General features: G+C 36.7%; 44 protein-coding genes and 5 pseudogenes (1 of these 49 running past the window's edge). 17 read left to right on the plus strand and 32 right to left on the minus strand.

The features are described 5' to 3' along the window. Positions 1–171 precede the first annotated feature (171 nt). The 7 genes and pseudogenes from ACEVFT_RS05695 to flgM form a co-directional block, all read right to left on the minus strand. Positions 172–969, minus strand: coding sequence for an IS3 family transposase (locus ACEVFT_RS05695; RefSeq protein ID WP_393948656.1), 798 nt, complete (start codon positions 967–969; stop codon positions 172–174). Continuing rightward, positions 966–1,121 carry a hypothetical protein gene (locus ACEVFT_RS05700; protein WP_205441259.1) on the minus strand — a complete coding sequence of 52 codons (156 nt, stop codon included), beginning with the start codon at positions 1,119–1,121 and terminating at the stop codon, positions 966–968. Before ACEVFT_RS05700 ends, ACEVFT_RS05695 begins: the two co-directional genes overlap by 4 nt. A 63-nt stretch (positions 1,122–1,184) precedes the next feature. Further along, a pseudogene (locus ACEVFT_RS05705) lies at positions 1,185–1,370 on the minus strand (helix-turn-helix domain-containing protein); the annotation flags it as partial. Between the two features lie 326 nt (positions 1,371–1,696). Continuing rightward, positions 1,697–2,620, minus strand: a complete 924-nt coding sequence (flgL, locus tag ACEVFT_RS05710) for a flagellar hook-associated protein FlgL (protein WP_393948658.1) — start codon at positions 2,618–2,620, stop codon at positions 1,697–1,699. Positions 2,621–2,633: 13 nt separating this feature from the next. After that, complete coding sequence (gene flgK, locus ACEVFT_RS05715; protein WP_205441255.1) at positions 2,634–4,181, minus strand: flagellar hook-associated protein FlgK; 1,548 nt, start codon at positions 4,179–4,181, stop codon at positions 2,634–2,636. Between the two features lie 65 nt (positions 4,182–4,246). Beyond that, positions 4,247–4,747: a flagellar protein FlgN gene (locus ACEVFT_RS05720; protein ID WP_205441253.1), complete on the minus strand. Its 501-nt coding sequence runs from the start codon at positions 4,745–4,747 to the stop codon at positions 4,247–4,249. A 27-nt stretch (positions 4,748–4,774) separates the two neighbouring features. Beyond that, positions 4,775–5,035, minus strand: coding sequence for a flagellar biosynthesis anti-sigma factor FlgM (gene flgM, locus ACEVFT_RS05725; RefSeq protein WP_393948660.1), 261 nt, complete (start codon positions 5,033–5,035; stop codon positions 4,775–4,777). Positions 5,036–5,224: 189 nt separating this feature from the next. Here flgM and ACEVFT_RS05730 point away from each other — a divergent pair. Next, positions 5,225–5,605 (plus strand): annotated as a pseudogene (locus tag ACEVFT_RS05730) (transposase); the annotation flags it as partial. A 241-nt stretch (positions 5,606–5,846) separates the two neighbouring features. Here the strand turns inward: ACEVFT_RS05730 and ACEVFT_RS05735 are convergent. The 7 genes and pseudogenes from ACEVFT_RS05735 to ACEVFT_RS05765 form a co-directional block, all read right to left on the minus strand. Continuing rightward, complete coding sequence (locus ACEVFT_RS05735) at positions 5,847–6,266, minus strand: TIGR03826 family flagellar region protein (RefSeq protein ID WP_205441239.1); 420 nt, start codon at positions 6,264–6,266, stop codon at positions 5,847–5,849. Between the two features lie 78 nt (positions 6,267–6,344). Beyond that, complete coding sequence (locus ACEVFT_RS05740; RefSeq protein ID WP_393948663.1) at positions 6,345–6,935, minus strand: ComF family protein; 591 nt, start codon at positions 6,933–6,935, stop codon at positions 6,345–6,347. Next, positions 6,932–8,318: pseudogene (locus ACEVFT_RS05745) on the minus strand (ATP-dependent helicase ComFA). The gene ACEVFT_RS05740 and the pseudogene ACEVFT_RS05745 overlap by 4 nt, the downstream one beginning before the upstream one ends. Before the next feature lie 46 nt (positions 8,319–8,364). Further along, positions 8,365–9,207 (minus strand): DegV family protein, encoded by an 843-nt coding sequence (locus ACEVFT_RS05750; RefSeq protein WP_393948665.1) that lies wholly within the window; start codon positions 9,205–9,207, stop codon positions 8,365–8,367. 260 nt (positions 9,208–9,467) lie between these two features. After that, a complete protein-coding gene (locus ACEVFT_RS05755; RefSeq protein WP_393948666.1) occupies positions 9,468–10,013 on the minus strand; it encodes a DUF3225 domain-containing protein in 546 nt (181 codons plus the stop codon). A gap of 285 nt (positions 10,014–10,298) precedes the next feature. Beyond that, complete coding sequence (locus ACEVFT_RS05760) at positions 10,299–10,973, minus strand: response regulator transcription factor (protein ID WP_393948667.1); 675 nt, start codon at positions 10,971–10,973, stop codon at positions 10,299–10,301. Positions 10,974–11,008: 35 nt separating this feature from the next. Further along, entirely contained in the window at positions 11,009–12,157 is a 1,149-nt protein-coding gene (locus ACEVFT_RS05765; RefSeq protein ID WP_393948668.1) for a sensor histidine kinase, read from the minus strand. Positions 12,158–12,322: 165 nt separating this feature from the next. On the opposite strand from ACEVFT_RS05765, the gene ACEVFT_RS05770 reads away from it, so the two are divergent. Further along, on the plus strand, positions 12,323–12,958 hold the full coding sequence (locus ACEVFT_RS05770; RefSeq protein WP_205441220.1) for a YigZ family protein: 636 nt from the start codon (positions 12,323–12,325) through the stop codon (positions 12,956–12,958). Between the two features lie 147 nt (positions 12,959–13,105). Next, positions 13,106–14,161, plus strand: a complete 1,056-nt coding sequence (locus ACEVFT_RS05775; protein WP_205441218.1) for an LCP family protein — start codon at positions 13,106–13,108, stop codon at positions 14,159–14,161. Between the two features lie 246 nt (positions 14,162–14,407). Here ACEVFT_RS05775 and ACEVFT_RS05780 read toward each other — a convergent pair whose 3' ends face one another. Then, entirely contained in the window at positions 14,408–15,475 is a 1,068-nt protein-coding gene (locus ACEVFT_RS05780; RefSeq protein ID WP_004230902.1) for a glycosyltransferase family 4 protein, read from the minus strand. Positions 15,476–15,700: 225 nt separating this feature from the next. Here ACEVFT_RS05780 and secA2 point away from each other — a divergent pair, with 225 nt between their 5' ends. Continuing rightward, positions 15,701–18,064 (plus strand): accessory Sec system translocase SecA2, encoded by a 2,364-nt coding sequence (secA2, locus tag ACEVFT_RS05785; RefSeq protein ID WP_393948669.1) that lies wholly within the window; start codon positions 15,701–15,703, stop codon positions 18,062–18,064. Continuing rightward, positions 18,064–18,960, plus strand: coding sequence for an accessory Sec system S-layer assembly protein (locus ACEVFT_RS05790; protein ID WP_393948670.1), 897 nt, complete (start codon positions 18,064–18,066; stop codon positions 18,958–18,960). Before secA2 ends, ACEVFT_RS05790 begins: the two co-directional genes overlap by 1 nt. A gap of 84 nt (positions 18,961–19,044) precedes the next feature. Here ACEVFT_RS05790 and ACEVFT_RS05795 read toward each other — a convergent pair whose 3' ends face one another. Beyond that, positions 19,045–19,938: a C40 family peptidase gene (locus tag ACEVFT_RS05795; protein ID WP_393948671.1), complete on the minus strand. Its 894-nt coding sequence runs from the start codon at positions 19,936–19,938 to the stop codon at positions 19,045–19,047. A 250-nt stretch (positions 19,939–20,188) separates the two neighbouring features. Between ACEVFT_RS05795 and brnQ the strand changes: the two genes are divergently transcribed. Together brnQ and ACEVFT_RS05805 are read left to right on the plus strand one after the other, a co-directional pair. Further along, entirely contained in the window at positions 20,189–21,508 is a 1,320-nt protein-coding gene (gene brnQ / locus ACEVFT_RS05800) for a branched-chain amino acid transport system II carrier protein (protein WP_393948673.1), read from the plus strand. 182 nt (positions 21,509–21,690) lie between these two features. Then, positions 21,691–23,058 (plus strand): S41 family peptidase, encoded by a 1,368-nt coding sequence (locus ACEVFT_RS05805; protein WP_393948674.1) that lies wholly within the window; start codon positions 21,691–21,693, stop codon positions 23,056–23,058. 41 nt (positions 23,059–23,099) lie between these two features. Here the strand turns inward: ACEVFT_RS05805 and ACEVFT_RS05810 are convergent, their stop codons facing one another. Then, entirely contained in the window at positions 23,100–23,699 is a 600-nt protein-coding gene (locus ACEVFT_RS05810; protein ID WP_393948676.1) for a TetR/AcrR family transcriptional regulator, read from the minus strand. 590 nt (positions 23,700–24,289) lie between these two features. Between ACEVFT_RS05810 and ACEVFT_RS05815 the strand changes: the two genes are divergently transcribed. Next, on the plus strand, positions 24,290–25,264 hold the full coding sequence (locus ACEVFT_RS05815; RefSeq protein ID WP_205441201.1) for a proline dehydrogenase family protein: 975 nt from the start codon (positions 24,290–24,292) through the stop codon (positions 25,262–25,264). Positions 25,265–25,379: 115 nt separating this feature from the next. Here ACEVFT_RS05815 and ACEVFT_RS05820 read toward each other — a convergent pair whose 3' ends face one another. Then, positions 25,380–26,717 (minus strand): AAA-type ATPase lid domain-containing protein, encoded by a 1,338-nt coding sequence (locus ACEVFT_RS05820; protein WP_393948678.1) that lies wholly within the window; start codon positions 26,715–26,717, stop codon positions 25,380–25,382. Between the two features lie 180 nt (positions 26,718–26,897). Between ACEVFT_RS05820 and pruA the strand changes: the two genes are divergently transcribed. Both pruA and ACEVFT_RS05830 read left to right on the plus strand, forming a co-directional pair. Then, positions 26,898–28,442: an L-glutamate gamma-semialdehyde dehydrogenase gene (gene pruA, locus ACEVFT_RS05825; protein WP_393948679.1), complete on the plus strand. Its 1,545-nt coding sequence runs from the start codon at positions 26,898–26,900 to the stop codon at positions 28,440–28,442. 274 nt (positions 28,443–28,716) lie between these two features. Continuing rightward, on the plus strand, positions 28,717–30,663 hold the full coding sequence (locus ACEVFT_RS05830) for an S-layer homology domain-containing protein (RefSeq protein WP_393948681.1): 1,947 nt from the start codon (positions 28,717–28,719) through the stop codon (positions 30,661–30,663). A 564-nt stretch (positions 30,664–31,227) separates the two neighbouring features. On the opposite strand, the gene ACEVFT_RS05835 is transcribed toward ACEVFT_RS05830, so the two are convergent. The 4 genes from ACEVFT_RS05835 to ACEVFT_RS05850 form a co-directional block, all read right to left on the minus strand. Beyond that, the gene (locus ACEVFT_RS05835; protein ID WP_393948683.1) at positions 31,228–33,156 is read right to left on the minus strand and encodes an N-acetylmuramoyl-L-alanine amidase; all 1,929 of its coding nucleotides are present in this window, start codon (positions 33,154–33,156) and stop codon (positions 31,228–31,230) included. Positions 33,157–33,389: 233 nt separating this feature from the next. Beyond that, positions 33,390–34,301: a C40 family peptidase gene (locus ACEVFT_RS05840; RefSeq protein ID WP_393948685.1), complete on the minus strand. Its 912-nt coding sequence runs from the start codon at positions 34,299–34,301 to the stop codon at positions 33,390–33,392. Positions 34,302–34,522: 221 nt separating this feature from the next. Beyond that, a complete protein-coding gene (locus ACEVFT_RS05845; RefSeq protein WP_393948686.1) occupies positions 34,523–35,590 on the minus strand; it encodes a CAP and S-layer homology domain-containing protein in 1,068 nt (355 codons plus the stop codon). Positions 35,591–35,790: 200 nt separating this feature from the next. Further along, entirely contained in the window at positions 35,791–39,789 is a 3,999-nt protein-coding gene (locus ACEVFT_RS05850) for a rhoptry family protein (RefSeq protein ID WP_393948762.1), read from the minus strand. Between the two features lie 345 nt (positions 39,790–40,134). On the opposite strand from ACEVFT_RS05850, the gene ACEVFT_RS05855 reads away from it, so the two are divergent. From ACEVFT_RS05855 to ACEVFT_RS05865, 3 genes are read left to right on the plus strand one after another with little or no spacing between them, the layout of a single operon-like run. Next, positions 40,135–40,812 carry a hypothetical protein gene (locus ACEVFT_RS05855; protein WP_016993688.1) on the plus strand — a complete coding sequence of 226 codons (678 nt, stop codon included), beginning with the start codon at positions 40,135–40,137 and terminating at the stop codon, positions 40,810–40,812. Beyond that, positions 40,812–42,068 carry an HlyD family secretion protein gene (locus ACEVFT_RS05860; RefSeq protein ID WP_393948688.1) on the plus strand — a complete coding sequence of 419 codons (1,257 nt, stop codon included), beginning with the start codon at positions 40,812–40,814 and terminating at the stop codon, positions 42,066–42,068. Before ACEVFT_RS05855 ends, ACEVFT_RS05860 begins: the two co-directional genes overlap by 1 nt. A gap of 12 nt (positions 42,069–42,080) precedes the next feature. Continuing rightward, complete coding sequence (locus ACEVFT_RS05865; protein ID WP_393948690.1) at positions 42,081–42,344, plus strand: hypothetical protein; 264 nt, start codon at positions 42,081–42,083, stop codon at positions 42,342–42,344. Positions 42,345–42,595: 251 nt separating this feature from the next. Here ACEVFT_RS05865 and ACEVFT_RS05870 read toward each other — a convergent pair whose 3' ends face one another. Both ACEVFT_RS05870 and ACEVFT_RS05875 read right to left on the minus strand, forming a co-directional pair. Continuing rightward, on the minus strand, positions 42,596–45,088 hold the full coding sequence (locus ACEVFT_RS05870; RefSeq protein WP_393948692.1) for an S-layer homology domain-containing protein: 2,493 nt from the start codon (positions 45,086–45,088) through the stop codon (positions 42,596–42,598). Positions 45,089–45,154: 66 nt separating this feature from the next. Continuing rightward, positions 45,155–47,047 (minus strand): stalk domain-containing protein, encoded by a 1,893-nt coding sequence (locus ACEVFT_RS05875; protein WP_393948694.1) that lies wholly within the window; start codon positions 47,045–47,047, stop codon positions 45,155–45,157. Positions 47,048–47,661: 614 nt separating this feature from the next. Between ACEVFT_RS05875 and ACEVFT_RS05880 the strand changes: the two genes are divergently transcribed. The 3 genes from ACEVFT_RS05880 to ACEVFT_RS05890 all read left to right on the plus strand — a co-directional run bounded on the left by ACEVFT_RS05880 (position 47,662) and on the right by ACEVFT_RS05890 (position 48,812). After that, the gene (locus ACEVFT_RS05880) at positions 47,662–48,216 is read left to right on the plus strand and encodes a hypothetical protein (RefSeq protein WP_393948696.1); all 555 of its coding nucleotides are present in this window, start codon (positions 47,662–47,664) and stop codon (positions 48,214–48,216) included. Positions 48,217–48,266: 50 nt separating this feature from the next. Further along, positions 48,267–48,527, plus strand: coding sequence for a YgiT-type zinc finger protein (locus ACEVFT_RS05885; protein WP_393948698.1), 261 nt, complete (start codon positions 48,267–48,269; stop codon positions 48,525–48,527). Between the two features lie 63 nt (positions 48,528–48,590). Continuing rightward, positions 48,591–48,812, plus strand: a complete 222-nt coding sequence (locus ACEVFT_RS05890) for a hypothetical protein (protein ID WP_393948700.1) — start codon at positions 48,591–48,593, stop codon at positions 48,810–48,812. 458 nt (positions 48,813–49,270) lie between these two features. On the opposite strand, the gene ACEVFT_RS05895 is transcribed toward ACEVFT_RS05890, so the two are convergent. Then, a complete protein-coding gene (locus ACEVFT_RS05895) occupies positions 49,271–49,630 on the minus strand; it encodes a hypothetical protein (protein ID WP_393948703.1) in 360 nt (119 codons plus the stop codon). A 106-nt stretch (positions 49,631–49,736) separates the two neighbouring features. Between ACEVFT_RS05895 and ACEVFT_RS05900 the strand changes: the two genes are divergently transcribed. Beyond that, the gene (locus ACEVFT_RS05900) at positions 49,737–50,360 is read left to right on the plus strand and encodes a restriction endonuclease (protein WP_393948704.1); all 624 of its coding nucleotides are present in this window, start codon (positions 49,737–49,739) and stop codon (positions 50,358–50,360) included. A gap of 389 nt (positions 50,361–50,749) precedes the next feature. On the opposite strand, the pseudogene istB reads toward ACEVFT_RS05900, so the two are convergent. The 7 genes and pseudogenes from istB to ACEVFT_RS05935 all read right to left on the minus strand — a co-directional run. Next, positions 50,750–51,514, minus strand: a pseudogene (gene istB, locus ACEVFT_RS05905) (IS21-like element helper ATPase IstB). Next, positions 51,511–51,669 carry a hypothetical protein gene (locus ACEVFT_RS05910; RefSeq protein WP_393948764.1) on the minus strand — a complete coding sequence of 53 codons (159 nt, stop codon included), beginning with the start codon at positions 51,667–51,669 and terminating at the stop codon, positions 51,511–51,513. The pseudogene istB and the gene ACEVFT_RS05910 overlap by 4 nt, the downstream one beginning before the upstream one ends. A 24-nt stretch (positions 51,670–51,693) precedes the next feature. After that, positions 51,694–51,771 (minus strand): annotated as a pseudogene (locus ACEVFT_RS05915) (Mu transposase domain-containing protein); the annotation flags it as partial. Between the two features lie 219 nt (positions 51,772–51,990). Next, on the minus strand, positions 51,991–52,461 hold the full coding sequence (locus ACEVFT_RS05920; protein ID WP_393948705.1) for a hypothetical protein: 471 nt from the start codon (positions 52,459–52,461) through the stop codon (positions 51,991–51,993). Between the two features lie 120 nt (positions 52,462–52,581). After that, positions 52,582–52,857 (minus strand): hypothetical protein, encoded by a 276-nt coding sequence (locus tag ACEVFT_RS05925; RefSeq protein ID WP_393948707.1) that lies wholly within the window; start codon positions 52,855–52,857, stop codon positions 52,582–52,584. A gap of 464 nt (positions 52,858–53,321) precedes the next feature. Next, on the minus strand, positions 53,322–57,281 hold the full coding sequence (locus ACEVFT_RS05930; protein ID WP_393948708.1) for an S-layer homology domain-containing protein: 3,960 nt from the start codon (positions 57,279–57,281) through the stop codon (positions 53,322–53,324). A gap of 339 nt (positions 57,282–57,620) precedes the next feature. Then, positions 57,621–57,671: the 3' end of a hypothetical protein gene (locus ACEVFT_RS05935; protein WP_393948709.1), read on the minus strand. The gene runs 159 nt beyond the window's last position; the window shows 51 of its 210 coding nt (coding positions 160–210); the start codon falls outside the window, past its right edge; the stop codon is at positions 57,621–57,623.

Raw genomic sequence — 57,671 nt, forward strand, 5'->3', positions numbered from 1 at the left:
CCTCTAAGAATACAGTTAATGGGCGATTTGATCGCTATGCTACTTTGAAAAAAAGTAAAGACACTTTGCAGCATGGTTGATTGGAGTGGAGCCAGCGTCTGATCTGACCCCAAAAATATAAACTTTTTTACGAAGCTTTTCGATACTCAACGGGACTTTTTCCGTTGAGTTTTATTTTATCCGTTCATGATTGTAGTAGTGGGTATAGTCTACCAACGCTTTTTTGAATTCTCCGTAGTTTCTAAACGTAGTTGTGTACAGAAATTCTGATTTCAGAATACCAAAAAAGCTTTCTATCACGGCATTATCTAAACAATTTCCTTTCCGTGACATACTTTGCTTGATTTCGTGCGTTGCCAATAACGCTTTAAAACGTGGTATTTGATATAACCATCCTTGATCAGAATGCATGATTAAGCCACTCTTTTTCGATAACTTTGTATACGTAAACGCCTTTTTAAAAGACTGTTGAACTAACTCAAAATTAGGTGATTTTGATACCTCATATCCAACGATCTCTCGATTGAATAAATCTAATACAGCCGATACGTAGATTTTTTGACCATTTATTTTAAACTCTGTGACATCGGTTACCCATTTCTGATTGGGTGCAGTGGCTTCAAAATCACGTTGGAAGACATTCTCTGCGACATAGCCCACCGTTCCTTTATACGAACGATATTTTTTAGGGCGTATCGTCCCTTTTAAGCCCAATTCTTTCATCAATCGTTGGACCGTTTTATGGTTGATGAAAATCCCTTCTTTTCGGAGGGCAAGACAAATACGACGATAGCCATAACGCCCCTTATGGTGATGAAAAAGTGTCTGGATTCGTTCTTTAATCGCCTGATATTTATCTGGTTTTACCCATTTTTGAAGATGATAATAATACGTACTTTTCTTAAGTTTCGCTACTTTTAATAGAGCTTGAAGTGGAAATTCCAGCCTTAGCTCATACACAGCTCTCACTTTTTCTTCGGTTTGAAGGCTTCCTTTTCTTGAACTAAGGCTTTCAACTTTTTTAAATAGGCGTTTTCCATCCGTAAATACTCAATTTCCGCTTTTAACTCTTCCGTTGTTTTTTCATTTAAATCGGACGAAGGTGGTTGTTTTTTTGGCATTGATTGGTGCTCCTTTTCTATTTGATAGAGCACCTCTCCAGCCTTTGACATCCATTGTTTTTTCCATCTCCGAATGGTTTCACGAGAAGGAATATTAAACTTCGCAGCAGTCTGAAGGAGCGAATCGCCCGTCTCTATCAGGTGTTGAATTACTTTTATTTTAAAAGAATCTTCGTAATTCGTGAACCCTTGAGGACGAATAATTCCTTCGATGCCATGATAGCGATATAATTCAATCCATAATCGAATGTACTGTCAATCCCTCTGTAATCGATTGGCAATCTGATACGTACTTTCTTTTCCTTCAAAGTAAGCTAGAACTGCGGCTAACTTTTGTTCATCAGAAATCACTAACTGCACCCCCTACAGTAGAATTTTAAGTCCAATATTTTAGGTGCAGTTCATAGCGTCACAGAGGAGACCCTGGAGCGAACGCAGTGAGTGAAGCGGCTCATCGGACACCCATTGGAAAGGACGCTGGCGGAACGGAAATCAACCTCTCACCTTGCAAAGTTGCTTTTTCTGCCGTTGACATCATCTTTTTTCAACAGCATAGAACTTTAGTTGACTTCATCCTAACGGATGAAGTCAACTAAAGTTTGCTGAATTATTTTCGCACCTACAGATAGGGAGGCTTGATGGATTGATTCTGCGGTTACCATTTTTGTAATTGTTTTTGCATAGTCAGTATCTTCGTTTAAAGACATTTGTTTGGATATGTTTATTTCTTGCAATGATAGACGCTCTTCCATTAACTCAACACGGTTTTGCTTTGCTCCGATTTCTGCACGTTTTACTAATAGGGCTTCTGTTAGCGCATCAAGCCCTGGAATAGTGGGACTTGCTCCATTTGTAAAGCTAGCCCCTAACGCCTGGCCAATTTTCTCCCCTGATGTGTCTGAATTCAATAAATCTTGAAGCTCGGTCATGAAGTTGTCAATATTCCCAAACAGGTCAACGCCACCTGTATTAATTTGCACCTTAATTCCATCAAATACATTCACTTCAATCGGTTTTTCTAATCCCGTTAAATCTGTAGGCGTTTGGATTGTCCCATCCGTTTTAAATAGTGGACTACTTGTATTCGTTCCTGAGAAAATATAATTTTCCGCAACCTTTGTGTTGGCTAAATCTTGAATATGCTGCTTAATTTGTGTAATTTCTTGATTAATCTTTTGGCGATCAGCAGTTGTATTCGTATCGTTAGCAGCTTTTACAATTAACGACTTTACACGATTAAGTACATTACCTACTTGATCTAACGCTTTATCTGTTGAGTCTAACCAAGTATGTGCTTGGCGTATATTTCTTTGGTATTGCTCTTTCTTATCTAAATCAATACGGTAGCCCATTCCTTTTACCGCTACTACTGGATCGTCTGATGGGCGGTTAATCATTTTACCAGAGTTAAGCTGATCTTGATATGTTGACATTTTATTGTAGTTTGTATTTAAATTTCGAAGCATATTATTCGATAACATCGATTGTGTAACACGCATATTAAAAACCTCCCTATAATCCTACGCGGCCCATCCCGTTGATGATTTTGTCTAAAGTTTCATCAATTAATGTGATCATTCGTGCATTAGCATTATACGCCTGCTGGAATGTAATCATATTGGTCATCTCTTCGTCTAATGATACCGAGTTATGAGCCGCACGATTGTTCTCGATTTGTAAATGGATTGTCGTTGTGTTAAATTCTAATGTCTTCGCCTGCTGTCCTTTAACGCCAAGATCACCGATAAGTGATTTGTAAAACGTTTGGAATGTACCACCTTGCAAATTTCCTTGGACTGCAGATTGTAATGCAGAAAGAGTTAGCATGTTTTTGTTGTTACTTTCTTCACCTGGTGTATCTGAAACTGCCAATTTTTTAGGCTCCTTAATGCCAACTGAAATATTGCGTGCCGTAATTGCTGTACTAGTCGTATTGTTGATAACAAAGAAGTCTTCACCCATATCACCGTTTAAATCAGCCCCTAATTTATGCTGAGTATTAAACACTGTTGCAAACTCATTTGCTAATAAGTCCAGTTGTGTTAGCATCTCAGGATAAATCCCTTTTCCATTACTATGACCGTAAGCATCGATCAACGATAGAAGTTTCCCTTTACTTGGTTCTAACTGATTATAATTAATTGGAGAAGTAGTGCCATCAATACCAACTACACTAATCTCTTTAAATCCAAAATAGCCATTTGTATTAGGTTCATCGACTTCTCCATTTATTGCTTGATCTGCTGTATCTAGCGTTTGTAGTGTCGTGTAGTCCTTCCCTTTTACAAGTTCAATCGCTGCACTTCCATTGGTTGGTCTAAAAATAACTGTCATGCTTCCTTCAGCAATTGCCAAGGCATTACCGCCCGATTTCTCATACGAAATGGATACAGGAATAATTTCATTTAATCGATCTAATAAAATGTCACGTGCATCATATAAATCGTTCGGCATATAGCCATTCGGCTCGATTGATTGAATTTGCCTGTTTAAATCGGCAATTTGTTTTAATAGGCTGTTCGCTTCGCCTGTTACGACATTGATTTCATTTCCTATATTTCCTTGAATTAACTTTAACTGTGTATCCATATAGTTGAATGACTCTGCTAACGACTGCCCTTTTGAAATCATAACTTGACGCGCTGCCGTATCCTTAGGGTCAGCTATTACGTCTTCCATTGACTTCCAAAATTCAGTAAACGCTTGATTAATCCCAAACTCGGATGGCTCGGACATAATATCTTCCATTTGCGAAATCGATTTGGTTGTCGATTGCCAGTAACCGAGTTTATTTGTTTCTTGGCGGAATTGACGGTCGACGAATTCATCACGTATACGCTGAACCGAATGTGCTTCTACCCCTGTCCCCATATGTCCTGGAAAATAAGGTGTGTTTAATCCTGCCGTTGGAAAACCGGGTGTTGCTTGCATGTTGACACGCTGGCGGGAGTAGCCTAGTGTATTGGCATTTGAAATATTATGTCCCGTTGTATATAAAGCTGATTGCTGTGTGAATAAACCGCTTCGGCTTGTCTCTAAGCCCATAAATGTAGAGCGCATTCTTTTTCCTTCCTTTTCCTCGATCAAGTAAATCAAGCATCCGCTTTCTGCACAAGTGCAAAAATCTATGCTTGAGAATCGAAATATGATTTTTTTGTAACGGTATTGGTGCCACGTACCTCATTGCCAGAGTAATTAAATTGCTCTGGGCGTGGACGTAGCGCATCTAATGTGAGATTCACAAATTGTAGTGACTGGAATACTAATTTTTGATTTAAATCATTTTGTTTACGTAAGTTATCAATAACGAGTAATAGACGATTGCGAACGACTGAAAGGGTTTCTTTTTCAGACTCTTGTTCAGCAGCCTCAATGACATCGGCGACAGTCATTTTGTCAGTAGGAGCGAACCCTTTCGCTCCCAGGTACTCCGTTACCTGTATTTGACGCTGTTGCTCGAGCTTATCAATGGCCGCTACATGTGCCTGCTCATCCTTTAGCATTTGGTCGAGTGCTTGTATGTCACCCACTTTAATGATTTCTGTTTTTTTAAAGGCTAGTTCGAGTAAACTTTTATGCATTCGTTCTAGCTTGGTTAATGTAGAAAAAATCACTTCTATAGACATCTTGCTTAACACCCTTTCTGCTATTCTCTAGAAACGATAATATTTCAACATATCTTTTGCAATTTGACGCGCATTGACTTTGTAAGCGCCGGAATCGATATCTGCCTTGAGCTGTTGCATTCGGTCAGCACGCTCTGAACCGTATGTGGAAAAACCTTGCATTTCCTGCGCTGCCTTTGAAATTTCAATTTTATCGGCAAAGGATGTTTTATTTTCCGTGGATTTAACGTTACGAGTTTGATTTTTATAGGCGTTCACAGCATTGACACCATAAGATGTAATTTTCATAATTCCCCTCCTATCTAAAAAGCTTAACTTATTATTATTTCGGATTGTCTTACAAAATGTGAAGGTTTTACATAAAAAAAGATGACTCCAAAAAAAATTTTAGAGTCATCCCAGACTATAGACAAAGTCGATTTTTTCGACTTTGTCTATTATTTTTAAATTAAAGGGCTATAAGCATGCCCTCATCAGAAACGTCTAGAATTGAAGTATCAATCTGTATGGAATGATCGTACAGGCTTCCAACGTACGTTCAACATCTACGAGTGTGAAGACTGTTCAGGATGTCCATTCCGTTCATCTTGTACAAAAGCAAAAGAAGGCACCAATCGGAAAATCATGTTGAATGAAAAATGGGAACAGCAAAAGAATATGTTAGAGCCAAGCTTTCAGAGGAGAAAACGAATGCTATTTATCGAAAACGCAAAATCGACGTGGAACCAGTTTTTTGGATTCTTGAAGGCTAATTTGGGTTTCACTCGATTTTCTGTACGAGGAAAATCGAGGATAGCAAGCGAAATGGGGCTCGCATTACTGGCCGTGAATTTAAGAAAGTTCACAGCCAGTAGCTAAGGACTATTAAGAGACAACGTTAAAAATAGAAAAGAGGTTGAGATACGGATGTTTCGACAAACAAAAAAAACCGAACTATCCAATGAAACGCTCATGAAGTGTTTCGGAATAGTTCGGTTCTTATATTTATCGTGTTTTGTTATTTTAGAGATTATTCTGCTTTGTGAAGGAACAATTTAGTTATGTCCCTACCTCTTCTCACTAATATAAGCTAGTTTTGTCCTAGCATCTGTTGGAATTGCTACTTTGACTTATCCCGATCTACATGATAAGTCGCTTGATCTCGCTGTTGCACACTTTCGCGGAATTCCTTTGCTGCTTCAAATGTACGAAGGTCCGATTTTAACTCGTCTTGACATTTTGTACATAGTTTACCCTTTGAAGTTAAGTGGCCACAGTTATCACATGGGTAGCCAAGGTTAGGAAACATCGCTGGCTGTAAACGACCTTTCCGAACCCATTTAAATAGTAGATCTTTATCTGCTCCCGTTGCTTCCACAATACGTTCTACTGTTGCCGCACGGTTTTCACGTTTACGTAAGAAACGATAAACGATTTGATAAAGCTCCTCCTCTGATTGTGCACACTTATGACACACTTCTCGGACTCCTGTATAATTAAAAAATTCATTACATTTTGGACAATTACGAACCTCTGCCATTGGCCTTTCCTCCTCTTTCTAGCAAATTTATCTACGAATGCTGTCTCATTAACTATTATACATAATGTATTGGCATTTTCATCCTTCAATTAATGTGAAGTATTGGACATTTTTAGCGCCTGCACGCATTAAAATAGTTGTAGCATGCTGTAGAGTCGTCCCTGTGGTTTTTATATCGTCAAAAAGAAGATAATTTTTATGTTCGACTTGAGCACCCTCCTTTAAGCGAAAAAGTGGAGCTACATGTAGACGCTGCTCTCTATTTTTTGAGCTTTGTGTTTCTGTCGTTGTCTTTTCTAATAATTGAATAAAAGGAATATGAGCTGCCTTTAATAGTTCATCAGTATGTGAGAAGGTACGTTCCTGTTGTTTAAGAGGGTGCATTGGAATGGGTAAAATAATCGCCTTTTCTTTGGTGAGACAATTATAAAGCTCCTGTCGAAAAACCTTTGCAAGAGCTACATCTTGAAGAAATTTTAACTGGTGTAAGTAATCCTTCATCGCCTCATTATATTGATAGAGGGATGTAGCAGATTGTGAAGGTGCAAAACGAGCGACACATCTTTCACATATAGTTGGAGAGAATTGCTTGGTTAAAATCATTTTCCAGGAAATAGTTATTTTTAATGGCTGTGTACACATTAAACAACGGGATTCCATTTTATTCATTCAGAGAATCCCTTCTTATTATAAAATTGAATTTTCGCACATGCCTCATCCATTTCTACCGTGATACCGTGATGAAAGAAAAGGACTTCACCATCAGGAAATTGAACATTTCGTCCAACTCGACCTGCAATCTGAATGAGGGCACTGGGGGTAAAAATCAATGACTCTGCCCCTATAACGGCCACCTGTACATTGCTAATTGTAATGCCTCTTTCTAATATGGTTGTTGTTAATAAGCCCGGAACTTCTTTATTTCGTAGCTTTAACACCTTCTCCTTCCGCTCTGGGTCAGCTGCATGCACAGCTAATATGTTTTCATTTACCTCTTGTACAAGAGGTGCTGCACTATTCATTAGGGCAATTGTCGGGAAAAATAATAAAAAGGGTTCCTTGTGGTGTAAGCGTTCTTCTATCCATTTTTTCAACCTGCTGGGGATTTTACCTCGCTTGAAGCATTTATCATAGCCCCATAAAGCACGAACTTGTGGAACTGGTAATGGATGATTATGATAGCGTTTTGGAATAAAAGAGTAGCTTTCTTGCTGGTAAGTATGGATTAAGGATGATGATGGGGTTGCTGTCACAAATACGAGAGGAGCATTTTCCTTTTTAGCCTTTTCTACTGCTCTTTGTAGGGTTGCATCAAATGTATAGGGAAAAGCATCTGCCTCATCTACAATCATGACATCGAATGCCTTATCAAATCGGTAGAGCTGATGGGTCGTTGCTATAACAAACTGCGCATAGCCATTTTGATAAAGTGCTCCACCGTATAAAGCATGAATGATTGTTTCAGGAAAAGCCTGTTGAAAGCGTGGATACAGTTCTAACACTACATCTGTACGTGGTGTAGCAATACAAACGCGTAGCCCTCGCTTTAATGCATCATAGACAGTAGGAAAAAGTAGCTCTGTTTTGCCTGCACCGCATACAGCATGAATTAAATGCGATCGTTTTGCTTTCACACTCGCTAAGGTTTCATTAGCTGCCTGTTGCTGTAGTTCGGTGTATTGACCCGACCATTTTAATGCGTGCTTATTAATCTTTATCGACTTGGGGCCAGTCCAAATGATTAATTGTGTACAGCTACTTACTCTACCCATCTTTATACAGTGTCGGCAATACACACATTTTCGTCGACATTTTGAGCAATCGAATTTTGTGAATAATTGCGGGTCTGTATTGTGGCAACGATTGCATTTCATAACGGGCTTCATTTGAATTCCTTCTATATATACTGACGTATTTTCGCTGTATCGCTTTATCAATATCTTCTGCTGAAAATGGTGAATGATCTTTTAACCAAATACGTCCTTCATGAAAATCACGTAATGCTGGTGGCAACAACCAACCTCTATATCTCATTACATTTTCTCCTTTCATAGAAAAAAAGCCTCTACTTTTACTGTAGAGACTTCCTTACAATTCGTTATTTTTTTGTCCACCCTAATCCCATTGACCCTTCACCTAAATGGGTACCGATAACAGGACCAAAATAGCTCAATTTAAAGTTTACGTTCGGGTAAGTTGAGGCTAATTGCTCTAGCCATTCTTGCGCTTCAGCAGGGCAATTCCCGTGAATGACAACAGCGTCCATTGCTTCATACTTTTTGGCATCCTCTGCTAGCAATTCCTCAGCGCGTTTCAATGCCTTTTTACGTGTACGGATTTTTTCGAAAGGTACAATTACCTTGTCCACAAAATGTAAAACAGGCTTTACTTGTAATAAACCACCAATTAATGCTGCCGCAGAAGATAGACGCCCACCACGCTGTAAATGTGCTAAGTCGTCTACTATGAAGTAAGCACGAATATACTGCTGCATGTCCGCTAATGCTGCAAGTATATCTTTTGCTGAATGGCCCTCTTTCGCCATTTCAGCCGCTCTTAAAACGTAAAAGCCTTGAACAGCACAGGATATTTCACTGTCGAAGGCATAAACTTTAATACCTTCCACCATTTCACCTGCCTGCACTGCACCTTGGTATGTTCCACTAATACCACTCGATAAATGGATGGAAATTACCTCATCATAATCCTTTGCTAGCTCATCAAAAAGAGCGACAAATTCTCCGATTGGAGGCTGCGTTGTTTTGGGAAATTCTTTGGTACCACGCACCTTATCATAAAATTCAGATGCTGTGATATCTACTTCTTCTGCAAATAATTGACCTGAGATATTGACACTTAAAGGTATCATGTGAATGTTTAAGCGTGCACGTTCTTCAGCTGTAATATATGCAGTACTATCTGTTACGATTGCCGTCCTCATCCATGTCCACTCTCCTATGATTCTTAGTTTACAATCTATTTCTTCTTGGTGCAATTGTTGTTCGTTTGTACTGTCGCTTCGGTTTCGCATAAACTACGGAAAACAAAAAGAAATGAATGTGAAATGAATGACGAACGTGGGATTCACGTTCTCGTCTTTCTAGAGTTATGCTAGTAAGCTAGCTTCCATTTCACATTCATTGTCTATGTATAATAGGCATATCTTCACTCAATTCTTATGTTGAATGAAGATAGCTTCTGTTAATTTCCTGTACTTGACTGTGAGTCATCACCAATATAAAAGACACTTGTCACTTTCCAATCGTTGTCCTCTTTGATAAAGACTGTTACCTGACGTCCTGCACTTTCATGTTCGACATTTGTCTCAAGCTGAAGTGAGTGCATTTTCATGTTGGCAAATACTTGCGCCTCTTTTGATTCATACTTGGCAATTGTTACATTTTCTACTTCACGCTTAATATCAAATTGATCAAATACTTCTGTTGCATATGTTTTTTCTTCATCGTATTTAAAACCCTTTGGATTTTTCGAGATAGTATTCATATAACGATCAATTTCTTCAGCATTTAATGCAGCAATATACTCATCAAAAGATGCTAAAATCGCTTTTTCATCTTCCGCTGGTACATTATCAGCCTTTTCTACGTTTCCACCCATCATTTCAAAGCCGACTGTACCATCCTCTATTACTTTATCTCGTTCTTCATCACTCATCTTCTCATCTTTATTACCACAGGCAGTTAACACTAATAAGATTAGAACTGCTAGAAAACTTTTCTTTAACATCAAAAAACCTCCCGCGCATATTGTAGCATATAAATGCTTTCGTAGGAATTTTGTTGTGCATTTTCAACATTTAGGTGCTACATCTTCCTTATGACGCATTAGGCTGTAAAATGTTGCATGATCTGCTAGTTTTCATGTTTATACGTACGAATAGTAATGTTACAAAATTGTGAATAACCTGTTCATCATGGGGTAAGCTCAATACAAATTATTACCAAAAAACAATAAAAAACTGTTTTAAAAACTACTTCAATAGAAAGTAGCTTTTAAAAACAGTTTTAGCAATTATCGTACTTCAACCCAGCCATTTTTAATAGCTGTTACAACTGCTTGTGTACGGTCATTCACATTCATTTTTTGTAGAATACTTGATACGTGGTTTTTAACCGTCTTTTCAGAGATAAACAGCGTCTCACCGATTGTACGGTTTGATTGGCCATCTGTTAATAACTGTAATACTTCACATTCACGTTTTGTTAGTAAATGGAATGGACGACGAATTTCCGTTTGATGGAAGTTTCCTTTATTTTCGTGTTCTGAAAGTCTTCTAAACTCTGCTACTAGGTTTTTTGTTACTTTTGGATGTAAATAAGAACCACCGTTAGCAACGACTTTAATCGCCTCAACGATTTCATCTGCATCCATCTCTTTTAACATATAGCCAAGAGCACCTGATTTTAATGCATGTGTAACATATGTTTCATCATCATGTATGGACAGCATAATCACTTTGGCATCTGGAAATTCAGAAATTAACTCTGCCGTTGCTTCTACGCCATTTTTTCCTGGCATGTTAATATCCATAAGTACTACATCTGGTACATTTTCAGCATATAACGTAACCACATCTGTACCATCGTCACCTTCTGCTACTACATCAAACGTATCTTCAAAATCTAAAATGCGTTTTACTCCTTCGCGGAATAGCTGGTGATCGTCTACAATAATAATCTTTGTCATTTGTCTTTACCCCCTAAATTTCTGCAACAGTTACATCATTCTACTTCAAGCGGTATTTTAAATAACACCGTCGTACCTCGATTGATTTCACTAGTAATGTTGATGGTACCATTTAAAATTTCGATACGTTCTTTCATTCCTAAAATCCCAAAGGAATGGTCTTTCACTACTTGTGGGTCAAAGCCTATACCATCATCTTTTACAACAATATTGACGGCATCTTTTAACCATTCAAGCTTCACCCAAATGTCTTTACACTTTCCATGCTTCATGGCATTTGTTACACATTCTTGCACTAATCGGAAAATGGATACTTCATAATTTGAAGGTATACGTTTTTCTGTACTTCTCGATTGGAAATGAATTTCAACACCTGGATTATATTCAGTTACTGTCGATAAATACTTCTTTAATGTCGGAATAATTCCCAAATCATCAAGTGCCATTGGTCGTAGATCATAAATAATACGTCGCACCTCAGATAAAGCATTACGAACCGTTTTCTTTAAATCGGTAATTTCAGCTAAAGCCTTTTCAATACCTTTTTCACGATACGTTCTATCTATTAAATCAGTGCGCATGAGTACATTTGCAAGCATTTGAGCAGGTCCATCGTGAATCTCTCTTGATAAACGCTTCCGCTCTTCTTCTTGAGCTGCAATAATACGTATCCCAAAATCTTGCTTCATTTTTGCTTGTTCAAGGGCTAAACCAACATTTTTCAAATCTGAAGTTAAGTAATTCAAAACGACATTTACCTGATTGACAATATGATCAGCACGTTCAATCGTATCGAGTAATCCTCTTAATCTTCTCTCTAGATCATCTCTTTTATCCCGTAGCTGTTTTTCTTGTGTTCTAATAACGGAGAGCTTTACTTGAAAATCATGTGCAGTTTCATATGCTTCTCTAACTTGTTCTTCGGTATAATTATCAAAAGCTTTACTCACTAATACAAGTCGTTGCTTAGCAAGCTGCGTACTTTTTTCCAATGCATCGCCATCATCAATTACGATTGATATTTGTTTTCGAACAATTTCTAGCTCTTTTTGCATATCTTCAAAGCTTCTGCGGCTTTGTTCACTTATAATAAAGATATCATCCTTTGAGCTCATGATTGTATCTAACATTCGATTGAAAATGTCATCAAGCGACTTTAAATCGAAGGTATCATTTGAAAACATAGTATACTCCCCAGTCTAATGTCTTATGATTACTTACTAATTTAATAGACTAAAATCACATATTCCCTAGTCTACACCTATTATAGCATTACCATGCTAAAATTTAATGCTTTTTCTTCATGAAAATTATAGAATAGAACTCTAGTTAAAAGGAGATTGATACGAATGAGAGAAAACTATTTAACTGTAAAAGGATATGGTGAAAGCGAAATCGTCATTTCCAAATCTCGCTTTCTCACTTATATAGAACGTGCAGAAACGGAAGAGGATGCAATTTCTTTTATAGATGGTATAAAAAAATTGCATCATAATGCAACACATAACTGCTCTGCTTATATTATTGGCGAGCATGATCATATTCAAAAGGCAAATGATGATGGGGAACCTAGCGGTACAGCAGGCGTCCCTATGTTAGAGGTCTTAAAAAAACAAGGGTTAAAAGATACGGTCGTTGTTGTGACTCGCTATTTTGGAGGCATTAAGCTCGGTGGTGGTGGTCTCATTCGTGCTTACGGAAAAGCAACTACAGAGGGATTGATTGCTGCACAGGTAGTTGAACGTAAACTGCATCATTTCATGAAAGTAGCAATTGACTATACATGGCTAGGAAAAGTCGAAAATGAAATAAGAAGTTCATTATATACTTTAGAGGAAATACGCTATTTGGAGGGTGTTGAAATCATTGTTTCTGTGCCAAAAGAGGAAGAGGAACAGTTCCGAAGTTGGATAACAGAAATGACTAATGGACAGGCTTCCACCACTTTCGAAGATGCTCAATTTGTAGAATTTATTGTCAATTAAATAGTTTTAATTGTCGAAACTAAATATGCATAGTATAATTTTTTTGTTAAGCTATTTTATTGTCCACACAATTACTGAGTTAAAATTGAATAAAATTTAGCTTCATCGCATTATTATTCCCAATAATTAGAGGAGAATATATCTATTATGAAAAAAAGATCTGTTAGTCCAAATAAAAAGAGATCTTCTAAAGCTTCCTTAATTATAAAAGTTACACTACTCCTTGTTGCCAGCTTGGTGATTTGTGTAACGGCTTATGCTGTTTACCTTACAAAACAGGTAGAGCATGCTGCAGACTCAGCATATGAGGAGTTAGAAGGTCGAGAGGTTTCTACGCAACGTGTAGAGAAAGTAGAGCCTGTACAAGATAATGTATCTATTTTATTTGTAGGGGTTGATGATAGTGATAATCGCGGGCAAGGTTCAGACCATTCACGCTCCGATGCACTTGTTTTAGCTACATTAAATAATAAAACCCATACAATTAAAATGTTAAGCATTCCTCGTGATTCATACGTTTATATTCCTAAAGTAGGTTATAAAGATAAAATTACCCATGCTCATGCTATGGGTGGAACACTTACTACAATCGAAACAGTAGAGGAACTATTTGATATTCCTATCAATTACTATGTACGTATGAATTTCAATGCCTTTATTGATGTAGTCGATGCTTTAGGTGGTATTGAAGCTGAAGTACCATATGCTTTACATGAATTAGATGAGTTTGATAAGTTTACAATTAACTTGCAGCCAGGCTTACAGCATTTAAATGGTAGTGAGGCACTTGCACTCGCAAGAACACGTAAACAAGATAATGATATTGAGCGTGGTAAACGTCAACAAGAAATTCTTTCTGCGATTATTAAAAAAGTCGCTTCTGTTAAGTCCGTTACGAAATATGATGATGTCATTAAAGCTCTTGGTGATAATATGAAAACAGATATGACATTCACTGAAATGAAGTCCTTCTTATCTTACTTATCAAAAGGCGCACCACGTATCGATTCCTTAACATTAGATGGCACGGATGATACATCTACTGGTATTTATTATTACCAGTTAAATCAAGATTCTGTTGAAGAAACAAAAGAGATTTTCAAAAACCATCTTGGCCTAAATGAACAATCATCGAGTCTAACAAGTGGCAATACAGGAACAGATAGTGCTGCTAGTAGTGATGACAATTCAGTTATTGAATAGACCTTTCAGACCATAGACAAACAACTTGTCTATGGTCTTTTTATGCGAATTCTCCATTTGTTTGACTACCCTTATCATTTACCCCGCCTAGTAATCGATAAACAAGCTTATTTAAATTTCCCTTCTCTTCCATTCCCTATACATAAACAACGGATTAGAAAGCGTTTCTCGGTGTCTAGCAACTCACCGTTAAAGTCTTTTTAACAACAAAAAAGCAATCACACAAATTGTATGATTGCTTATATTTTATTTACTAAATATCCGTACAAAATTCAATAATGGTTTATAATTTTTACCAGCCAACCCGATAACCTCTACAAAGATTTCAATAGCTGTTAGGATGACCGCTACAAGTAAAATAGCTCCCCAAACCTTTGCCATAGAGAAAATGATAGCTGCTAAACCAAACATCACTGCAATTCCGTAAATGATTAGGACTGTTTGTCGATGTGTAAAGCCCATATCGAGTAATCGATGGTGTAAGTGTGACTTATCAGGATCAGACCATTTCTTCTTCATACGAACACGACGGACAATCGCAAAGAACGTATCAGAAATCGGAACACCAAGAATAATAATTGGAATGATTAAAGCTACAAATGTAATATTTTTAAAACCAAGTAACGCTAACACAGAAATCATAAATCCAAGGAACAATGCCCCTGTATCACCCATAAAGATTTTTGCTGGGTGGAAATTATAAAATAAGAAACCAAGTGAAGCTACAGCTAAAATGGCTGCTAACGCTAAAACAAACACATTACTCATAATAAACGCCATGACAGCTAATGTAATAAGTGCAATTGTAGAAACCCCTGCAGCTAAACCATCTAAGCCATCAATTAAATTAATGGCATTTGTAATACCGATAATCCAAATAATCGTTAATGGTATACTTAGTAAACCAAAGTCTAATGTACCTAAGAACGGTAGATTTACCATTTCAATTTCAATACCGCCTACAAAAACAACAATCAGGGCAGCAACTAACTGACCAAGCATTTTTGCTTTAGCAGAAATCTCACGCATATCATCAATAACACCCGTGATCACGATTATACAAGCACCAATAATGATAGCTAATAAAGCTTCATTACTACCATGTTTCGTATGGACTAAAAAAGAATATAAAATCGTCACGCCAATTATAAAGGCAAGGAAAATGGCCAAACCGCCAAGTCTTGGCATAATTCGAGCATGTACTTTTCGATAGTTTGGTGCGTCAACTGCACCTATTCTAAACGCTAAACGTTTCACTAATGGAGTTAACAAAATGGATGCAACGAATGCTGCTATTAAAGACACGTAAAGCATGTCTCTCCTCCTCAAATAAATAATCTACATTGAAATCCAAATTGATTATAGCATGAACAAGCATTGAAATATACTTTTTCTAAACATTTTCCACGATTTCACAAATATTTTGTACATTTTAGCATTAATAGATTCCTATATAGTCAATTGTAGTCACCATTCGCAAAATTTGATAGAATAATGGAGTGTCTAGCATGTAGACAACATTAAAGGAGCGTATATTTCATGTTCTCAATTTTCAAAAGCAACAAAGAGCAAACTAGTGCTCGTCAATTAAAACGCTACTACAAAATAGTAGATCAAATTAACAATCTTGAAGAAAAATATGTTAACAAGTCAGATGCTGAATTACGAGAAATGACTTTTATTTTCAAAGATCAATTAGAACAAGGTGAGCCTCTTACATCGATCATCCCAGACGCATTTGCTGTTGTACGCGAAGCCTCAAAGCGTGTATTAGGAATGCGTCATTTTGATGTACAGCTTATCGGTGGTCTGGTATTAACTGAAGGCAATATTGCTGAAATGCCTACTGGTGAAGGTAAAACACTAGTTGCTTCCCTGCCCTCTTATGTACGTGCATTAGAAGGTAAAGGAGTTCACGTCATCACAGTAAATGATTACCTGGCAAAGCGTGACTATGAGCTAGTTGGTCAAATCCATCGTTTCCTTGGGTTAACTGTTGGTTTAAATGTACCGATGATGGAGGCTGATGCAAAGAAAGAAGCCTATAATGCAGATATTACATACGGTGTGGGTACTGAGTTTGGCTTCGATTATTTACGTGACAATATGGCTTATAGCTTAGCAGATAAAGTACAACGTCCTTATCACTTCGCTATTATCGATGAAGTGGATAGTGTATTAATCGATGAAGCGAAAACACCGTTAATTATCGCAGGTAAAATGCCTTCTAACGATGAGTTACACCGCATTGCTGCTATGTTAGCTAAACGTTTCAAGAAAGATGAAGATTATGACTTTGATGATGAAACAAAAGCTACTTCTCTAACAGATAAAGGTATTGAAAAGGTTGAGGCTGCCTTCAATATCGATAATTTATATGACTTAGAACACCAAACACTCTTCCATTATGTCATTCAAGCAGTACGTGCGCATGTTATGTTTAAGCGCGATGTTGATTACATTGTGAAAGAGGATAAAATCGAGCTTGTTGATATGTTTACAGGTCGTATTTTAGAAGGTCGTTCACTTTCTGATGGCTTACATCAAGCAATTGAAGCTAAAGAAGGTGTAACGATTACGGATGAAAATAAATCAATGGCTCAGGTCACAATTCAAAACTATTTCCGTATGTATCCAAGGCTTTCCGGGATGACGGGTACAGCGAAAACACAGGAAAAAGAAATTCGAGAAGTGTACGGCATGGAGGTTGTGCAAATACCAACAAACCGTCCACGTCAACGTATTGATCAGCCTGATATTATTTTTAGCACACAGGAAGCAAAATATAAGTATGTTGCTGCTGAGGTTAAAAAGCGGCATGAAAAAGGCCAGCCAATTTTAATTGGGACAACATCGATCTTACAGTCTGAAACTGTAGCTGACTATCTGAAAAAGGAAAAATTAACATTCCAATTACTTAATGCAAAAACAGTTGAACAAGAAGTTGAACTTATTTCACAGGCTGGTCAAAAGGGTCGTATTACGGTAGCGACAAATATGGCTGGTCGTGGTACGGATATCATGCTAGGCGCTGATGTACATGAACTGGGTGGTTTATATGTAATTGGGACTGAAAAGCATGAAAGCCGCCGTGTAGACAATCAGCTACGTGGGCGTTCAGGCCGTCAAGGTGATGTAGGCGAAAGTCGCTTCATTCTCTCTATTGAAGATGATATGTTCCGTCGTTACGCAAAAGACGAAGTTGAAAAATTCTCTGCAAAAATGATTGTAGATGATACAGGTATTATTCAAAATAAAGAGGTTCAGGAGCTTATTGATCGAACACAACGTATTGTTGAAGGTTCCCAATATGGCATGCGTGAATACAATTTAAAATTAGACGATGTTATCAATGACCAACGTACCGTTCTTTATGGACTTCGCGACAAAATTTTAGGTGGCGAAGATTTAATGGGTGAACTGAAAAAAATGCTACGTGAAACAGTTGATTTTGCTGTTCATGATGCAGCGCCAGAAGATGTATCTCCAATTGAATGGGATTATGATCAAATGGAGAATGCGCTTAACTCTTTATTCATCACACCTGTTTCAATCAACCGAGAAGTTGGAAGAACAAAACAAATTCTTGCTGACATTCAACCTTCTGAACAAGAATTACTGGATCAAATGGAGACATTCGCTGAAAATGAAAGAGTCATAGAAGTACTTCCTCAAATCATGCTTAGCCATATTGATAGCGGCTGGATCAAGCATTTAGAGGCAATGACACATTTAAAAGAAGGCATCGGTTTACGCCATTATCAGCAAGAAGATCCAATGCGAATTTACCAGCGTGAAGGCTTAGAATTATTCGGTAAAAATTTCCAAGAATTACGTCGTTCTATTATTATAGAAATTACAGGCTTCATGAAAACAGTTGAGGCACAACAGGAGGAACAATAATGGGCTTATTTTCATTCTTTAAAAAATCAGATAAAGTTGTTCAAGAAAATACAATTGACTCAAAAGATTTACTAGGAAATACTGCAAAAAACACTGGTGATAATCGCGATGTGGAAACAAAATTATCATTCCATCCAGAATGGGATGTACCACAAGAGCAAAAATACATTTTCAACTTCCTAGCAAATGAGCTAGAGCCATTGAAACCAAATCAATTATCGCTTTCTTCTATTAGTATTGAAGAAGGTCCTAGTGGAAAATGGTTAGTTCGCGCATTTTTCCGTTCTTCTTTACCTCAAGCTATTGAGCTAGGTGAAATTGAGCTTTTCATCATGGATAAAAACGATGAGCTTGTTGCATCTAAAAAATTCGATTTTAAAGCTCTTGGCACAATCCAAGCAGAAAGTGCTCGCCCATGGGTATTCGAATTTGAAAAATCTACAATTAAAGTAGATGAAGTGCCCGAAGATGGTTGGAAAATTGCCTTTAACCTCGTTTCCCTTCGTGGTCATCAATTAGAATTAGATCCATCCTGGGAAAAACAGTTACCAGCAGAACAAAAAGAAGAGCTAGAAAAGATCGTGAAAACACTACCAAAGCTAGGCGAAACAGAAGTAAATTTCACAGGTTTACAGGCAAAACTAGCTGACAATGGCAATTTAAACGTATCCATCTTTATTCGTAATGGACACAACAAAGCAATTAATCTAGAACAATTACCACTAGAAATTATCGATGCTACAGGTAAACAAATTGCCAAAGGCTCATTTAAAATGGATCCAATCTTAACTGTGCAACCAAATTCAACAAAGCCTTGGACATTCATATTCCCAGCAGAGCTTGTTGATGCAAAAGACGCTGACCTCTCTCGTTGGACAGCACGTGTAACACAATAACCTAATAAAACCCCCTCACTTTTTGTAGAAGGGAGTTTTGCTCAAATTAAAAGCGATTTTTGCCTAGGCAAAAATCGCTACTTTTTATTTCACACTGTCAAAACGCTTGTAAGCTACTAATTTAGAAGACCAGTAAGAGTACGTAACATCCGATATTTCTACACCATCTGTACCCGCATGAATGAATTTATTATCACCGAGATAAATTCCCATATGAGAAATACCTTCTTTATACGTATTTTCAAAGAATACTAAATCACCAGGTACCGGATTTTCTACATGGGTTGTATTGCCATAAAAATAACCTTCACTGCTTGCTCTTCCTATTTTTAAACCACCTTGATTAAAAGCATAAAAAATAAAGCCACTGCAATCAAGACCTACTGGTGTATTACCACCGTATAGATAGGGTGTTCCAACCAATGTATTGGCAACTTCAACTGTTTTGTTATAAATCGCTTGTCCATTAGATGTAGGATCTTTAGCGGTTACTTTTGATGGAGTGCCCGTACCTGAAGTCACATTATTATGTATAGTATCACCATCGGGTATCACTGCGCCTTGAGAAACCTTCAATACTTGTCCAATAAAAATCGTGTCTTTTTCAAGCTTATTCCAATCCATTATATCCTTAATCGTCACATTATATTGCTTTGCGATTTTTGATAATGTGTCACCTTTTGCTACTGTATGTGAGCTAGTTGTTGGTTTTACAGATGTTGATGGAGAGGAAGGCTTTACTCCCTCATTCGTAGATTGTTTTTGAATCTCAAGCTTTTGAGCTACATAAATCGTATCTTTCGATAGATTATTCCACTTCATAATATCCCCAATAGAAACTTGATGATTTTGGGCGATTTTAGTTAAAGTATCTCCTTTTTGTACAGTATATGTTGCTGCTTCTGCTGTTTGTAGTGCTAAAAATGAAGTTGCTATAGTACTTAAAACAAGAATTCTCCATTTTTTTGTCTTTTGCATACCAAAGTGCCTCCGTTCGTGCTAGAATATTCCCTTGTGTGTCTATCATACTAGATAACTACCTCATGAAAAATCGGAAAAACTGACTATTTTTCAAACATTATAGCAAACTTATAGAATACGACGAAATCCGACTATATTGAAATACTATTTCGATTGCAAGATTAGTGTTCCTATGATAACATACACTTCTGTATTTAAAATTTTTAGAAAGTTTTAGCTTTTCAATCTTAAAGGAGTTTTTATACTTATGAAGAACATCTTGCATTTCATCAAAGGAAATTTAGCAGTAGGTTTACTACTATTTGCCTTGTTCTTGGGTGCTGGCAATATTATTTTTCCACCGTTATTAGGCCAACAAGCAGGTGAAAACATCACTGTAGCCATGATTGGTTTCCTTATAACAGGTGTTGGTTTACCACTACTAGCGATCGTTGCAGTTGCCAAAGCAGGAGGCGATTTGCAGCTGCTTGCAAACCGTGTTAGCCCTGCTTTTGGTGTGATTTTCACCTCAATTGTCTATTTAGCGATTGGACCATTCTTTGCTGTACCACGAACAGGGTCTGTATCCTATGAAATAGGCATTGCGCCATTCCTCTCTGAAGCTATGAGGGATCATTGGGCGCCACTATTTATCACATCTATTTTGTTTTTCACTTTAATTCTTTATTTATCCATTAATCCTTCGAAGCTTGTTGATCGAGTAGGCAAAATTTTAACACCTGCCCTGCTTTTTGTTATTTTATTGCTTGCTGTTAAAAGTTTTATCTCTCCAATGGGAGAACCAGGAGAAGCTGTAGGAAACTATAAAGTGTCACCTTTAGCTGAAGGTTTTGTACAAGGTTACTTAACAATGGACGTTCTAAGTGCTCTTGTTTTTGGTATCGTAATTTTACAGGCCTTGCGTGATATGGGTATGAAGGATACGAAAAAACAAGTAAAAACAACGATTTTTGCCGGTGTCGTTGCTGCTATTGGTTTATCATTTGTCTATATCTCTCTAGGCCATATTGGTAACACAAGTATCAGTGCAATCGGTATCTCTGATAATGGCGGAAATATTATTGCAAAATCAGCTGAGGTGCTCTTTGGAAGCCTTGGAAGTATTATTTTGTCTGCGACTATTTTACTAGCTTGTATATCAACAGCTGTCGGTTTATTAACTGCCAATGCACAGTTTTTCCACAAGCTCTTCCCCAAAATTTCGTACAAAACGTTTTTAATTGTCTTCACTATTTTTAGTACAGCTATTACAAATGTAGGGCTTTCAACAATAATTAATGCGTCACTACCTGTACTCTTAATTATTTATCCTTTAGCTATGGTATTGATGGTCTTATCACTAGCAGATCATTTCTTTAAAGGTGGACAAATTGTTTATATTTTAGCGCTCGTTCCAACTTTCCTTGTTAGTCTATATGGTGGTTTAAAACAAATGAAAGTTGAAATTACACCTTATGAAAATATCCTGAAAGCATTGCCAATGTATGAGCAAAATTTAGGGTGGCTTTTACCAGCTATTGTTGGTGCAGTAATTGGTTTTATTATTCATAAATTGATAAAAAAATAATATACAAGAATCTGCTTATCCTCTAGTGACAAGCGGATTCTTTTTCTATCTCATATAAGTCCACCACTATAGTTATGGCTTCATGTATAATAAAAATCAGATACTCAATTGCAAAATGTAACCATCCAATTAATACCATAACATACTACATTCTATTTTGAGTTCTAGAAAAGAGGTGTCCAATGAAAAAGTTAATATGGTCATTCGCATTTGTTCTAGGCTTCTTTCTTCTCCCTTTTACAACGACTCACGCTGCTGAAAATGATCAACAGCTTATCAAGGAAATTAAGGAGATTGTGAAAGATACTTACGTTGGAACAATTAATGGAAACTTAGAGAAGGCTACATCCATCTCAGAAATCATGAGTATGCTTGATCCTTACTCAACCTATTTCACTAAGCAAGAATTCGAAAATTATATGAATAGCATCAACCTAGCTACTATAGGGATTGGTGTTGTGATTGAAGAACACGAAGATGGAATTCATATTTTACAAGTAATTGAAGGAAGCGGCGCATTTGAGGCTGGTGTTCAGGCTGGAGATATCATCATTGGCGTTAATGGCGAATCTATAATTGGTCGCTCTACACAAGAGGCATCCTCCCTATTAATCGGTAATGAAGGAACTAAGGTGGAAGTTACATTAAAGCATAGTGATGGTTCAACAACTACGAAAACTATTACACGTAAAAAATTCACTTTACCGAATGTACAAACTGACCTACTATTTGGAAATGTGGGCTATATTTCATTAGCCTCTTTTTCAGAGGATGGCGCACAGCTTGTCAAAAATGCAATGATTGACTTAAAAAAGCTTGGTGCAACATCGTTCATCTTAGATTTACAAAACAATGGTGGCGGTTATGTGACAACAGCTGAAGAACTTACAGGATTATTCCCATCTGCTAAAGTTGCCTATTTATTAGAAGAAGCACAAGCCTCTTATACAATACCAGCAGTTCAACAAGATACTAAGTTTCCAAAAAATACGCGTATTCTTGTCAATCGCTATAGTGCAAGTGCTTCTGAAATGCTTTCTGCCTCATTAAAAGATCAAAAAGCTGCTATTTTATACGGAGAAACAACCTACGGGAAAGGTGCAATGCAAGGCTTTTATACATTACATGATGGAAGCTATTTAAAGCTCACAGTTGGTAAATTTACGGGTCCTGCGGGTCATACCATTCATGAAGTAGGCGTTAAACCAAATGTTCAGACGACAACAGCACCTATTTTCCAGGCACATTATGATGCATTGAAGGAGAAGTATCCTAAATATAAACAACTCTCTACTGTAAAAAGTATTGCTGATACGGAAAAATTCACAGTGAAATTCCCTTCAGCACTTACTTCACAAATCGCCAAGAGCAACATTCAACTGGTTGCTTTAGGAGCTAAGGAAGTACCCGTAACAGTTAAAATTGAAGGGCGTTCAATAACAGTTACACCTAAGAGTGCTTTATCAGCGGATCAGGAATATATGCTACTTCTTCACCCAAGAAGCAAAGATCAAAAAGGCTACTATCAGCATATAAGAATAAACAATTAAAAAATCCTGTCATCGATAATAAGAATCGATGACAGGATTTTTTATATCACTTCTTTAGTTTTCCAAAAATATAATTGTACAATATCATTTGCAAGTTCTGCAGGTAATCTTTTTTCTTCTAATAAATTCGTTATGATTAATCTTTCTATTGACCCTACCAAACTATCTATCATTATTTTTATATCCACACTATACAGTAGAAGATCTTTGTCACAATCATGCAGATAAATAAGGTGGATCAATTGCTGTGTCAGTTGGTTTTTTACTAAATGAGCTTGCTTGGATTCAACAAAGCCTATTTTAGTTAATTCAGGATTTTCAATAATATAAACAAACAGGTTCAATAACCTTTGCTCTAGTAGCGTGACAAAACCCTGTAATCCGTTTTCAATAATGTCAGTAGACTTATTATTCATTACCGCAAAGAATCCACTTTGAAATTGCGCATTCAAATCGTTATAAAGGGCATCCTTGCTTTTAAAATAGAGATAAAAAGTAGGCTGAGTTACATTGGCAGCCTTTACAATGTCACTAATTTTTGTGTGATGATAACCTTTATCAGAAAATAGCTCTATCGCTTTTTCAAGTAATAGTTGTTTGCTTTGTTCTCCATTTGAATTAAATTTTCTGCCTCTTGCCATACTTTCCACCTTATCTTAGTTTAGAGTAGTCATATTCCCTTTTGTATTGCTTATATAGACACACTATTCTAAATCAAAAGTAACTATAAATTCACAAAACGTACATAATTTAATCTTGATTATATACCATTTCATTATAATACACCCTGTTTTTTTTTACTATAAACTACTATTAATATGATATTTAGATTGAAAAATACAAAAGTGGATACCTAAGAATCGCTTCTAAGATATCCACTATTATTTAGCTAATAAATTATATTATAATAACAATAACTCTATATTGAGATTCCTAAATACTATCGTGCCATTCAAGTAAAACTACTCTCTAAAACACCAATATCATACATATACCCAAATTAAGACATATAACAATCAACATAAAGCAAATCTATAATTTTGAAAAGTCCTTTTTTTTGAAAAAATTTTTTTAAATTGTTTTTTTACTACGAAAAAGTCAATGACTGCAATAGTTTTATCTCCCTAACTAGCTGTCAAAAAATTTTTTTCTGAAAATCAAACCATTTTACTTTTCAAAAAAAGTGTTATAATCGCCAAGAATTTAAAATTTTCATTTTTGGAGGCATATGATGGTATTACGTGACTTTTTCATTTATTTATCAGAGAACAAATTATTAAACAGCGCTGCACAAAAATATGGTTTAAAAATGGGTGCCCAAAGTGTTGTTGCTGGTACAAGTTTACCAGAAGTTGTGCAATCGATTAAAGAATTAAACAAGGCTAATATTTCTTGTACTGTCGATAATCTAGGCGAGTTCGTCTACGAAAAATCAGAGGCAACTGCTGCCAAAAATAATATTTTAGCTGTTGTACAAGCTATCCATGATGAACAGCTTGATGCACACATCTCTCTTAAACCTTCACAATTAGGTTTAGATATTGATTATGCATTTTGCTATGAAAACTTAAAAGAAATCGTAGCTCTTGCACATCAATATAATGTTTTCGTGAATTTTGATATGGAAAACTACGAGCGTTTACATAGCTCTTTTGAATTATTAGAGGAATTACACAAAGAGTATGATAACGTAGGGACAGTTATTCAAGCTTACTTCTTCGAATCAGAGGAAAATATTGAGAAATATAAAAACTTCCGCTTACGTATTGTAAAAGGTGCTTACAAAGAACCTGAAAATGTGGCATACCAATCAAAAACTGATATTGACCATAATTACTTAAAACTAATTGAATATCATTTGTTACATGGTAAATTTACTTCAATCGCTACACACGACCATAATGTGATCAACCATGTAAAACAATTTGTGAAACAACACAATATTCCAAATGAAAAATTCGAATTCCAAATGCTATATGGTTTCCGTAAAGAAATGCAGCTAGATCTTGCACGTGAAGGTTATAACTTCTGCACATACCTTCCATTTGGAAATGATTGGTACGGTTACTTCATGCGTCGTTTAGCAGAGCGTCCGCAAAACGTAGCTCTTGTAACAAAACAAGTGTTTAACAAAAAAACGAACATGGCAATTGGCTTAGGAGCCGCAGCATTTGCCCTTGGTCGCCTTTCAAAAAAAGGTAAATAATTACACAAGCTGAGAGCTATCCATCAGTTTAGTGACTCTATCCTTCACTTTGGAGAATCTATCCATCTATTTAGTAATTCTAACCACCACATCATCAATAAAAGCGAAAACATCGTTAATCAATGTTTTCGCTTTTTTTATTGAGCTTATAGTTTTTAACACGATACTGTAAACTTTGTCGACGAATCCCCAATGCAGCAGCCGTTTTGGAAATATTCCCTTGATGAAAGTCCAATGCCTTCGAAATATAGTACTCCTCTACCTCTTTCATATAGACATCTAACGGTCGAATATCCTGTTGATTTTTAATAACAAACAAGTCACTCGTAGAAACCTCTTTTTCCGTCTCCTCACAAGAGCTTTGGATTTTCCATTTGAAATGCACAGGTAGCATATGTGATTCAACGATTGTTTCATTGGTGATCAATGAGGTTATTTCATCCAACAGGACTTCTAATTCCTTTAAATTCCCAGGCCAATCATATTTTAAAAAAGTATCTCGTACTTCTTCTGAAAGCCCTTGAATAGATGAGCCAAAGCTATCACGATGCCTTTTGAAATAATCATCGATAAAAGGCATAATATCTTCTTTTCTTTCTCGTAAAGGAGGCACATAAATCGTAATACCTGAAAAAAGTCGGTAAAGCTTTTTGGATAGCTCGTGCTTTTGAATTAAATCAATTGGATCTTTGCCAACACTAGCAATTAAAACATGCTGATGATTCGGATGATGATTGAAAAGTTCAACAATCTTTTCTTGTGCTTCTAGCGATAAATATTCGATGCGCTCAGCAAAGAAGGTTATTTTCTCCTTTTCTACAATATATTTTTCAAATTGCTTTAATACCGTGTTCTCATCTCGACGGCAAATTAAAGCAATAAACATATCATTTTGCACCTTTAGATCATGATGAATTCCCTCTGCAACCATATCAATTCCAGTACCTGATTCCCCTATTAATACAACAGGCATTCTACTTAGCGCCACAATCTTTGCCTTTTCAATGACATCCTTCATGACTGGTGATACTGCCGTGATGATGTCAAATGTCAATGGTGCGCCATACCTTCTTAATGGCTGATACATCATGTATTCAAGCTGTGTAATATCTCGGGCAAATTCCACAGCGCCTATTAAAGAGCCTTCATAGTGCAACGGATAAATATTGCTTATGTAGGTCACTTCTTGATTTTTTTTATTCCAATACGTTTTTTTTATATTGTGTACTGGCGTTTCAGAGCTGAGGACCTTATAAATATCACTTTTTTCGATTTCAAAATCAATGATCTCTAAGGCTCGCCTCTCCTCAAATTCATCCTCATTAACGCCTTCTAATTCTCTCATTTTTTTATTGTATATAAGCAATTTGCCCTCAGTGTCTACCACACAAATTCCCATATCGCCTTTTTCAATGACGTATTTATAAATACTTAGTAGTACATTATTATCCATCTTGTCCTCCTGTATTCCATTAAGCTTATTCTAACACCAATATGAAAAGCAGATGCAAAAATTAAAAAAGTTTTAAAATTTGAGTTGATTAATGCCAAATTATATTGCATTATATAATTAACACAATCTTAAAAGGTGCATAATCATTTGGCACCACTTATCCATGGGGAGGAAACTGACATGATTCCATACAAACACGAACCATTCACAGATTTTTCACAAGAGGCAAACTACAATGCTTATGTAGAGGCTTTAAATAAAGTTGAAGGTTACTTAGGTCAAGACTACCCACTAATTATTGGTGGCGAGCGCATTACAACAGAAGATAAAATCGTTTCGTACAATCCTGCAAAGAAAACAGAAGTTATTGGTCGCGTTTCGAAAGCAAGCAAAGATTTAGCTGAAAAAGCAATGCAAGCGGCAGATGAAACATTTAAAACTTGGAAAAAAGTTGATCCAGCGATTCGTGCGGACGTTCTTTTCAAAGCGGCAGCAATCGTTCGTCGTCGTAAACATGAATTCTCAGCTTTATTAACAAAAGAAGCTGGGAAACCATGGGCAGAGGCAGATGCAGATACAGCGGAAGCAATCGACTTCTTAGAATACTATGGTCGCCAAATGCTACGCATTAAAAACGGTCAACCAGTAGAAAGCCGTCCAGGTGAGTACAACCGTTATGACTATATTCCACTAGGAATTGGTATCGTCATTTCTCCTTGGAACTTCCCATTTGCAATTATGGCTGGTACAACAGTAGCAGCTTTAGTAACAGGGAACACAGTTTTATTAAAACCAGCTTCAACAACTCCAGTTGTGGCGTATAAATTTATCGAAGTATTAGAAGAAGCAGGTCTTCCAGCAGGAGCTGTTAACTTTGTACCAGGTTCTGGTGCTGAAGTGGGCGACTATTTAGTTGATCATCCAAAAACTCGTTTTATCAGCTTCACTGGTTCACGTGATGTTGGCTTACGTATCAACCAACGTGCATCTGTGTTAAATGACGGTCAAATTTGGATTAAACGCGTTATCGCTGAAATGGGCGGTAAAGATACAATCGTAGTCGATAAAGAAGCAGATTTAGAATTAGCTGCACAATCGATCGTGAAATCAGCATTTGGCTTCTCTGGTCAAAAATGTTCAGCATGTTCTCGTGCTGTTATCGTAGAAGATGTGTATGACCAAGTGGTGAACCGTGTAGAAGAGTTAACAAACGCTTTAACAGTGGGAGATCCAACTGATTTCAGCAACTTTATGGCAACAGTTATTGACCAAGCGGCATTCAATAAAATTACGGATTACATCGAAATCGGTAAAGGCGAAGGTCGTCTAGTAGCTGGTGGTACAGCGGATGATTCAGTCGGTTACTTCGTACAACCAACTGTCTTCGCGGACGTAGAGCCTTCTGCTCGTATTATGAAAGAAGAAATCTTCGGACCAGTCGTAGCGATTGCAAAAGCAAAAGATTTCGACCACGCGATTGAAATTGCAAACGATACAGAATACGGTTTAACAGGCGCTGTTATCACAACGAACCGTGTGAACCTAGAAAAAGCGCGTGAAGAATTCCATGTAGGAAACCTTTACTTCAACCGTGGCTGTACAGGTGCAATCGTTGGTTACCAACCATTCGGTGGCTTCAACATGTCAGGTACAGATTCAAAAGCAGGTGGCCCAGACTACCTACAACTGCATATGCAAGCAAAAACAACATCAGAAATGCTTTAATTATTATCCCAATAAAATGCCGTACATTGTTTCTTAGCACACAATGTACGGCATTATTTTTATGGACAACATAAAGGACATATATAATAGAAGAAACTCATGTGAATTTCGATTCACTTCCCCTCTCCTATTTGAAACTAACTCTCTCATCAAAATATAAAAGCATACTTATTGCCTATAAAAGGCTGGTATATTTTATGGTATTTCTAACATTTGACCCTTATCTTGATTGTGTAACTTTGTTAAAATGATATCAGTTTAGGAGGGTAAAACTATGAAAAAACTATCAATTTTTATGTTGCTCATGATGCTTGTTAGTCTAGTCATTTGGCAACCCCAATCGGTCTATGCAGATGAGCTATCAGGACATATGCATGAGAGTGGTCTGCGCTATTTAATTCAGAAAGATGCATTGCTGAAAGATGCAAATGGTAGCTATCGTCCAAATGCTACGGTGACACGCGGTGAATTCGCCACATACATAGCAAAAGCGTTAGATTTGGACGCAAAGAACGAGATAACGTTTACAGATGTCTCAGACACATATTTATTTGCAAATGAAATTAAGCTTGCTGCTACTGCTGGAATTATTACTGGTTATACGGATGGCTCATTTAAGCCGGATGACCGTATTTCAAGAGAGCATATGGCAGTTATGCTAATCAGAGCTGTTGATTATTTAAAAATACCAAAAGGTACTTCTTCTATTACCTTCAAAGACAATACCACTATTTTTAAAGATTTCCGTCAAGATGTTGCAATCGGTGCACAATTAGGACTTATTAAAGGAAGCTCCAATGGCATGTTTTTACCTAGAGACAATGCCACAATTGGTGAAGCGTCAACATTTATCCTACGATTAATCCTTCTTGCTGATCAGGTTGACGCTGGTAAAAATGAAAACAACGGTAACTCCGAGAATAACGGTAATAATAATGAGAACAACAATAATACTACCGCATATATCGTCAAAGAAATTTCAAATGGTAATCTAGTAGACAAGCAAACCTTTACTAGCTTTGAAGCAGCTGAAAAAGCGATGACGAATAATTCTTTAGTGATTACTCAAAATAATAAAATTATCAAAATGACTTCAGGTTATGTTGTAACGAATAATTATGTGGCACTGAATTCTGAAACCATAAAGGATCAAATCGCAGTTGCTGGTAATACAGAAATGGAGTATCTAGGTAGTGATGCCACACAAGTAAAAGTACGCTTAGCTGGTCATACTGGCTATTTAAAGCAGGCAGACGTTAGCTTAATTCCTTCTGCTTTAGTGAAAGGCCGTTCTTATTACACAAATGAATATGGTGAAATAAAACATACCTTATATGATTATAAAACAAATAAATATTCAGCTAGTTACGTGTATGGCAAGGCACCTAGCTTTATGAAGCAGGGTGAGAAATACTTTAGCTGGGATGGCATTAACTTTACCAATGCTGATGGTTCTTCAAAAGGAGAAGCCTATAACTACTATCAATTCTTACCAGCCCGTGCAACGACTCAATATACAATAGAAGAGCTAGATCAATATATTGTGGAAAAATTAGCAGAGGTTGAAAGCTCTGGAGCTTCGATTTATAAAAATGCCACAACTAAAAGTAAGCTACTTGGTTTAGGTTCTGTATTAAAACAAGTGGAAGCAAATTCCCATATCAATGCTATGCTTATTTTATCCCTAGCACAGCATGAGAGTGCCTATGGTATGAGTGATCACGCTCAAAATCTAAACAATCTATTTGGGTTATATGTCTATGATACGAATCCACTGAACAAGAAGTTTGATAGTGTCGAAGCTAATATTAATGAGTTGGTTGAAAAATTCTTACAGCCAAATTATATTACACCAGGTGGACGTTATACGAATGGTGCAGTTGTTGGCTCTAAAGCTATCGGCTTCAACGTAAAATACGCTTCAGATCCATTCTGGGGCGCCAAAATTGCTGGACATTATTATCGTGCAGAAAAAGCTTTAGGCTTTAAAGATGCGAATAATCCTTATAAAATCGCACTTACAACAACAGCTGGACTGAATGTTCGTGCAGATGCATCAACAGGTCAAAGCCCACTCTTCACATTCAGTAAAAGCAATATGCCCGTTATCGTCACAGATACAAGCTCAAACGGTTGGTATCAAGTTGTTTCGGATAAACTAAACACTGAACCAGGATATATTAGTAAGGATTACATTAAATTCATTAATACCGTGAAATAACAGTAAATGGCTGCCTCTTCTAATTGAGGCAGCCATTTACTATTGTTAAAAAAGGATAAAGTCACTAGCAGAAAAAGACCTTTTCATAAGGCGAGAGGTTGATTTCCGTTCCGCCAGCGTCCTTTCCAGGGGGCGTCCGATGAGCCGCTTCACTCACTTCCGTTCGCTCCAGGGTCTCGTCTCCTCTGTGACGCTAAATCCCCTAGGAGTGACGCTGGCTCCTCTCCAATCAACCATTCTACAAAAGTGTTTTTTCCTTTTATTTCATACTAACAGTTGTGAAAAATATGAAGAAACGATGAGTGATAACTCCTCTCCATAAAATGAGTAGTGAACACTTTATTTAAAAACCTTTGCTAAAAAGTTAACATTTTGTGGGTTGGAGTGGAAGACTACTTGACTACCCTGTGATAGAGAGTCAGGTGAGCCCACAGAAAAGCAAGTAGCCTGCAAACGAGGTAGCCATTTTTATAGATTTGTTTGTCTTTCTCTAATGTGGGTATATAGAGAATAAGAAAAACGATTCCAAAGGCTAGTACAGCTTTGGAATCGTCTCTTCATCACTTATTGTTTTTTATAGTATTGCAAAATACCATTATAAATAGATTCTGCAAATAACTTAACGTATTGATCATTTGTCATTTTACTGTTATCCTCTGTATTCGTTAAGAAACCAAGTTCCACTAGAATAGACGGGATCACCATATTACGAATGACGTAGTATTGCTCTTGCTTGACACCACGGTTTTTCATATTTAAATTGTTGACAATTTGATTATTAACATAAGTCGCTAAATCAATGTCTTCCTGATACATATCTCCTGTAGATATTGCATAATATGTTTCAGTACCTGACGCTGACGTATTAGCAGCAGAGTTGACATGGACACTCACGAAAATTTCACCATAGTTTGCTTGAGTAAAGTCTACGCGATCTTGTAATGATGGATACGTATCACCAGTACGTGTCATATAAACCTTTGCACCAGCATTCTCTAGTAATTGTTTCACTTGTGTGCTAACTTTTAGTGTAATGTTCTTTTCAGAAGCAGAGCCCTTTACAGTACCTGGATCTTTACCACCATGACCTGGGTCTAGGATGATAATACGATTTTGTAAAGGTTTAGCTGTTTGATTTAATAGTTTCAAATAAGACTTGTGAACATAGCCTGTTTGGCCATTATAAGTGATTTCTACCCAGTAACCATTGATGCTATTAACTTGGACATACTCTCCTTTATTCAACTTAAATAACACAGCTGATGTAGAGTTACTTTGACTGCGAACATTTAAGTTATCAACCGTTACTCTTCCAAGCACATCACCTGAAGCTGGTGGTGTAGGATCTGGATCTGGATCTGGGTTCGGATTCGGCTTTTCTTCTTCCACAGTATCCGTAGTGCTATTCGCTACAATATAACCTGGTAAACCATTTACTTGTGTTAAGTAGTAGCCACCAATTGTTTTGTAAACAGGAAGTTTTTCATTCGCTTTAATTGATGAAATGACTTTTGCTGAAGATGTAGGCTTCACATATAAATTGACAGCATTTTTTGTCGTTACTTCTTTTTCGACTGTTCCTAACTCATTGCCATCTGCATCTACAAATTCTGCATATTGCTTATAAACATAGGCATATGCCCCTTTGTAAGTAACCTTTAGCCAATTACTTTCAACAGCGTAGACTGATAATTTACCGCCTGTATTGACTTTACCTACAATGTTCGTACTTGAAGTAGAATCTTTTGATTTACGGATGTTTAACCCATCAGTAGTGACCTTCACTAAGCCAATGACTTGTGATGTATCTGGAACTTGTACACCTTTTACAGGAAGCTCTAATCGATATTTTTCACTGTTTGCACGTGCAACGAATAGTGAGAATTGTGAACGTGTTACAGTGCCATTTGGTAAATACGTATTACCTGTTCCATTTGTAATACCATTATAATAGATTGTATTGATGTATTTCACATATTCGTGTGTGATTCCTACATCAGTAAATGGTGAGTCGATCCCCTCATACTCACTAGTATCTAAATTAAAAGCCTTTGTTAATACATAACTCATTTCTCCACGAGTTAGAGGCTTATTTGGTAAGAATTGGCCTTTTATATTTTTGTCGAAAAATCCTAGCTGTACAGCACGTTCTATGTAACCTGACATTTCAGTGCCGACTGTAACATCTGAAAAGCTAGATTTATTTACAACTAATGGTTTATTACCAGAGGCCACAACAACCATTTTAGCTGCTTGTCCTCTTGTTACACTATTATTTGGGCCAAAGACTCTTTTACCATTCACAAAGTAACCTTGAATTACCCCCAAATTTACTAAATAACTGATTTCTTCATAGGCTGGGTGATTTTTAGTAACATCTTCAAATGTTATATTCGAATTGTTAGCTGCACTGACACTTGCACTATGTATCGTAAACATAGAAGCCGAAATGAATAAGACGCACAAGATAAGACTAATTTTTTTGATGTTCAATGTCTTATTTCCTCCCTTCTTGTTCTCTTAACGTGTCCATTTTAACAAAATTAGCTAAATAAAGCATCATACAATAGAACTGTTAAAAATTAATTTTCCAATTCACATCCTTTCCTACAAAATTATCATAAAAATAGAAGAGTCTGCTATTGCAAACCCTTCTTCCATTATACGCTATTCAAAAGATCATTTCTTGCAATCTATGACACAATTAAAGTGTTAACTTTATGAACTTATTGTTGAATTCTTTCAATAAATACTTTTAATTGTTCGATTTTTAGTAATTCATCAGAACCGAAGCTGCCGTCTCCGTCACCATTTGTAATGCCATTTGATGCTAGAGTAGAAACATATTCATTAGCCCAGCTTTTTTGAGATACATCACTAAATGTCACACTTCCACCATTGTTTTCAAGGCCAAATGCTAGCACTAATACTTTAGCAATTTGCGCACGCGTAATTGGTGAAGACGGGTTGAATTTACCATTTGCATCGCCTTCAAAGATACCTAATTTTGCTACAGCTGCAATAGCACCTGCGTGAGCATATGTAGGTTTTACATCTACAAAACTAGTAGTAGTATCAGATGTATCTAAGTTTAAAGCTTTTGCAATTTGTACTGCTACCTCTGCACGAGAAGCATATACGGAAAAATCAATAGCTGCTTGCTTTACTTCAGCTTGTTGTTGAGCATCAAATGTTGCCACGCGTTTTGCGCCTACATAACGATCGCCCCAATAATATGGGTCATTAACATTTGAGTAGCTTACACCTTGACCAGTTTGAGAGTGGATCATTTTACCATCACCTATGTATATCCCCACATGTGAAATCCCACTACCACTTGTATTGAAAAATACTAAATCGCCAACTTGAAGATCACTCTTTGCAACTGCAGTTCCTTGTTGATATTGTGAGCCTGACGTACGGTTTAATTGAATGCCTAAGTCAGAAAATACTTTAGAAGTAAAGCCTGAGCAATCAAAACCGCTTGTTGTTGTACCGCCGTATTTATATGGAATGCCTAAATATTTAGATGCTGTATCAGTTAAATCTGCTTTAGACGCTGCTTCAGCAGTATTAATATTAGTAGTTGAAAATAACATAAATGATGCAAAAATCGGTAATAACCATTTCTTATTCATACTTTTGTTATACCCCTCTCAAAACTTTTTTGCCTATACATAGACTATCACAAAAGAGGCGAATGTTATTTTTCAATTGTGTAACGGTTTTAGACAGTAAAAAAACGCTGTAATACCAACGTTTGGTGGTATTTCCAGCGTTAAAAAGGGGATTTTTTTATCGTAATTTGGAACTTTCGTAACATTTCTGTAATATTAGCGATTCTTTGTTACACAACAACTTATTGACTAGAGAACATTTGGACCCAATAGTAATTTCCTTTGCTATCCTGTGCTATTGCAACACCAGTATTTGTATAATGTTCTTTTAAAATATTATCTCGATGACTTGGAGAAGCCATCCATGCTTTTACTGCAACTTCTGGCGTTTTAATATTTCTAGCAATATTCTCTCCAAAACTTGTATAGTTGTAATCAAATAATGTCGCTAAATCCCAAGGTGCCCCATAATATGGAGAAACGTGTTCAAAATAATGGCGTTTTACCATGTCCTGTGCTTTGATAATAGCAATTTGTGTCAGCTCTGAATCATAGACAACAGGTTCCAGCTTATTCTTCTGTCTTTCAACATTAATTAATTCAATCACCTTTTTAGACCACTCGGAAGAAAGGTTTACAGTTGGGATATAATCCTTTGCAAGATAGTCATAAGCTACTTCCAATGCCTTAATTTTTTGCTGAAAAACAATGCTTCGCTCAACAAAAACAGCAAACTGAGCGCGTGTTACCATTTGGTCAGGAGCAAAATGTTTAGCATCCACTCCACCGATAATGCCGATATCTGCTAAGGATTCGATATAATCCTTTGCCCAATGAGTACGTGTAATATCTGCAAACTGGCTATTATTTTTGCTATCTACTTTAAACTGATACGCAAGTGCTAGCATTTTTGCCACCTGCATACGTTTTAAAGGCTCTTCTGGATGAAAGGCATCACTTTTTTGAATGACTCCTAGTTTAACAAGCTGACAAATTTCCTTGTAATAAGGATGTGTTGTAGGAACATCCTTAAATTTTACAGGGTTTTCAATGTCAATGTTTGTTTGAAGAGAGCGTGCAATAGCAGCAGCAGCCTCTGCCCTTGTAATAGCTTGCTCAGGCTTAAAAGTGTTATCGTTATATGTAGTCATATATTGTTTAGTGAGCATATGTTGAATTGAGGCATTTGCCCAGTATGAATTTGTCACATCTACAGCCTTTGCAGATGCTGCTTCGACTTGACTAAAACTAGTTAAACTTCCTACGGTTGCAGCTATTGAAAGTACCATTATACTAAGTAATTTTTTCAACAGGGCTACCTCCTCACGTTGGCAAAATGAATATGTATCAAATGGTACCTCCCAATCAAAGCGACCATTTATACTATAAGATACGAAATTCAAATGATATAGTTTCACTTTTTTGGAAAATAATATTAAGGTCCACTTTTTCTTACTTATAAAAGGAGTTTTCCCGTAATAATCATTGGGAAAACTCCTTTTTTATCATACTATTGAATCATTTTAAGATAGTCTTCTAGAATGCGGTAATTATACACTAAGCCCTGTTGCTCAATCGACAAATTACTATAATCTTTTTGAGCAGCTAGCACCTTTTTCTCAAATGATGAGCTGTCTGGATCAATGTTTCCGATAGCTTGAACAACTTTGAGAACGGCAGCCACATCTTTTTCAGCCTGCTTTAAGACATCCTCATTAATGACTTGTCCTTTAATTTTAGAGTCCAATGCCTTATAAGCCGCAACGGCATTCGCCACATCTTCAATATATGTCGAAGAACTTGGAGAAAGTCCTGCTATGATCTCTACAACCTTCTTCACATCGGCTAAACTTTTCTCTGCTTCGAGTAAAATAGAATAGTTGGAGATACGCTGTTTATCTGTCGTATTCAAACTATCATACTCTTTACGCGCCGCTTCCACCATGCCAAAGTAATATTTATCCTTTGGATTCAATTTAGCAATATTATTATAAACCTTTATAACACTATCTAGTGAAAGCAATAGTTGGTCGTTATAAACATAGCGTCGTTGATCAGCATTGAGTTTATCATACGCTTTTAAAATCTTTTGGTATTGACTATTCATATCTTTTGCCGTTAGCAATCGATCTATATCTTCTACAATACTTATTACAGGCTTTATTAGCTTTTCTTGATCTTGTAGTACTTGATAATTTTGAACAGCTCGTTGCTGATCCTTTGGTAAAGCATTGTAAGCAGCACGGATTTCTTGAATGCGTTTTACATATTGCTTTGGATCAACAGATGGTAAACCATCAATCATTTGCATGACATTACCAGCACCTAAAATACTAGACTCCGCTGCTTGCAATAAGTAGTAGTTTGTTACATATTGCTTCATATCGTCAGGTAGCGCATCGTAAAGTGAGCGAGCTCGTGACGTATCTTGAAGGAAGGTGTTACTTGAAGATTTTAGTTTACTAATCAATTCCATCACATTGGACACAGGCTCAAACTTTAACAGAATATCAATATTGTCGATATATTTTTTTTGATCTTTCGATAGTTTATCATAAGCTTTACGTGCTGAGCTTACCTTACTAACAAAGCTTTTTGATTCTGGATCTAACTCATTAATTTGAACCATCACACTTAAAATTGGTTTAACAGCTTTCTCACGTGTTGTTAGATCTTTAATATTCGTCACTAATTTCTTTTGGTTAGATGACAGCTTATCATATGCTACACGCGCATTCATTAGTTTCGTTAAATAGTCGGCATCCTGCACTTCTGTTAAGTTTATAAGCTCAACCACGCTCTGTGCTAAGCCCTGTTCATTTTCTGCTGCTACCAGTGCATCATAGTTTACAATTGCTTGCTGCTTCTGTTCTGGCAACGCATCATAAAGCTCACGCGCTGTTTTCATATCTTGATAGAATGTTTTACTAGTAGGCTTTAATGAAGCAATGAGACCAATCAAGGAAGCAACATCCTCAACAGCAGTGAGATTAGCATAGTTTGTTACACGCTTTTGGGAAACTTGATCAAGCGCATTATAGGCTTTACGAGCATCAAGAACCTTTTTTGTATAATCCTTATTTGTTGGATTTAAGGCATCAATCATTTGAATAACCTTGATTACCGCCTTGTTATCCTTCTCGTAGGAGCTTAACATTTTGGCTTGCTCCACTAGCTTCTGTGCGTTCTTATCCATTGCTTTATATTCTAATGTAAGTTCTGCTACCTTTTTGACAAATGTGTCAGGTCCTTCATTTGCTAAGGCTATAATACGATCATCAAATGCTTTGGCCGTATTGATATAGCCTTGTGCTTTTTGGAGGTCCTCGCTATTTACTACCTCTTTTTGAAGTTCGCCCAATTTATTAAACGCTTCATCTGCTTTTACCACATCATCTTTATACGTTTTTTTAGATGGATTTAATGCACTAATTTGAACCATTACATCAATCACAGGAATTACATCTTTTAAATCTTTATAATTTTGAACAAACGTCTTATTCTTATCATCTAGCTTCGCGTAAGCTGTATAAGCTGAATTTGCTTTAGAAATATAGCTTTTAGAATTGGAATCTAGTTTTTCAAAGAGCGAGATAACATTAACAACCGATTTATAGGATTTCTCTAAATCTGTTAGCTCTTTAATATTCGTTACGCGCTTTTTAGCTGTTGGTGATAACTCATTATAGTGAGCTCGTGCATCCAATATTTTTTCAATAGCTATATTGCTATTAAGCAGATCAATTTCCTCTATAATGTCTTTTACCGCTTTTTCTTCATTAATTAAAGCCTCTATTTTTTCAATCAGCTGTGTTTTTAAATTGTAAAGAGCTTCTTCATAGCCACTACCTTGTGCATCTAATTTAACTACTTCGTTTTTTAATGCGGCAAGCTGTCCGCTGTAATCTGCTGAGGGTTTTAATGTATTGATTGTTTTTGATAGATCAGCGTATTTTTGAAACAGTGTTAGTTTTGCAGCTCCTTGCACTAACGTTTTATCATTTTCATTTAATTTGTTATAGGTAGTCCAGGCAGAGAGCGTCTTACTTTCAAAAGTTTTTGCAGTTGGATCTAGGCTATCAATTAACTTATCTACCTTTAACGCAGCACTTAAATTTTTCTCCCAAGATGTCAGCTCGGCTAAATTACTGACGATTTTTTTTACATTGCTTGGATTGATTGTTATTCCAGTTGGAGCAGGTGGATTATCATAAGCTGCACGTGCTGCTTTAATGGCAGCTACTTTTTCACTGTCTGCTTTAGGCTCAATCAATTTTATAAGGGCTTCGATACTTTCAGCTACAGTAATATTGGCTATTGCTGATTGTAATTCGTTCGCGTTTTTAACAAAGTCTTTATTGATTGTTAGGTTATCGTATTTTGTTTTTAGCTCATTAACTGCGATACGATATGCGTCTTCTTTGGATACACGTAATGTAGAAATGCTTTTCGAAATATTGGTCGCCTGACGATATTGTTCAATGCTCTTATATTCTGTTTCTACTAAATTTTTAGACGCTGCATCCAGATTATTGTAGGCTTTATCAATTGCTGCTACCGCATTAATAAAGCTTGAGGCTGAAGTGAAATCTGCTGGCTGTTTGCCTTTTAATTCTGCAATACTAGAAGTCACTTTTTCTAGAGCAGACAAACCTGCTAATGCATCCTTATACTTTTTAAAAGGTGTAACCTTATCATCATTTGGATTGTACGCTTCAATTACTTTCTTTTGCTCTGTTGTTAACCCATTATAATTCGCCTTAAAGCTATTTATTTTAGGCAAAACAGCTGAGTAATCTGAGGATTTTTCCAATAACTCAACTAACAGAACTAATTCTGTAGCTACTCCTTCTGCTTTAGTCGCATCCACTTTTAACTTATTTAATTTGTCAACATCCATCCCCTTGCCTTTAAAGTAGGCATTGCGTTCTGCATCGGTATAGCCGTATTGTAAAGATGTGCCGCGAATTGTACTGGCAATGTCTTTTGCATTATTCACTAGCGCCTCATTGACAGCTGCTTCAAATTCCTTTTGAACAGTTACATACGCTTTTAGTTCATCCTTGCCAATATTTAAAAAGTTATTATATTTCGTATCGAAAGCGGCTACCTCTGCAATAAATGTTTTACTTGTAAACGAGATTCCCGTCATTTCTTTTCCTAATTTTTGTAGCTCACTTAATAAGTTACGCTGCTCCTCCACATAGCGATACTTTGCTTCAATAAATGCAACTTCGTGTTCATTAAAGCCTGTAGCACTTAAAACTTGAAGATCTCCTTTTGCAATGACCATATCATCAGCCGATGAGTTTTCCGACAGCTTACCAAATTGTGCAATAAGCTGCTCTCTTGTCGTTGCAGCTGCTATCTGATTCGTATAGGCAACTTGCTCCGTATGTGTTGTGACGCGGGATTGTGCATCATTTTCCTGTGCATTCGCTATAGTCGTAGGTGCCAATAATAGACCCGTTATGACCCCTGCTGTCAATTTTCGATTCAATCGAACCACCCTTTCATCGTTTATGTATAGGAAAATGATTGTGTTCATTTTCATTTAGAATTTATGACTTTAGTATCGGTGTAAATTGCTTGATTTCAAGCCATTCTAATATATTTACAAAATCAGACATATCAAAAGTAACTTTTCAAAATTACTAGCTAGAAAAACAGGAAGTTATTTCAATTATACTATACAATGGTGTTATGAGATTTTCACCAATCGACATATGATAAGAGATTGTGTTTTTTCAATGAATTTATTGGAAAAAAACAGCTATTTTCATATGTCATAATATCTTTACAAGGTGTATACTACAACTTTAATATCCTATTTTGGAAGAAAGGACGCTGTTTAATGTTTTACCATTATAAGTTCTGGCATAGTTTAAAAAATCCTACCTACTTTACTAGCATCGTAGAGGAAGGCGAGGTCATCGGATATAAAAAACGAGTACTAACGGTGTTCATTCTTTTCATCCTGTTGTTTGCTGCTCGCGAATATTGGGGAATGGGGACAGAAAATTTAACGTCCTTATTCGCTAAGGATTTACAAAATGAATACTATGTAGCACGTATCCTTTCGATGCTTGGTGCCATTTTATGGGCAATCGTCTATTTTTGCTTCCACTATTATGGTGTTACCTATCTATTACATCTATTAACGGACATTCCTTATACTTGGATAAAAAGAGTCCAGCTTTATGTTGTGGCCTTTCTATTAATTGAAAAAGCAGTCCTCTTTGCTGTTTTCTATGCAGTAGGCTATACGACCATGTTTTCTTTCTTCTCCTTGGCTCCTGCTGCCTTACAGGTGATTGAAACAGATTTCGTGTTATTTACGATCAATCAGTTGACGGTAACAACGGTTTTAATCATTATTGTTCAGTATCTCTTCCTATCGAAATGGGAGGAAGAAGCTAGTAGAAAAATGTTAGTAATCAAATTGATTGCTGTGCAGCTATTTATGGCCCTTTTTGTAGGCTTGATCAGTGTGCTACCAATTAAAGAATGGATTGCTAGGGGGTTAGGATGATGGCATTTATCAAAACAAGACCATGGACAACTATGACCATCGTGTTAGCATTGCTAGTAATCAGTATAAATGCTTATTTTGTTTTTAAAGATAATAGCAGTGTGACACGATCCTACTTTATCGATGAGTTTCAAAAGGCTTATGTCGGCACAAATACAGAGCGTGTTACTAAAGAAACTATTGTAGCACCTGCTGAGACATACACAATTACTGCGGATGCAACTAACTTATCAGCTGTGAATGTAAAGCGTGGCCAAGAAGTGATGATGAATGATATACTCGCTACCTTTAAAACAGATGAGGTGGACGAGGAGTTAACAAAGCTTGAATCTGAACGCACAGCCTATGAAACAGAACTACAAGATTTACAGGATGCACTTGATCAAATTGAGGATGAATATGGAGACGCTTCTAATCCAAAAAGCTCCATTAATACGGATCAAATCAATGATAAGCTATCCGTAACGCTAAAATTAGAGCTTGCTCAACAAAATTCTGCTTCGACAGCAGTTGCACTGTTAAACCGACATATTGCCGAAACAAATCGTCAAATTGGGCTACTTGAAGCCCAAATTACACAAATTCAATCTCGTCAGGGTATTGTCAGCCCTATTGATGGTGTTGTGTCAGCAATTAAGGAAGAAGCGGGTGCGCTAACTTTTGAAATTTATTCCAATGAAAAAGCAATGTATGCCTATTTATCAGAAAAGGAATGGCAAAAGGTTCAAGAAGGGCAAACTGTTGATTTTAAGGTGAAACATGTCAAAGATGATCTATCTGGTGTAGTATTAGAAAAACAAACGATTGCTACTGACGATCAGACGGTTTGGGCAAATGAACTGGCTAAAACTGCTACCTTACCACAACCAACTAATTATGAAGTAACATTGCAGCAGGATGCCCCATTAGAGGACATCCCATTTTCGACAACTGGCAAAGCCTCTATTATTGTCAACGAGGCATTCGATTCTTATAAAGTCGATAAATCGTGGCTAGCCACAGCTAAAAAAGGGAACAAAAAGCTTTATATTATCAATCAGGACGGTAAAATTCAGCTAATTGATGTCAATGTGCAATTTAAAACGGCTAAATCAGCCATTTTTATGGATTATCTTGATGAAGGTACGCCAATGCTCTCGAATGAGAAACGTAATACCGAAGCCTATACCTTCAGAACATTACCTGTTGAGAAAATCCAATGGAGCCATTTTAAAGAGCTAACTTGGAAGCAATATGTGAAATATATCGTTTTCTAATCTAAATCCGTCTTGTCCGTAAAAGGACAAGGCGGATTTTTTGTTATAAAAGAGGATGATGATACTAAAAAAACATTTAGCAAAACGAGCGATGGGTTGATTTTCGTTCCGGCAGCGTCCTTTCCAGAGGGGGCGTCCGATGAGCCGCTAAATCCCCTAGGAGGCACGCTGGCTCCACTCCAATCAACCACTCTGAAAATGTGTCTTTTCATTTTCTTTCATACTAACAGTAGTGAAAAATGTGGAGAAGTGATGAGTGACAGCACTCCTCAATAAAATGATTAGTGAAAACCTTTCAAAAAGTTAACATTTTGTGGGTTAGATTGGATGGCTACTTGACTCTCGTGGGATAGCGAGACAGGCGAGATTTTGCACAGAGCAGTTGTCGAGGAAGAGGCTCGGCGATAACCCACAGGAAAGCAAGCAACGGATATCCACTTCACCTTTCATAAAATTGCTGTTGATTGTTTTGTTTTTCAACAAAACATAAAGAATCCTCTGTAGCTGTTACAGAGGATTTGTCTTCTTTATTTTAAAGATAAGCATCTATTTAAGAAGCTTGCAAATTGAGCACGTGTAATTTGTGCATCTGGTCTAAATGTGTTATCTGGGAAGCCTCCAGTTAAATCATTTGCGACAAGTGCTTGGATATGGCTGTATGCCCAATGTGTTGATTTCACATCTGAGAAGCTTACTTTGCTTGTACCTGTTAATTTATAGGCTCTTGTTAAAATGGCAGACATTTCTGCACGTGAAAGCTGTCCATTTGGATTAAACTTCCCTGCCTCTTGTCCTTTAATAATGCCAGCCTGCTCAACTGCGGCAATAGCACTGTATGCATAATGGCTCTTACTCACATCTTTAAAGCTCGAATCCTTCGTTGTAGTTAGATTTAGAGCTCTGGCAATGATCGTAGCTGCCTCTGCACGTGTAATGGATGCCTCTGGTTTGAACGTTCCATTTGAGTATCCTTTAATAAGAGATTTATCGTATAAGCTTTGGATTTCTGAAAATGCCCAATGCCCTTTTGTTACATCTGTATAAACTAATTCTTCATGATTGTCTTTATAAACTGCTTGTAATTGATCGAAATACAGCTGACCTTTCTTCTGAAGAGAAGCTGTTGGCTGAGCAACATATAAACGCTCGAATTTCAATGGCTGTGGTAGATCACTTGGAATATCCGCTGTCACGTACTTCCAGCCACTCCAGTCTAAACCGCCCTGGCTTGTGAAATCAATTGTATGCTTAGTTCCAGCACCATCAATGACAACGCCTCTTAGCCAATGCTTGCCAGCATCGCCAAATACCCAAAGACCGATATTTTTAGGCTGACCTGTCATAGCTATTGGTGTTTTCGCAACCATATAGGCAGCTTTTGTGCCTGTGCCTGCTGTTGTGAAATCGTAGTTTAATTGTAAGCTAGCAGTTCCCTGTCTAGCATACTCTTTAGAGCTTGCTAATGAAGCATTGGCTTTCGCTGTTTCGGTTGTCCAAGAAGACGCATTATCGAAGCTATCTAGTACAATAGGTTTTTCTGCTAGGTCTACTACTTTCACAGCTGTAGACGTGCGAATACCTTCATACTCCCCGATAATTTTCCCTTCACCTTTTTGTGTTGCTGTAAAGGTTGCACCGTCCATTTTGCCGATATTGCCTTCAACTGTCCAGTTCATATTTGCTGGGTTGATGGTCATTGGATTCAAGTATTGATCATAGGCACTTGCAACCTGCATATCTACAGAAGAACCTTTCATTACTTGACCAACGCTACTTAACGTAATTGATTTTACTTTCCCTGGTGGCGCTGTATTCACAACCTGTAAAATCGCTGATACACGACGCTCACTGCCCTCTGATGGTCTATTCACTAGGTTGGCGAAATAACCCCCTGGATTACGCACGACCATTGCTGTAGAGCCGCCTCCATCTAGGTTAATAGCCGAAGAAGCACCCATTGAAATTAAATGAGAAGCTAAATCGGATAAATTAACACCATTACTATGACCACTTATGCGACCATCAATTGTCACAAGAGATACCTTTGTACCTGTAGCATCTATCGCTACTGCTGTACGTGGGCTACGTGTGGAAGCAAACCCTGAATTTGTTGGCATTGAAATATCAACTTTACCGTTACGTACAAGCATTGGTCCAGCAGCTAAAATGAACTGTGCATCCATCCATTTTTGATCGATTGATAAGCTGACATCCATGCTTGTGCCTTCTGTAATGCTACTTAATTCAGCGGCTAATTCTTTATTTTGTACAGAGATGACAAAGCCATCTGCTGGTACAGACGAGTTACCTTCTGCTCCATAGGCTGTTACATGAGAAACTGTGCCCGAGAACTGATCACCAAAATGCAAAGTGTTTGTATCTTGGCTAGCACCCGACACAACGAGTTCTACACCCCATGTATTTGTCCCTGTTGATCTTTTTTCAGGTGTATATAAAACGTTTTTATTTGTTCCTCGTTCACTATTAATAAGATCAATAGGATAGCTTTTGCCATTCACTTGGAAAGTTAGATTCGTAGAATAATAGTCTGCTATCGCTTTCCCTGATTTCGATAAACCAAATGCAACTGGCTTTTGTGTTGGGCTATCATATGTATCTCCCAAAATACCGTAGTTCACAATTTCATTGTTTTCTGCTAACAAGTTCGCAGGCATACCATTTCCTAAAAAGTAAGAGGCATTGACCGCTCCAACAACGCGATGCCCATCAACTGTGTTTTGCTTGGCCATCGCTGATGTTGTTTTTAATGAATTAATAGGATTTGGCATACCAATTTCTAGTTTTGTATATGTATTATTTAAATTAACATCTAAAACATTTACAAACTGACGTATAGAACCTGAAGTATAGTTTTGCTGTGAATGTATTACCTGTGGTGAAACCTCTGTTTTAACTTCACTGACTTTATTGCCTAAACCAGCAGCTTGTCCATTGATGGGGCTAACTGTAAGTGTAAGCATGAATAGGACTACAATAATCGTTATTAGTTTTCTTGCCATTTTTCACTCCGAATTAATTCAAAGTATGGCACGTACCATGTCACATGACCCGTGCCAGTGACTTTTTTATTTTGTTTCTACATAGATCGCTACTGGAAGGTTCACACCACCAGCATGCATTAACTCTAATTCAATCGTATCTTTTGAACCCTTCATCTTGAAATCTGGTAATTCAACATACTCTGCCCCTACTCTTAAAGAAGGCACTAAATACACTTTGCCATTCACTTTAATCGCTCCGCTGTATAATCCTCCTCGACCAGCTAGCTTCAGCTTAATCGTTTTTGTAGAGCCTGTTGGATTGACAACTGGAATGGACACTTTATAGTTCATACCGAAGTGACCTGGATTTCCTACCGCACCATTAATTTGAGAAAGCGAATTTTCAGCCGTTTGTAGATGGTCTGTACGGCCATTAGAAATGTTATAGCCTACCTCAGGAGAATCTACTGTATAAGCTGGTAGTTCTGCTAGAATTGTAGCACTTGGCCACGCGCCTCTTGGATGTTTCGCATACTCATCCACCGCAACCTGCTCCGTTTGGATTGTTGTTAAATCTGTATTATCTTTTGAAAGCACTGTACGAATTGTATACTCTGGCTTTCCACCATTGACTGCTTGAATATCTAAATCATGTAAAAAACCGATAATATAATCATAGTGTAAATCGTATGTTTCAATCATCTTTGTTTCCCCTGGTGCAATGACAATGCCACTACTATCCGATTTTTGAAGCTTATTATTTAAAGTAGCGTCCGCAATCGTCAAGCCAAGGTCATGACCTACCCAGCTATTACCCGTTTTTTGGCTAATGCCCTTCGAGTCGGTCACCTTAATGCTCTCTGTCGTAGACTTGTTTTGAACGGTAATCCCAATATTGACATCCGTACCTAATGTGTTGTAATGCCAGCCAAAGACACGATGCTTATTCGTTGCCGCAGTTGGTTTCACATCATATTGTGAGAGAGTCGCATTATTCATAGGTACAAGCTTACGTGTTAATGTTTCAGGATTATCACTAATAAATAAATCACGATCCCCCTCTAAACGAGCAGAAGGAACAACCTGTGGTGATGACGTAGTGCCATATGATTTATCTAGGAAGGGGCTTGTGAACATATAACGGTAAACATAAATATACATTTCTTTTTTTTCTGTGATATAACGTAAATTTCCGCCTAATGCATCCACAAGAAACTTAGCAGGAATGTACATTTTGCCTTTTTGTATAAATGGCTTTTCGATCATTGTCACTGATTCATTGTTAACCAAAGCCTGATTGCTATTATCATTGAAAATAAAGCTCATCCCACCAATTAGCAATTCGAAGGAGCCATCAGGTTGCCAAGTACCAGATGAATCATCTAAATAATCATAAATATAGCTAGCAGGTAAGTATGTTCTTCCATCCTTTGTAACAATCGGATCTTTCATGACAATACGTTTGTTATTAATATGTAAGATATATGGGTCCTCCTGCGGTGGTGCTGTCGTTTCATCTGATAATGTAATATCTACCGATTGGGTAGCCTCATCCCAATTAACAACACCATCAAAGTTTTCGCTGACGAAACGTAATGGCATGTAGGTACGATCTTTATACATAAATGGCGCAACATCCATTGCAACCTCTTGACCATCTACTAAAGCCTTATTCGAATCGATTGTTAAATCAACCATCTTACCATTGCGAATCGCCGATGCCGTCAACGTCTCCTTATCCCAATCCACACTTGCACCAACCGCTTCATACAATGCACGCATTGGTAATAATAAGAAATCCGATTTATTTAAAATAGGATCATTGACTTGAATCGTCTCTCCATTAATCGTAATCGAAACATTGTTTTTTATCTGAATTCCATTGTTACTAGTAGCTGATGCAGACGCTTGTCCTGGCAAAATCGTAGCCAACGCAACTGCTGATACAATACATGTAGTCCTTAGTTTCTTAAACATCTTAATCTCCTTTTTCCTCTTACAATAGTCTTTATCATCTTAACACGAAAAACCCCTAAAATGTGGGATTTATATCGAAAAGAGTAGAATTCGGTACTAGAGTGCTAACCCCTCTCCTTCGAAAGCTTCATATAAAGTAAATGATATTCCAAAATACCATGGACATTTTCTATGAAACTTAATGTGATTGCTTTCACACTATTACTAATCAAACTTCTCTTTAAGGTAGACTTGTCATAGCCTCAAAAAGTTACATAATACTCCATTTTCTTTTGAGAAATTGAACGATTGAGTTGCGTTATAAAAGGAATGCTTTATGAATAAAGAAAGCTGTATTATACTAGAAATACAGTGTTTATAAGAGAATATTTGAATTAATTATAAATAATAGTAGGAATATGTGGGGCAGTAAAGCATAGAATATAGTTGATTATAAATATGTAGTACATTCATTCTAGTGACGATTACTGATAATCAATGACTGTAAAGAAGCTAACATAACCTTTTATTCGCAGCATGATTTTGAAAAAATAAGGCCAGTGAATAGAATATATAACTGTGGTATAATTTAGGAAATAGTAACAGCAATAATAATGGGAAAGAGAGATTTTTTAATGAGGGAAGTTGAAATATTTGTTTCAAATGATGGTACACAATATATTTGGAATAGAGATCAAGAGGAAGTGATACTGTTAAGTGACGCTGAAACCAAAATGGTATCGCTTAAAGTATCCTTAATGTCTGATGATGAGATATTAAACAGAACGTCTGGAAACGGCGTCCCAATGGGAATCCCCATAACCCTTAGTAAAGATAGATTGATAGAGATTCGAGATAATTTGGTACAGATATTGAAAAAAGGCCCTTTTATTGATTTTGAAAAACATGTATTAGAACGACTTGTATATGATGCTTTGTTAGATGATGATCATCCAGAAAAAAGAGGATGGAATAACGGTGAGGAAGTCCGAGAATGTGTTCTATCTGCTTCAATGGTAACTGGTGTTCGACTAAACGTCGATCATCATCATACTAAAAATACTGAGAAAGTTAAACACCTTCACCCTAACCTTGCTCTTGTCATTTCGGGAAGTAAGGATACTGGTAAAAGGCGACTTGTTTTGGTAATATTAAATAAACAGACGATTAGTGTGATAACACTATTATAAATAACCTTTTATTTGCATATACTAAGAATAATTACGAAAGAGGTGGGATTATGATCTTGGCTCCCAAAAAAAATGATTTTAGAGTGAAAACAACTTGCTCCTGTGGAAATACAGCCAAAAGGAGAGAAGGAAATAGTGAATTTTTTATTGGACCACGTAAAATTATAATCAAGAACATCCCTCATTTTTATTGTTCTTACTGTGATAAAGAGATATTCGATTCTGCGCTGGGAACTGAAGATCTTTTAATGTATGCCTTTAAAAATAATATGAATGAAGTAGACTGGAATGAAAAATCCTTATATATTTAACAAAAAGACAACGTAAACCTTAAAATTGGTTACGTTGTTTTTTATGGGGAAGCATGTTTGTACATGAACATCGTAACATTTATACCTATCAGCAATGTAGTGGATACCGAAGCATTTTTAGAATATGAACTATTTATTTTAGATACTGCTATCATTGAAGGCGAAATGCATGACTTTTCATATTCAAACACAGCTATCATTCCAGGGATCCATACGTATGTCACTATGACGAAAGGTGAACGAAAGGATAAAAATTTAATGGAGATTCTGCTAAATTTAAAATAATCGGTCGTGAAGACTTCATACAATATGAACGCTTTAGCTCAATAGAAAGCCAGCTCTGTGATTCACTCACCTAGCTGGCTTCTTTCATCTATGCAACTGTAAATCGTTTAGTGGCACAACATAAAAACTCAATTAGCGTGATTTTAAATAGCTGTTATATTTCTACGAGGAGGCATAGTTTTAAAATAAACCATGATAAAGAGGGCTCCACATTGCACTTTATTGGCATAATACCTAGCTTGAGCTTCTTCTACTGTACAGTTTGAATGACGATGTCCGTTCCCCATTTCCCCATTCACCAAAAAAAACTAAAATACCACGTATCTGATGGGAGCCAAGCAATCCCCAATATTCCTCAGTTCCCCTAACACAAATACAGAGAGATAAAAAATAAACAGTGTTGTCCAACCAACTCTATCTTGAGCTTGCGTATATAAGCCTTTTTTACGTTAGCTACGTTAACCAGTTAGTTTGTCGGGATTTTCCACTAAGAAATATAGTTTACCTAATGTATTATCTGCTTGCTGAAACATCCACTTTTTATCGTCTTCCATGATAAGTTTCCATAATAATTGACCATAGAAGAATGCTGATGTTTGTTTATCTTGTATCAGTTCATAAATAGGATAGAACACACTGCCCTTCCAATGCTTTGGAGGTAAGTAACTCGAATTAAAAACTTCCTCATTCTCAATAATAGTTGCTAAGTGGTAAATGATTAGGTCCAACTTTCCCTTATCCATTTTGCTATAGTAAAACAAGAACTTATCATAATGGGGTACTTTTGTCATTCTCTTTCCTTCAATTGAATACAACATAAGAATTCCTCCATTAACACTTAATTGGTAATACTTGCATTTTAAAGATAACACAGTTATTATAATATGTAAACAAATGTGATTACATATTAAAGGAGTGTTTGAGTTGATTATTGAAAAAAATATTTGGATACTACGACCTATGCCACATAGCATTAACAGAATGAAACAATTCTTGGATGATGGATTTATTGCGATTGGTTATCCAGCAGGAAAGTCGTTTACAGGGAAAAGCTATGATGAATTAAAGGATATATTAGACCAAGAAGATTGGTCTGAAGGAATTGGAAATGTTAATTTGTTTGTATTAATGATGAATGTTGGAGATTATGTCATTGTTCCTGATGATAATAAAAAAGATGTATATATTGGAGAAATCACTAGTGATTATTATCATGAACCAGCTGTCGATAAGCCAAATGAAGGATTCTATCCTCATCAACGAAAAGTAACATGGTTCTTTGATAAGAAGCCACTATTGAGAAGTCAATTACCCGAAGAACTCAGAGGCTCATTGAGATATCCAGGAACCATTGCTAATATCACAAAACATCGTTCCATCGTTGAAGGCCTTATAAATAATGAATCCAATCTCAAGAATGAGGAAAACAGCAACCCCATTCTAGATAAAGCCATACATGTATTGGAGGAATTACTGGACGATAATAATACAGAAATTCGCCTTAAAGCTGCCGAAGTACTTACTAGGTATTATTCAAAAAAAAAATAAACCACTAATAAATGAACTAAACCAAATAGACAACTGAAGAAGAATACTAATCAAAAAGCGTGTATTGTTCATCTTGCGCTTAGTACGTCGTCTTTTCTGAACATGAGCCATAAATATCATTTTCGCTGACAAACTTACTCTGTTAATACTTCAATTTGACTTGTCAACTGTTTATTTTGTTCTTTTGTCAAAGCTAATTGTGCTTCTATTGAATAAAAACTTGAATTCAGGCTTACGCTACGTTTCTCATAATGGGCAGCAATGAGCTGTAAAAATAGTTTAACATCCTCTTGTTTAAAAGGTTTTTTATTTCCATATAATCGAATTTTTTTGATCTACAAATGTCAACTAATCTATGTACAAAAACGCTCACTTAATTGTGTATAAAATTACTCACCTTCTGAAGCTAGGTGGTTCTTCAAATGATATGAATTGCCGACAATTGTGACAACTGTTGCGTGATGTAAAATACGATCTAAAATCGCATTAGTTAATTTAGGTTCCTAGAACACTTCGTCCCAGGACTTGAAGTTTGAAGTTAACGTTTGTAGTAAAAATAGTGCTACGTTTTTTATAACGCATATCGATTAACTGGAAGAATAGTTTTGCATCCTCCGGATCAATCGGTAAATAACCAATCTCATCAATAATAAGTAATTTATATTTTGTGTAATGCTTCAAACGGCTCTCTAGACGATTTTCTACGCGAGCCTTTTTTAAGTTTTATATCAAATCATGGCATTTCACAAAGTACGTGCTTGTACGTTTTTTGCAGCTGCGATACCGATTGCCGATGCTAAATGCGCTTTGCCAACGCCACTTGGACCAAAATAGACAATGTTTTCACTACTTTCAATAAAACGAAGTGTAGTAAAATCATGAATTTGCTGCGGATTTATCGATGGTTGGAAGTCACAATCAAAATCCTTTATTTCTTTTAAGTTAGGAAATGCGCTCACTTTTACCATCGCATGAATCATATTTTGCTCACGTAAATCAATTTCATAATTTGTTAGCTTAATCAACGTATCAATAAACGGTAATTGATTATGAACACTGAAGTCTACGACTTCATCTAGATGTGCGATCATCTGCTTTAATTTTAAATACTCTAGATTCTTTAGGAACTGCTGATAGTTTGTTTGCTGTATCATGTTTCATACATCTCTCCAATGACTTTTAGATTATTTTTTGCTAAAGCATCAATATCTGGATAATGAGGTGCAGAAACTTGCAACGTTTCTTTGTAATCCGAAGGACGAATATTTAATTTTCGTTTAGATATAGGATATTGTGCAATGCACTCCATGTTATAATAGATCCATAATTGATCATCATGTATTTGTATCCCAACTTTTTGCCCAATGTACTTAGTGGGGACTGAATACTGGTTGGCTTTGTAGGATATCATACTTGATGTATTCACTTGTACAAGCTGATGCTTGATACAATAAGAGTTCCTGATTTTTTCTGTTCGTAGCGGAAGAAGGGAGCTCTTACAGGTATTTTTCCAGAGCCTTGGTGGAAAGATTGATTGATACAATTCATCAATTTTTCAATAAACTGATATAGCTCGTACAATCCCACACTTATCGGCTTTTGCTAATACAATACGAGCACAGTTAAATAATTATTCGGGTAATAAAATATGTGCATCGCAAGTTTGTTCATGTAATAATTCTAACACTTCCAGCTTAATATAATGCTTCCGTTGGCGATTATTTTCTGCTTTTTCCCACAAAGTTTGATTGAACTCATCTAATTCAACAATAGTGTTAGCTGGTAATAAAAAATTATTTCGGACGTATTTCACCATATTTTCTACGTGACCTTTTGCAGGATTACAAAACTCGTATTCGAATCCGTAATGCAGCACAAATCGTTCAAACATATCCGTTAAATCACGTTCACCTTTTGCATGAATCTTCTTTATAGCTGGCGATAAATTATCAAAACGAATCGTTTTAGGTACACTATTCATATGCTTAAAGATACGCTGTAAACCTTCTAACAGACACTCTGTATTTTCTGAAGGAAATACATGGGAATAGAATGTATTGGCATCGGGAAAGGACATGACCAGAAATGGTAATTCGATCACTTCGTTTAAATACTTAAATGGTGCCTTTCCGAAATCTACTTGTGCTGTACCAGAAATCGTTTCGAGTGGTAGAGATGCACCTTCAACTTCTTTTGAGAGTACTTTTCTACGTTCTGAAACTTAGCGTCTTACCGTACGATCTCCTCCAACGAAATTATGTTCTTTAACTAATTGGTCATACATACGTTGTGCTGTACGTTGAAATTTCTTTTTCAACTTCAAATCTTCACGAATCCATCCATCAAGTATATGTTTTACTGGATCCATGACTGGTGACGTGCTTGTTTGTTTATATTTTTGAGGAAACTCCTCTTGATCAGCATACTTTTTCACCGTACGCTCGTTACGTCGGACTTGTCTCGCAACTTCGGCATAACTTTTACCTTTTTGGTTCACTTCATGTCTGATATAATTGATTTCTACCACTTATAATATCTCCTAATAGCCTCCTGTTAAACGTTGTTGGTCCAACAAGGAGTTTACTTTTATTGGGTGATGTAGGCAAGTGGTTTTTTCATACATACATTAGTGACCAAAGGGTACATATTTAGAATGCCATAACCAGATAACTTAATTCATATACTTTCTTAATCTTTACACCGAATAAAATCATTTTCAATATTCACCCTATACTTTTAAATATGAATTTCTGAATGCGAACGTATATATGTATTTTTGAAGACTAAAAGTATTTTATAAGAGTATAAAAATTTATTGTTTTCTCTAGAAAATTATCTAAATAAGAAAAAACCCTGCAGAGATTTCTCTCATACAGGGAATTTCCATGTCAGAACAATTCTTCAAATTAATTTATCAGAATAGAGTCTGAATTTATGTGAGCACTAAGTACTCACTTCTAATTATTTAACTGTTACAGTAGTAGTAGTACCTACACCACCAACAATTTCAGTTAACGTAACACCCACACCTGCAGAAGCTACTTCATAATGACCAGTTACTTTAGTATCACCTGATAATGCAGCATATGCTTTAGCAGCGACAGTTGTTAAAGTATCACCAGCAGCAACTGTAAAGCTTACAGTATGTTTGAATGCACCATCTTCTAATTCGATTGAAACTGTACCAGCATTTGTTGCACCAGTAGCGAAGTTAATAGCAATTGTTTCTTTACCAGGTGCCACACCAGCAGTGTTAGCAGCTGTTGTAGTTGGAACGTTATTAGCTAATGTTACTGCCATTGTAGTATCGTTAGCTGCTGGAGTTTTAGCAGTTAAGATTACTTCATCAGTAGTAGCGCCTTGCGTTACATTAAAGAAGCCAGTAACAGTAGCGTTAGCAATTAAAGCATTGTAAACTTTAGTTCCGACAGCAGTAGCTACATCAGATCCAATAATATTTAATACATCAACATTTAATGGAGCATTTCCGTTAAATCCTTTAGCAGCCACTGTTACAACTGCAGTTCCTGTTGTAGCAGCTGCAGGTGCTGTTAATGTTTGTTTTTGTGCAGTTCCAGCAGTTCCAGGAAGCGGAACAATAGGTGTAACTGTTACACCAGTTACTACAGTTGCTGCTTTTACAGCAGTAGTAGAACCTACTAGGTATTGTGCTGCAATATCTGCTGTTGTTGAAGCAGTTGCTTTTAGGTTACCTAAGTTCAAGCCATTTGCACTATTTACAGTGTAGACTAATGTATCAGTACCTTCTAGGACAGAAGGACCAGCAATTGTACCATTATCTAGAGTGAACTTAGTAAGGGCTGCATCAAGGTCAGTTTTCTCACCAGCAGTTACATTTTCTTTAAATGTAATTTTGATTTGATCCGCTTTACCATCAGCATTTGTATCGAATGCTACTGCTGATTTAACTGATACGAATAATGCATCATATGCAGCTTGTAAATTTGTAGCGTTAAGTACACCACCAAGAATCAATGGTTTAACAGGACCTAATAACGCTGTAACTTGAGTAGCTGATAATTCTGGGTATGCTTTCTTAAGAACAGCTTCTTTTGCAGCATCTGTTACTGCATTGTTTAATTCTTGAACAACTGTAGCTCCTACACCTGTACCTACACCTGTATTAATGATGTAGAATGATACAACATCATCAATCACTTGGTAAGTAACACGTACTTTTTGTGGTGACGCTTGTAACTCAGCAATGAAGTTATCTGCTGTTGCAATTGGTGTGCTACCGATACCGTAGTATTTGTAAGTTTTACCAGTTTCACCAGCATATTTAACAGGAGTAGCTTTACCTTCAAATTTAATTGTTTTGTTAGTAGTGTTGATGCTAGAAATATCAATTAAATCAGTATAAACATTTGGAACAGTATCTACATCACCGAAAGTAGCTGTTAAGCCTGTAGCAGTAACGTATTTATTGAAGTCACGTGCATCTGTAGTAGTACCGTTATCAGCACTTGCATCGAAGTTGTTAGTTGTAACAAATGATGGAGTTACAATCACAGAAGCTGCTTTACCAAGTGGAGCAGTTTCAACTGTGAATGCTGCTTGATCAGTATTGATTACATCAGCAGTAATTGTAATGCTACCATATTCTTGAATTGCAAATGAAGTAGCTGCTACATTGTTTTGATCACGGTAAGTAACTGGTGTTTTTACAACAATTGGTTGACCGCTTGTATTGCGAATTTCATAAGTCATTTTACCTTGTAAACGTTCTAAAGCCACACCACTTTGGTTAGTAAGAGCGAATGTATAGTTTGCAATACCGTCAGAACTTACATTTTGGTTTGAAGTTTTACCTTCAACTTTGAACGAAGCACCAATTACGCGCTCATATTGGAAGTTAGAAGCTGGAGCTTTGAAGAACGGTTCACCATCTTCTAATACACCCGTTTGGTTGTTTTGAGAAGTGTTTTGGTCGATCCATACTACTGGAGTTCCAACTTCACCTTTTGCACCGTAAAGAACAACTGTTGCTTCACCTTTTGAGTTCAGCTTGATTTTACCTTGTTGTCCGTTAGCAGATAAATCTTGAAGTGCAGTACCATCTTCAACATTTTTGAACTTCGCGTTTGAGTTTGTGTTAAGGTTACGATCGATTACTTCGTCAAGTGCAATGTTTACAAGACCATTAGCGTATGCTTTACCGTCTTTGTCAAGCACTTTTACTTTGTACTCACGGCCGTTTGTTTTAGAACCGTATTGTGCTGCTGCTTCTTCTTCACCGTCACGCTCAACAGTGATTTGGTGGTTTAATTGAGCACCTTCAAATTTAACCTGTGCTGCAGTAGCAGTCAATTCAGTTGCTTCCCATTTTTTGTTTGCAGTAGTAGCTTGTGTAACATTGTTAGTACCAGTTACAGTTGAAACGCCTAATACAGAGCTTGAACCGTCAACGAATACATAAGGAGTTACAGCAGTGTTTGTACCAGAAACAACAAATGTAGCTTGACCATTAGAATCAGTTTTAACTTTGATTTCTTCTGAGTAACCAGTTGTTGCTTGGTATGGAGTAACTGTTAAACCAGTAGCTGGATTTGTAACAGTTGCTTTTGAAATAGCGTTAAATGCAACATTTGTATTTTCTACAAATGATACGTTTAAATCTTTGTTGCTAAGTGCTGCACCTGTTTTAGGATCTTTAAATGTTACTTTATAAGTTTTCTTAACTCCATTAGCTAATGTGTTGCCAGTAGTAACTTCTTCAATAGTTAAGATGTTATCAACGCCCCAGTACACAGTACCGAATGCACGTAATTGAGGAGCACCTGTTGGGTAAACAGTTACATCGTCAGCATCTGGTGCATATTGAGTGTAAGAGTAAGAAGCAATACCTTCAGCGTTAGTGTAAACTTCGACAACAGCATCTTTGTTTAAAGAACCGGTTGGAGCATCAACGTTGAAAGTTACAGGGATACCAGCAGCCTTTACGCCAACATCAGCAGTAAGTGTTACTTGGTTACCTACTTTACCTTGAGTGTTTGTAGTTTTTAATACGATTGATTTTGGAACTACAGCTTCGATACCTTTGAATTTACCAATTGTTTCGCCATCAAGAGTTACAACGTACTCTTTGTCAGCAGTTTGAGCTTCAGTAGTTAATACAACAACATTTTTGTTAGTTTGTTTAACAGCTGCGTTTTTAACTTCTAAGCCTTCGATTTTGAATTTAAGAGCTTCTACGTTATCAACTTCTTCGTCGAATGTTACTTCAACAGTTGTGTTGTTGATAGCTTTTACAGAAGCGTCAACTGTTTCAACAGCTAGATCAAGCGTACGAGCGAATACTACTGCGAAGTCTTGACGAGTGATAGCTGCGTTTGGTTTTAGATTTAATTTACCGTTTTCTTCAGAACCAGTGAAGATTCCGTTAGCTACAGCGATCTCTAGAGATTCTTTAGCCCAACCTTTTACTTGAGAAGCGTCAGCGAATTGGCTTAGGCTTTCGCTACCTTCTAAACCGAAAGCATCTACAAGAACTTTAGCTGCTTCAGAACGAGTTAAAGATTTGTTTGGTGCGAATTCGTTTGCACTAACGCCTTCAAAAATGCCGTTTGCTACTACTGCTGCGATTGAGTTGTAGTACCAAGCACCTTTTTTAACGTCTGAGAAGTTTACATCGCCGTCAGCTTCTAATTCTAGAGCTTTCGTGAAGATTTCTGCAGCTTGTGCACGAGTTACTGTGTTAAGTGGGTTGAAGTTCCCGTTAGTGTCACCTTGGATTACGCCTTGGTCAACTAAAGCTTGAACCGCGTCTTTTGCGTATCCAGAGATTTTGTTATAGTCGTTTACTTGCGCAGCAGATGCTACAGGTACGATTGCTGATGCAACTAATGCAGCTGTTGCTGATGCCGCGAAAAACTTACGGCCTTTGTTTTGCTTTGCCATTAATGTATTCCTCCCTAAAATTCCTTAAATTGATATTAATCCAACGAAAACTATAGTACCGCCTAGTTACCTAAATGTATGTATTATAGCTTTCTTGAATAATACAAAACTAAAGCAAATTTGTTAGTAAATTTACTAGAAAAAGCGTAGTAGAATACCATTCTAGTAAGTTTATTCACTTTCTACAATAATATAACACTATCTTTTCCTAAATTCAAGCATTGGGATATAAATTTAGTTATAGAAGATTTTTTTACCATACCTATTATGGTATTTAGTAGAAACCATCAAACTTACAACTAATTATATCCTCATTTGGATTGGTAACATATAGTTCCGTTACCTATTATACCTTACTCTCAATAATAACCAAGCATTTTCTGGAATGGT

Origin of the sequence: Lysinibacillus sp. PWR01, from assembly GCF_043359455.1 — a bacterium.
Taxonomy (GTDB): domain Bacteria; phylum Bacillota; class Bacilli; order Bacillales_A; family Planococcaceae; genus Lysinibacillus; species Lysinibacillus fusiformis_F.

Coding starts and splice junctions, on each gene's coding strand:
- ACEVFT_RS05820 (WP_393948678.1), bottom strand. CDS start 26,717: ATGGATAATAATGTACTACTAAGTATTTATAAATACGTCATTGAAAAA.
- ACEVFT_RS05870 (WP_393948692.1), bottom strand. CDS start 45,088: ATGGCAAGAAAACTAATAACGATTATTGTAGTCCTATTCATGCTTACA.
- ACEVFT_RS05855 (WP_016993688.1), top strand. CDS start 40,135: ATGTTTTACCATTATAAGTTCTGGCATAGTTTAAAAAATCCTACCTAC.
- flgK (WP_205441255.1), bottom strand. CDS start 4,181: ATGCGCTCTACATTTATGGGCTTAGAGACAAGCCGAAGCGGTTTATTC.
- ACEVFT_RS05860 (WP_393948688.1), top strand. CDS start 40,812: ATGGCATTTATCAAAACAAGACCATGGACAACTATGACCATCGTGTTA.
- brnQ (WP_393948673.1), top strand. CDS start 20,189: ATGAAGAACATCTTGCATTTCATCAAAGGAAATTTAGCAGTAGGTTTA.
- ACEVFT_RS05780 (WP_004230902.1), bottom strand. CDS start 15,475: ATGCTTTACGTGTCTTTAATAGCAGCATTCGTTGCATCCATTTTGTTA.
- ACEVFT_RS05810 (WP_393948676.1), bottom strand. CDS start 23,699: ATGGCAAGAGGCAGAAAATTTAATTCAAATGGAGAACAAAGCAAACAA.
- ACEVFT_RS05760 (WP_393948667.1), bottom strand. CDS start 10,973: ATGACAAAGATTATTATTGTAGACGATCACCAGCTATTCCGCGAAGGA.
- flgM (WP_393948660.1), bottom strand. CDS start 5,035: ATGAAAATTACATCTTATGGTGTCAATGCTGTGAACGCCTATAAAAAT.
- ACEVFT_RS05815 (WP_205441201.1), top strand. CDS start 24,290: ATGGTATTACGTGACTTTTTCATTTATTTATCAGAGAACAAATTATTA.
- ACEVFT_RS05740 (WP_393948663.1), bottom strand. CDS start 6,935: ATGAATAAAATGGAATCCCGTTGTTTAATGTGTACACAGCCATTAAAA.
- ACEVFT_RS05910 (WP_393948764.1), bottom strand. CDS start 51,669: ATGGAGTGCATTGCACAATATCCTATATCTAAACGAAAATTAAATATT.
- ACEVFT_RS05890 (WP_393948700.1), top strand. CDS start 48,591: ATGAACATCGTAACATTTATACCTATCAGCAATGTAGTGGATACCGAA.
- ACEVFT_RS05840 (WP_393948685.1), bottom strand. CDS start 34,301: ATGAATAAGAAATGGTTATTACCGATTTTTGCATCATTTATGTTATTT.
- ACEVFT_RS05790 (WP_393948670.1), top strand. CDS start 18,064: ATGGGCTTATTTTCATTCTTTAAAAAATCAGATAAAGTTGTTCAAGAA.
- ACEVFT_RS05700 (WP_205441259.1), bottom strand. CDS start 1,121: ATGCCAAAAAAACAACCACCTTCGTCCGATTTAAATGAAAAAACAACG.
- ACEVFT_RS05885 (WP_393948698.1), top strand. CDS start 48,267: ATGATCTTGGCTCCCAAAAAAAATGATTTTAGAGTGAAAACAACTTGC.
- ACEVFT_RS05880 (WP_393948696.1), top strand. CDS start 47,662: ATGAGGGAAGTTGAAATATTTGTTTCAAATGATGGTACACAATATATT.
- flgL (WP_393948658.1), bottom strand. CDS start 2,620: ATGCGTGTTACACAATCGATGTTATCGAATAATATGCTTCGAAATTTA.
- ACEVFT_RS05805 (WP_393948674.1), top strand. CDS start 21,691: ATGAAAAAGTTAATATGGTCATTCGCATTTGTTCTAGGCTTCTTTCTT.
- ACEVFT_RS05795 (WP_393948671.1), bottom strand. CDS start 19,938: ATGCAAAAGACAAAAAAATGGAGAATTCTTGTTTTAAGTACTATAGCA.
- ACEVFT_RS05875 (WP_393948694.1), bottom strand. CDS start 47,047: ATGTTTAAGAAACTAAGGACTACATGTATTGTATCAGCAGTTGCGTTG.
- ACEVFT_RS05755 (WP_393948666.1), bottom strand. CDS start 10,013: ATGTTAAAGAAAAGTTTTCTAGCAGTTCTAATCTTATTAGTGTTAACT.
- pruA (WP_393948679.1), top strand. CDS start 26,898: ATGATTCCATACAAACACGAACCATTCACAGATTTTTCACAAGAGGCA.
- ACEVFT_RS05735 (WP_205441239.1), bottom strand. CDS start 6,266: ATGGCAGAGGTTCGTAATTGTCCAAAATGTAATGAATTTTTTAATTAT.
- secA2 (WP_393948669.1), top strand. CDS start 15,701: ATGTTCTCAATTTTCAAAAGCAACAAAGAGCAAACTAGTGCTCGTCAA.
- ACEVFT_RS05895 (WP_393948703.1), bottom strand. CDS start 49,630: ATGTTGTATTCAATTGAAGGAAAGAGAATGACAAAAGTACCCCATTAT.
- ACEVFT_RS05770 (WP_205441220.1), top strand. CDS start 12,323: ATGAGAGAAAACTATTTAACTGTAAAAGGATATGGTGAAAGCGAAATC.
- ACEVFT_RS05750 (WP_393948665.1), bottom strand. CDS start 9,207: ATGAGGACGGCAATCGTAACAGATAGTACTGCATATATTACAGCTGAA.
- ACEVFT_RS05830 (WP_393948681.1), top strand. CDS start 28,717: ATGAAAAAACTATCAATTTTTATGTTGCTCATGATGCTTGTTAGTCTA.
- ACEVFT_RS05775 (WP_205441218.1), top strand. CDS start 13,106: ATGAAAAAAAGATCTGTTAGTCCAAATAAAAAGAGATCTTCTAAAGCT.
- ACEVFT_RS05930 (WP_393948708.1), bottom strand. CDS start 57,281: ATGGCAAAGCAAAACAAAGGCCGTAAGTTTTTCGCGGCATCAGCAACA.
- ACEVFT_RS05720 (WP_205441253.1), bottom strand. CDS start 4,747: ATGTCTATAGAAGTGATTTTTTCTACATTAACCAAGCTAGAACGAATG.
- ACEVFT_RS05765 (WP_393948668.1), bottom strand. CDS start 12,157: ATGTTTTCAAATGATACCTTCGATTTAAAGTCGCTTGATGACATTTTC.